We start from the raw sequence: 41,211 nt of genomic DNA on the forward strand, positions 1-41,211 counted from the left end.
AGACGTTCTCGAACACACGACGGAAGAGATCGCTTTCTCGGAAGCGACCATGTCTATTCTTGGAGAATGTCGAGTGGTCCGGCACTGCACCTTCTAAGCCGAGCCGGCAGAACCACCGGTAGGCCAAATTGAGGTGAACCTCATCGCACAGACGCCGCTCCGACCGGATGCCGAAGCAATAGCCGATCAGGAGCATCCGTATCATCAGCTCGGGATCGATCGAAGGCCGGCCGATCGTGCTGTAGAAGGGCGCCAGGTCCTGCCTAATCTGTTCAAGATCGACGAATCTATCGATCGAACGAAGCAAGTGATCGGAAGGGACGTGCGTCTCGAGCGAGAACTCATAGAACAAAGCGGCCTGTTCGACTTGCCGATGTCCCATCATGATCTTCAGTCCTGCCAATTAAACAGACTGAATCACTGGTACCTCTGAGTCGCAACCGCGGCCTTTTTCAACAAAATCGATCTATTGCCGCCTCCGGGTCGCAACCCGGATGAAAAGCGAGACCTTCCAAAGGATATGAAGCGTCCTTCGCAGCCGTTCGGTATCGCGGCACGCTAAGATAAGATCGGACCTTTGTGCAGGTGGCTGCTGCATAAAGGTCCGGTTTTTCGTTTCTGCCCCGCGAGGGGCCATGGTCTGCTCGTGCGCGACGGATCGAAGCCGCAGGGCGTAGACGCTCGGGGGCTCGGTTCACGGGAGCCCGGTGCGGCGACAGCCGCGCGCCGTCTTGCCCCTCCTCGCTACCGCCATCGGTACCTCCTGCTGTGACATCGGAGCAAACGCGACAGGGATTCGCAGGTTCCGGAACGATTCGAACTGTGCCAATTTGAATTGGCTACAGCGTGGAGTTCTTCAGTGGCGTTTCAGCGTAAAAGGCCGGCTATCGGTGTCGAGGCGCTTTTCCCCGGCTTCATCGAACCGGCCCTGGCCACCTCGAGCGAGAAGGTGCCGTCCGTGCATTCCGCAACACGCGCTGAAGGATTGGCCCTTGAATGAGCCGGACGTCGACCCTGCCCAAGCGCTTACAGCCAATGCTCGCTACGCTCACCGACGGGCCGTTCGACGACTCCGACTGGGTTTTCGAGGATAAGTATGATGGCTTCCGGATGATCGCGGAAATCCGACGGGGCAAGGTTTCGCTCTACAGCCGCAACGGCAAGATCATCAGCCGCAGCTATATCGAGGTCGCCAAAGCGCTGGAGGGCGTGAAGGGCGACGCCGTGATCGACGGCGAGCTCGTCGCGATCGGAAAGGACGGCGTCTCGCATTTCCAGCTGCTTCAGAACGCGCTGCGTCATGAAGCGAAGCTCCTGTATTGCGCCTTCGATCTCATGTTTCAGAACGCAATTGACTTGCGCAAACGGCCTCTTCTCGAGCGCAAGGAGCGGCTGAAAGCGATCCTGCCGAGCCACCGGCTGATCGCCTTCAGCCGTCACCGCAAAGCGAACGGCACGAAATTCTTCGCCGAGGCCGAGCGGAAAGGTCTGGAAGGCGTCATGGCGAAGCGCGCCGACAGCGCCTACGCGTCCGGAAGCCGGACGGCGGATTGGCTGAAGATCAAGACAGCAAAGCGGCAGGAAGTGGTGATCGCGGGATTCACAGCGCCTAAGCGCACCAGGCCGTTCTTCGGCGCCCTGGTCCTCGCCGTGCGGGAAGACGACACATGGCGCTATATCGGTCATGTCGGCACTGGCTTCAGCCACAAGGTCCTGGAAGACCTCCATGCCAAGCTCGTGAAGCTGACGACCCCTAAATCACCCTTCCCTGCCAAAGTGAAGGACGAGGCCGCCACGACCTGGGTCAAACCCTCGTTGGTTGCCGAGGTCAAATTTGCGGAGTGGACGAGCAAGGGCGATCTGCGCCAGCCCGTCTACCTTGGGCTCAGGTCCGACAAGCGGGCGAAGGAGTTCGTGCGCGAGCGAGAACGTCCGCGCAAATAGCGCTTCCCCCGGGGGCGTAACCCGCCAAACGGAAGGATTGACGCACTCGCCTCCTCCGGCCCTCCGCGGTGGCACTCAGTCGCCTTCAAGGTCGTGGATTTGCGGTCGCATGCCGTCAGGCGTGAGTTCGAGCGTCGCAAACGTGATCGGCAGCTTGAAACGGCGAGGTCCCGCGCTGCCGGGATTCAGGTAGAGAATGCCACCGACCGTGTCGATCTTCGGCACGTGGGAATGCCCGGAGACGATGACGTCGATGCCGGCGCTGGGATCGACCTTCAGCGTCTTCAGGTCGTGCAGAACGTAGATCGACTTTTCCGCCAGGCGCACAAGGTTCGTGTCGGGGTAGTCGCGAGCCCACTCGCCACTGTCTACGTTTCCACGAATGGCCGTGACGGGCGCGATTTGGCGGAGCGCGTCGACGATCTCGGGCCGGCCGATGTCGCCTGCATGGATGATGTGATCGACGCCCGCCAGGCCTCGTTCCGCCTCGGGCCTCAACAGGCCGTGCGTGTCCGAAATGATTCCAATCCTGAAGATCATTTCCCGACGCTCTCAACCGCGATTGCCAAAAGACGATCGAGAAACTCTACCTGAGCGGACAGCATCTTGGTCCGCGCTAACTCGATATCAAACCATTCCGCGCGGTCGACTTCAGGAAATCTCTGCCGTCGACCGCTGCGGGGCGGCCATTCGATATCGAAGGTATTGCTGGTCAGCGCTGCCGGATCAAAGCGGCCCTTGCCGGCGAATGCGATGACGCGCTTCCCTCCTCGCTGTCGGACTTCCCCCAGCGCCTTGAGTGGGCCAATCGAAGCGCTTGGGCCGAGTTCTTCGGCAAATTCGCGTCGAGCGACGTTCTCCGAAGCATCATTGGCATCGATTTCGCCCTTAGGAATTGACCAGGCGCCATCGTCCTTGTTGCGCCAGAACGGACCGCCGGGATGAACGAGCAGTACCTCGAGCCCGCGAGCGCCCTTGCGGTATGCGAGAATGCCCGCGCTCGAGGTCGATCTCCTGGAAGTCTTTTTCACCGCAACCATATCGCTCCTACTTTGCAGAGCAATCGAGAGCCGGAGCCGTCGTCCCGCCATACCAGACCGCGCTCGCCGAGCGCCTGCTGAGCCTCGTCCACGGTCCTATGCACCGTTACTTCGGCCTCGCGATCGGCCGCCTTCCTGGCGCCGCGCACCGCCCGCCGGGCCGCCATTAGACTGCCGACGAGATGATCTCGCGTGACCTCGTGGAGATTGGGATTTGCCATCCGCCAGAGCCTGTCGCGGACGACGAAGGAGTGGCTGTCCGGCGTCACCGGATGCCTCACGACACCTAGGCCGACTTCCGCTGCGGCTTGGCCGCCGGCTTCTTCGCCGCGGTCTCCTTCGCCGGCTTCTTGCCTGCGATCGGCATCAGCATTTCCTTCTGCCCGGCCGCTGCCTTGCGCGGCTTTTTTCCTGATTTCTTGGGTGCCTCTGTCGCGGCCGCCCCCTCTCTTCCGATGCTCTTGCGCAGCGCGTCCATCAGGTCCACGACGTTCTCACCTCGGGGACGCGCTTTCGCGGTGATGGGCTTGCCGGCGCGCTTCTGGTTGATCAGATCGATGAGCGCGGTCTCGTACTGGTCTTCGAACTTGTCCGGCTCGAAATGGCCGGCCTTCTGATTGACGATGTGCTTGGCGAGATCGAGCATGTCCTTGGTGACTTTGACATCCTGGATGTCGTCGAAATATTCATCCGCGGGACGGACTTCATAGGGGTAGCGCAGCAGCGTGCCCATCAGCCCTTTGTCGAGCGGCTCCAACGCGATGATGTGCTCGCGATTGGTCAGCACCACACGGCCGATTGCGACCTTGTTCATCTCGCGGATGGTTTCGCGAATGACGGCGAAGGCATCGTGCCCGACTTTGCCGTCAGGACGCAGGTAGTAGGGGCGAATGAGATATCGCGGATCGATCTCGCTGCGGTCGACGAACTCGTCGATCTCGATGGTTCGCGTCGATTCTAGCGCGACGTTCTCGAGCTCTTCCTTGGTCACCTCGATGAAGGTGTCGGTGTCGACCTTGTAGCCCTTGACGATGTCCTCGTTGTCGACCTCCTCGCCGGTGTCGGCGTCGACCTTGGCGTACTTGATCCGATGGCCGGTCTTTCGGTTCAGCTGATTGAACGAGACCTTTTCGGATTCCGAGGTGGCCGGATAGAGCGCGACCGGACAGGTGACGAGGGAAAGACGCAGGAAGCCTTTCCAGTTAGCGCGGGGGGCCATGGGAACTCCGATACAGATACCGGATTCAAGACGAACGGCCCGGCTTGGTTCCGACATCGCGGCCCGTGCCAAAGGAGGATTTTTCTGAGCTGCTGCCAGCTCGGACTCGACATTTGTTCTTGTTATGTTCTAATTCGGACATGACCGACCGACCCGCGAGCTGGCGCATGCCGACCCCGAAGCAGATGGATAAATTGGCCGCCGAAGCCGACCGCAGACGAGCGCCGTCCGCTGCGGCTCCGGATGTCCCCCTCCCGGCCGAATACTGGGACTCGGTCCTCAAAGACCTCCGCGCTGGCACGACCGCAACCGAGATCCGGCAACGACGTCTTTCCGACATTCCGCGCCACGTCCTCCGCGTGACCTGCCGCCGCTGCGAGCGAATAGTCGAAATCCAGACGACCGATGCAGTCCGATTGTATGGCCGCAACGCAGTCTGGAAGGACGTCGCGCAGCGGTTGCTCGACAACACCTGCCAGCAGCGCACCGGCCGGCATGAAGAAGACGGGTGCTGGCCAGCGTTCGAGACGCCGTAGTCGTTCAGGATTTGCCGATCCGATCTCTCTGCGCCCGGATGTCCGGATGGCCCCGAAGTATCATCCTACGCCTCTGTCGGGCGGCGATCGCAAGGCTCTGTAGGCAATGATCCAGCAAGCCGATAGGCTGCTTTGCGAAAGCTGGAACGAGCGGATGTGGAGTGATGGCGAACCGATCGATCCGTCACCGACCATTGATCAGGCTGTGAACGGAGGCTTCCCCTGGCTGGAGATCAGGTGCGCGCGCTGCAAGACGCCGAGTGACGTGGACCTCGCCGCAATGAAGCACCCGCCGACCACCTTCGTGCACGATCTCGCCAGCCGGCTGCGCTGCCGCAAATGCGCCAAGGCGGGCCGGCGTCCATCCGCGACTCTGCTACAGTTGACGTGGCAGCCGCGCCACCCTCGAACCGAATCCTGACCGATGTGCAATCTTTATTCGATCACGACCAACCAAGCCGCGATCAGCGCGCTGTTCCGCGTCGTGAACCGATACGTTGGAAATCTGGCGCCAATGCCGGGGGTTTTTCCCGATTACAAGGCGCCGATCGTGCGCAACGGGGCCGAGGGCCGCGAACTCGCTACGGCGCGATGGGGGATGCCGTCGTCGTCGAAGGCGCTGATGGACGCCACCAAGAAACGAGCCGAAAAGCTGCAGGCCAAAGGCAAGGCAGTGGATTTCAAGGAATTGCTGCGGATGGAACCAGACGGCGGTACGACAAACATCCGCAACGTGAAGAGCAAGCACTGGACGCGATGGCTGGGGACCGAAAATCGCTGCGTAGTGCCATTCAACTCGTTCAGCGAATTCAACAAGACCGAGGGCGGCGATATTTGGTTTGCGCTCGACGAGACCCGCCCCCTCGCCTGCTTCGCCGGCATCTGGACCAACTGGACGTCCGTCCGGAAGGTCAAGGAAGGCGAGACCACCAACGACCTATACGCGTTCCTCACGACAGAGCCGAACGCCGAGGTCGGTGCCATCCACTCGAAGGCAATGCCGGTTATCCTGACGACGCCGGACGAGGTCGAGGCATGGATGACGGCACCTCCGGACGAGGCCCTGAAGCTGCAGCGGCCGCTTCCGGACCAGACGCTCCGGATCGTTGCCCGCGGTATCAAGGAAGACCCGCCCGGGCCGGCGGCGTGACGGGCAAGTGCCGCCCATCAGCGGCAAGATCATCCATGTTGACTTGGTCGCCTTATGCTGCAGCGCTGCGCAGGTTACAATTCTTTCAGCAGCAACCTACGAATCCGAGATTGGCTCATGAGCACGTTGCAGCAGACGATCGCCGACAAGTTCCTCGCGAATTTGGCCGACTATCTAGTCCTGGTCAGTTGCCGCTTGATCTTTTGATAGGTAGCCGGATCGACATACGCGTTGACGACGTCCAGTACTTCCTGAAGAATTTCCTCTCTCAAACGCGCCTTGAGCGCCGTCAGCTTGTCGTCCTCGTCGAGGAAACGTCCCACCAGCATCCGCGCTTGCGTCTCGACGGATTCGACCGATTTGGCGGCGTCCTTGAGCAACACCGACTATTGACGATTTGGGTGGCCTTCGTCGACGGCCGTCGCGTCGAGATCGTCGACGATCTTCAGCGCGGACGCCGCACGCCGCCTCGGTCTCTTCGCCAAGTTCATCAGTTCGACGACCTGATCGTAAGACGACCTGGAGCTCTGGGCGAGGGTGTTGCCGCGCTTCACCAGATCGCCGATATCGCCGACGACTGCTTCGACGTCGAGTTGCCCCCCGTTGCGAGGCCGCATAGGCATCGGAAGCCAGGGGTGCACAGACCGTCGTTATCAATTCCGACTGGATTTCCAGCCAGGCGCCGGTCTCCTCGAAGCCGTCTCGCCGGGCGTTGGGAATCACGCTCTCGGGATCGATGTAAAATTTCGCCGACGTAGTAGGTACTGAACCTTCCGTAGGTTGGGCACAATCCTGAGCTGGACCGTAAGGCCGTATGCTCGTTGAGAACCAGGATATTCATCGGCAAGAGCGTCGCCATCAACAGACTGACGGCCTGCCGCTGTCTACCCGAAAGCAGGCTGATCGGCATCGACATGCGGTCCTGGAGACCAAGCCTGATCCGCACGAGCTTGTCCGCGAAGTGCCTACGCTGCCTGCCGCACGACCACCCGTCCCGGCGGCATAACCACCACTTCGTCCGCTATGCACGGACGCCATGCACGCTTCGCGGCTCCGGCTGCGCATCCACTCCAGCGCTGAGTTGCTTGTGATCACTCATGCTCGATTACGATCTTGCCGACATGTGATCGGCTTTCGAAGGCCCGGAAAGCATCCATGGCCTTAGAATACGGGAAAGAGCGACTAATTACCGGCCGGAGTTGCTGCGCGGCGATAGCTCGATTCATCGCATCAAAGCCATCGCGGCTGCCGACCGTGATCCGTCGGACGGTCGACACACTCTGGCTGAGCGCCGACGGATCGAAGTCCTCGACTTTGGTCAACCTGCCGATCAGCGCGATCTGCCCGCCGACCGCGCTAGCTTTCAGGGAACGCGTCAGGGTTCCTAAGCCGCCTACCTCAACTATATGATCTGCCCCTAATCCCCCTGTTCGCTTCCGCACGGCAAACTCCCAATCAGGCGTGTCCTTATAGTTGATGACGTCGTCTGCCCCGAGTTCTTTCAGGCGCTCGGCCTTATCGGCGCTCGAGGTCGTCGCAATGACCCGGGCACCGAACAGCTTGGCGAATTGCAGAGCGAACAAGGATACGCCCCCTGAGCCCTGGATGAGAACAGTATCGCCGGCTATCACGGGGACCGGCCCAGTCAGTGCGGACCAGGCGGTCAAGGCCGCGCAGGGAAGCGTTGCAGCTTCGGCGAAAGAGAGATGAGCCGGGAGGTGAACGATCTCCTCCTCGCTGATGACGGCGTGACTGCATAGCAATCCATCGACATCGCTGCCGCGCTGTTCCGAAATGTACCCCGGCCTGACCCGGCCGCCGATCCACCGCGGGAAGAACGTCGCTGCTATTCGATCTCCGATCTTGGCCCGTGTGACTCGATCTCCAACAGCGACAATATCGCCAGTTCCGTCGCTGAGCGGAATTAGACCCGGCCGCACGTTGAATGTATCGCCACGCAGGATAAGCAGATCGCGGTAGTTGAGAGAATTTGCCCGGATGCGGACAAGTACCTCGCGCGCACCAGGTGTTATAGAGGCCCGTTTCTTCAGAAATAGGCTATTTGGGTTACCAGGTTGCTCGATGGAAAACGCCTGCATGTTGGATCCTCTGAACTGGGCGTATCAATCGCCAACAGCGGCCGTTACCTGAATTTCAATCAAAAGCCCGGGCAATACCAGATCTGCCTTGACCGTAGCGCGCGCTGGCCGCCCATGCACGCCAAGCCAATGGCGCCAGAGTTCATTGAATCCGGCAAAATGACCGAGGTCCGCTAGCCACACAGTCGCCGTCAGCAATCGCGATCGATCCGTCCCGGCCTTCTCCAGAAGTGCGTCGATCCGCCCGAATACTTCTGCGGCTTGTGTCGGGAAATCCTCGCCGCGAGAATCGAAGGCCACCTGGCCGGACAAATATGCCGTGCCATTCGAGACGGTCACCTGGGACAAGAGATCGCCCGAGTCGATGTGCTTGATCATATGTTTCTTCCTTCCAGTTAATAGAACGAACGGTTGAGCTATGTAAGCCTCGACACGTCTCTTCCGCTGAATGTGTAGGAAAACGGTCGGTTTGGAGCGGGAGGCGCGAATCCGTTAGGGCGAAAGGGCCGCTATGTGTGAGCTTTCAGGAGGCTGTCCGTTCGGACCGGGCCCGGAAGGAAGCCTGCAGATACAGCCGGAGCCCCGAGTTTGTTCTCTTGCGACGATTGTCTGTCGGTTCGTTTTCGTTTCATCAGGTTTCCAGCTTCCCACACAAGAACACATCACTAGACGATCAAGTCAGCATCATCTGGTCGCTGTCGACGACCCTTCCGGTTGCCTTGCCGAAGAGCTGAAGCAGTGCTGGAATGTCGAGCTTTCGCCGCTCCTCGCCGCTTACATCGAGCGCGACAACGCCACGATCCATCAGGATGGTGCGTGTGCCCAGGGCCAGAGCGTCTCCCATCGAGTGGGTCACCATCAGCACGGTCAGTCCGTCGGCGTCGGCGATCTCCGCTGAGAGCGAAAGGACTTTCGCCGCCGCGGCAGGATCGAGTGCGGCCGTATGCTCGTCCAGAACCAGAATCTTCATCGGCAAGAGCGTCGCCATCAACAGACTGACGGCCTGCCGCTGTCCACCCGAAAGCAGGCCGATCGGCGTCGACATGCGGTCCTCCAGACCGAGTCCGAGCCGCGCGAGCTTGTTCGCGAATTGCCTACGCTGCCGGCCGCCCGAGAGGGCGGTCGAAAAGCCCCGACGACGCCCGCGTTTTGCGGCAAGGGCCAAGTTTTCCTCGATGCTGAGCGATCCACACGTTCCGAGCCGCGGCTCCTGGAAGACGCGTCCGACATCCGCGGCGCGCTTCGAGGCCGGCCAATCCGTTATGTCCTGGGCGCCGAGCTTGATGGTCCCCCGACTCGGACGCACGGCGCCGACAATCGCGGACAGGAGAGTCGACTTGCCCGCGCCGTTCGAGCCAATAACCGTGACGAATTCGCCAGGCGAGATGTCGAGATTGACACCGCGAAGCGCCCGCACTTCTGTCGGAGTTCCCACGTTGAACGTGACGTGCAGATCATTCAGACGCAGCATTGACCCTGCCTCCTGCACGACGTGCGAGAAGGCGGGCCATTCCGCCCTTCGCAATACCCAGGCCACGGCCTTGCGACAGGATCACCGCCGCTGCGACCACGATTGCCGTCACCAGATTGAGATCCTGCGCCTGGATGAAGCCCAGGCTCAGCGTTGCCGCGATAAAAAGCCGATAGACGAGCGCCCCGACCAGGCAGCCGAGCGTCCCGAAGAAAGGAGCCCGCCGCCTAAGCAGCGCCTCGCCTATAATCAGAGCCGCAAGTCCTGTGACGATCGTGCCGACGCCCATGGAAACGTCGGCCACGCCCTGCGTCTGGGCGAACAACGCGCCAGCTAGCGCGACGAGCGCGTTGCTGATGGCCATTCCGAGATAGATCATCGCGGCATTGTTGACGCCCTGAGCCTCCGCCATTGCCGGGTTCTCACCGCTAGCCCGCAGAGCAAGGCCGATCTCGGTCTTGAGGAACCAGTCGATCAGCAGCTTTGCGGCAATGGCGAAGAGGGCGAGAGCGATCACATTTCGCCACAGGCCGAAGTCGCCCAGTTCGCCGAAACGATCGAACACCGTCGCTCGCCCGTAGATCGGCAGGTTCGGCCGCCCCATGATGCGCAGATTGATGGAGAAGAGCGCCACCATCGACAAAATGCCCGCCAGCAGATTCATGATGCGGAATTGCACGCTGAGCAAGGCGGTGATCAGCCCGGCGGCTGCGCCGCTCATAGCGGCCAGCGCAGTCGCCAAGAACGGATCGACGCCATTCACGATCGCAGTCGCGCCGACCGCGGCTCCGAGCGGGAAGCTGCCGTCCACCGTGAGGTCCGGAAAAGCGAGCACACGAAACGAGATGTAGACGCCCAGGGCCACCAGCGAGAACAGAAATCCCGTTTCGAGGGCGCCGGCGAACGCGAAAAGACTCATCTCACTCGATCACTTTTTTCGCGCCAGCGCGGATTTCGGCGGGGACATCGACACCCATCGCCTTTGCTGACGACGCGTTGAGATAAAGGTCCTGGCTCCCCGGCACCTGCGCCGGGATTTCGCCGGGATTCATTCCCTTGAGCACCTTGCCCGCCATCTGTGCGGTCAGTTTGCCCAACTCGTAGTAGTTGAAGCCCAACGCCGCGAGAGCGCCCCGCTCGACCGAACCCGTGTCGCAGGCGAAGACGGGCAGTCGCGCCGTCTTGCCTACAGTCACCACGCTCTCGACAACCGACACGACGGTGCTGTCGGTAGGCAACAGAATCGCATCGGTCCTGCCGACGAGACTGCGCGCAGCGTCTCCGACCAGGGCCGACTGGGCGGCAGGGCTCTCGACGATCTCCAATTGAGAAGCCTTGGCCGCTACTTTCAAAGATTCAACCTGCGAGACGGAATTGGCCTCGCCCGGGTTGAAGATCACGCCGATCTTCCTGGCGCCCGGCGCCAGCTTCCTGATCAGCTCGAGGATCGGCGGATACGGCTGCTGGTCGCTGGTCCCGGTTACGTTGCCGCCCGGCTTGGCCATCGACGGGACGAGGCCAGCGCCGACAGGATCGGTCACCGCTGCGAAGATCAACGGCTTGCCTTTCAGAGAATTTTTCAGGGCCTGCGCGGAGGGGGTCGATATGGCGATCGAGATATCGAGGTCGAGACCGGAAAACTCGTTTGCGATCTGGGCCTGGGTCGCCATGTTTCCCTGGGCGCTTCGGATTACAATCTTGGCCGTCTTGCCATCTTCATAGCCAGCCGATTTGAGGCCATCGATGATGCCTTCACGCACGGCATCGATGGCGGGGTGCTCCACGATATAAGTGAGGCCGATGAGAGGCAGGTCCTTGGCGGTCGCGGACGATGCGAACCAAGCGAGGCAGGCAGCGGTAAGAAATCCCTTCAATATGCGCATGTCACGTGCCTTTTCTTAGGTATGAGACAGGAGTTGGCGACGCCCCGGCGTCAGGTCGAGGCGCGAGCGGAACCGGCGCCGGCTGACGGATCATGCCTGGATGAAAATCCTCGATCCTGGCCACGCCCATCAGCGCCTGGGCGACGTCCAGTTCGGCTTTCAGGAGGCCAAGGGCATGGAAGACCGTTTCCTCGCCGCCGACTGCAAGCGCATAGAGCGTCGCCCGACCGACCTGAACGGCGTCAGCTCCGAGCGCGAGCGCGCGAGCAATGTCGGAGCCTGTGCGGAAACCGCTATCGATCAAGAGCGTAAGCCGGCCGCCGGCCGCCGCCACGAAGTCGGGCAGGACGTCGATCGAGGCGACGGCGCCATCGAGCTGACGACCGCCATGGTTGGAGATCACCAGACCATCAACCCCGACTGACAAGGCCTTGCTGACATGCGACGGGTCGAGCAATCCCTTGACGATCAGTGGCTTCTTCCAGCGATCGCGCAGTCTTGCGATATCGTCCCAGCTTATCGAGGCATCGAACTGGCTCTGCATCAGCGCGGCGATGGTGTCGGTCTTTTCCAGCCCGAGTCCTTCCCCCATCACCTTGAGCTGCGGCGCCCCTGCCCGCGCCATCCTCATGCTCCAGCCGGGATGGACGAGGAGGCCCGCCAGCTTTGCCGGCGTCCATCGGAACGGCAGCGAGAATCCGTTACGCTCATCGCGCAGCCTCTTGCCGGCGACCGCGTTGTCGACCGTAACCTCGATGGCTTCGAAGCCGAGTGCTTCCGCCTTGTCAACGATGCGCGCGCTAAAGGCGCGATCCTTGAAGATGTAGAGCTGCATCCATTTGCTACCGTCGCCCGCCGAAGCGACGTCGTCCTGCGTGCAAGTGCCTGCGGTGCTCATGACGAAGGGAATGCCGGCCCGGCCAGCGGCGCGAGCTAAAGCTATGTCCCCGTCCGGCCAAGCCGCTGCTGCCAGGCCCGTCGGGCCGATGATGAGCGGCATTGCGTAGGACTTGCCGAAGAGCTTGACCTCCTGGCTGCGACGGCCGACATCGATCGGCGCCGAGCCGAGCAGTCGCTTCGCATCCAGTGCGGCGCGGTTGCCTGCAAGCGTGTTTTCGCCGTCAGCGCCGCCATCGCAGAAGTCGAATATCATCCTCGGCAGCGCCCGCCGCGCGAGCTCGCGGTATTCGGCGATTGAATGGGCATTGGCTTGGAATTTCATCACCGGCCCTCCGAAATTGCGCTGATAGTTTCGGGCGTTGGACGACAGCGGCTGCGCAGTGCGATAAGAACCACCAAGCTCAGCGTCGCGGCCGCGCCGGCGTAATAGCTTGGTGCGAGTTTGCTGCCGGTCGTTGCGATCACCATGTGATGATGAACGGAGCGAAGCCGCCGAACACCGTTACCGCGAAACTATAGGAGAGCGACAATCCGCTGGTCCCGGTGCCCGCCGGGAAGAATTCCGACAGTGACGCCGGCAGCGGCGCGAGGCGCCAATGTCGGCCGCGAAGATGTGCTCGCGGATTGCTGACAGCGTTGGCGTGGCTCTTCACCGAAACCTTCGCCATCGCGCGCTTGAGGTCTCGAGTATTGATTCCGTGCCGGTGAGCGTAGGCGTTGGCGAGCTGCGAGAAGTTGCAGGTTCCGATGCTTGTGATCCCGCGCATGTTCTGACTCACGGCACCAGCTTGGAAGTGTCGATTTCGGACAATTGGCGCCGGAGTTCATCTTCCTGGAAGCCAGGATGGCGCTCAGGCACCATCACCGTCATGGGATGCACCGAGACGCGGTATGGTTCGGCTACGAGGAAGCGATCGACCTCCTCGCGCGTCCTGTACTCGAGCGCGAATCCGCTGCCTATCTGGTTCGTCATGGCAACAAGGAGGCCCTGCGCCCCATTGAGCAGGACCTCATCCGACGTCGCAGTATAGCGATCGTCCAAGGCGAGTTGTCGTATCTCCATCATAGATGGTCCTCCCCAACTCTTGTCTTCTTCGGATTATTATTCATAGTACGACCGTTCTGTCAATTAAATGGACGATCCCCTCCAACAGGCCGCCGCCTGAAAGATTTTCATGAGTAGCGACCGGCGTCGGCTGGCAAACGCGGATCAGCTGCGGCTGATAGTCGGATTCCGTATAGGACAAATGGTCCGGAACGCGCACGACCTCCTCTTCATCGAGGACTGCGTGATCTCGCAGCAAGCCATCTACATCCCGGCCCCGCTGCTCGCCGAGATACTCCGGCTTGATACGCCCGCCGATCCAGCGCCTGAAGAACGTGCCCGCAACGCGGTCGCCAATCTTTGCCCGCGTGACGTCTTTGCCCACCGCCAAGACGTCACCTGCGCCGTCACAAACAGGCACCAATCCAGGTCGTGTCCCGCTCGCGGCATTGAAGCTCCCGCCTTGGCCGCTCACAATCAATAGATCGCGATAATTCAGGGAATTCGCGCGGCTGCGAACGAGAACGTCCTTTGGCCCGAGGGGCGGCACGGAAGTCTCTTTGAGAATGAGGCCGTCGAGATGTCCGAATTGGTCGAGATAAAATGCCCGCACAATAATCCCTCAATGATGATTCACGTCAGTTCCGCGAAGAGATCTGTAACGTCGCAGGGGCAGCCGCCTTCAGCCCCGCTGCTCGTGCGTTCGCAAATTGCGTGCGATCCATTCTCTGGCCGATACGAGGAGCTGCTCGAGAAATTGCGGATCCGGGTGGGGGACGAAACGCTCAAACGACTCGATCGTGACGCTTTCGAAAAGACCTGCCCGGGTGTAGGGCTCGTTCGCCAGGAAGGCATCGACCGCTTTGCGCGTCTCGTGGCGCAGCACCAGAAACATGCCTTCCACCACGGACCCGTCGGCCGACATCAAGGCGCCCCCCTGATCGAGCCAGCGCCGGTTCTCGATCATGTAGGCGACATGGACATCGCGGATGGCGAGACGCTCGTCTGCTCCACCTGGCCGATACAAGCAACGGACGATCGTCAGCATGGGAGCCTCACGCAACATCTTTGATGCCGCGAGGCGTCGGATTCGCGATCGTCTCGAACTCCCGGAGCAATCGCTGCTCTTCCCGTTTCGCGGCGGCCACATTGGCACGCTTGACGTGACCGAATCCTCTCATTTGCTCGGGCAGCTTTGCGAGTTGCACCGCCTTGTCCAGCGTCGCTGGTGACAAGCCGATCGAGAGGCGGTCGATCAGCGCCTTGTAGTCATCGATCAGACGCCGCTCCAGGCGTCGCTCTTCGGTATGGCCGAACGGGTCGAACCCGGTTCCGCGCAGGACTCTTAGGCGCGCGAGAACGGCAAAGACGCGCATCATCCAGGATCCGAACGCGATCTTCTGCGGCGTCGTGCTTCCGGCGCGCGGTCTTGCCAGGAACGGAGGCGCGAGATGAAGGCGAAGCGTGAAATCGCCCTCGAAACGCTGCTTCAGATCGGCCATGAATTCCGGTCTGGCGTAGAGGCGGGCGACCTCATACTCGTCCTTGTAGGCCATGAGCTTGAACAGCGCGTTCGCCACGGTCTTCGTCAGGACGAAGGTGTTGGCGGAGCCGAGCTTGAGCCGCTCAGTGGCTGCACATTGGCCGACGAATGTCCGATAGGACGCCGCGTAGCGCGAGTTCTGATAACGCACGAGCTCTTCGGTGCGCCGGTCGGCCAGTGCCTGCCATTCCTCCGGCTCTAGCAAGACCGTAGGCTGCCCGCCCCGCGCGGGAAGTCCCTGCGCGGCGACCACACGACCACAAGCGAATGCACGCTTGTTCGCCTCCACTGCGACGCCGTTGAGCGTGATCGCCTGGATCATGGCAGCTGCGCTGACTGGAATCAGCCCCTGCTGCCAGGCGTGCCCGATCAGAATCATGTTGGCGCCCGTCGTCTCGCCGAACTGCTCCTGGGCGAGCTGCTGCACATCGAAGCCCGTGATCATCTCCGTCCCGGCGGCGTGGCGCACTTTGGCGAGCAGATCGTGGTGTCGTGGATCCGCGTCCGGATCGCGAGCGAACTCCGCAGTCGAGCCGAGATGGGTGTTGACGAGAACGCGGGTCACGTCCTTGCGCACCGTTCCGAGACTGTCTGGCAGGCAGCCGACGATGAGATCGCCCATTACCACACCGTCAGCCTCGCCCCAGTCGATCCGGGGCTGGTTGATCGTTCGGCCGTCCCGCGCAAGGCGCAAATGGCACATCACCGAGCCGCCCTTCTGCGCCAGCGCGGTGAAGTCAAGCTCGGCAACCTCCAGACCGTCGAGGTGCGCGGCCATCGCGATAATGGCGCCGACGGTGATGATGCCGCTCCCCCCGACGCCTGCCACAAGAAGGTTGTGCGGGCGTCCGTCAGGCAGCGCCAGCAACGGCTGCGGAAGGGAGTTGGCGCGCGCAATCCAGTCCTGACCCGAGGCCGGCTGCTTGTGCAACCGTCCGCCGAGGACGGAGACGAAGCTCGGGCAAAAGCCCTCGACGCAGGAGAAGTCCTTGTTGCACGAGGTTTGATCGATCGCGCGCTTGCGGCCGAGATCGGTCTCCAGCGGCACGATCGAGAGGCAGTTGGAAGCCTTGCCGCAATCGCCGCAGCCCTCGCACACCGCGCTGTTGATGAACATCCGCCGCGCGGGATCGGAATAGGTTCCTTTCTTCCTGCGCCGGCGTTTCTCCGCCGCACAGGTCTGATCATAGATCAGCACCGTGACGCCCTTGATCCCGCGCAGCTCGCGCTGGATCGGATCAAGGTCGAGCCGGTCATGGACCGTGACGCCCTGATCGAGAGCCGTCCCCGCATAGCGCGCGGTGTCGTCGGTGACGATCACCACCTTCCTCGCCCCCTCGCTCGCCATCTGCCGAGCGACCTGCGGCACCGTGAGCTGGCCGTCGACCGGCTGGCCCCCGGTCATCGCCACCGCATCGTTGAACAGGATCTTGTAGGTGATGTTGTGGCCCGCGGCGATCGATTGCCGGATCGCGAGATGACCGGAATGGAAATAAGTGCCTTCGCCCATGTTCTGGAAGACGTGGGGCGTCGTGGTGAAGGCAGCCTGCCCCGCCCAATCCACGCCTTCCGCCCCCATCTGGGTCAGCCCGGAGGTCTCCCGGTCCATCCAGCTCGCCATGTAGTGGCAACCGACACCGGCCAGCGCCGTGCTGCCCTCAGGAACCTTGGTGGATGAATTGTGCGGGCAACCCGAGCAGAAATAGGGTAGACGGCGCATCCCGTCGGCCGCGTTACTCAACGGGGACGGCCGTACGAACAGGCTGAGCCTGTCGCCAAACCCGAGATCTGGCCGCACGTCCGAAAGCCAGGCCGACAAGGGCGCGGCAAGCGACGACGGGCGGTGCTGACCAAGCGCCGACACGAGGGGCGATCCATCGAGGCCACCGCGACCGGAAATGCTCGGCCTGCGATCCGCAGGCCAATTGAAGATCGCATCCTTGATCTGCCCTTCGACGAGGTTTGTTTTCTCCTCCACCACCAGGATGTGCTTCAGCCCGCGCGAGAACTGCTCGAAGCCCGCGCGATCGAGCGGGAATATCAGGCCTGGTCGCCAGACCCGCACACCTTTCTGCGCCAGGACATGCGGCGGCAGGCCGATGCGCTCGAAGACCTCGAGAACATCTGTCGCGTTCTTGCCCACGGCGACAATGCCGATATCTGCTTGCGGAGCATCAATCAGCATACGGTCCAGCGAGTTCATCTGCGCGAACGCGGCGATCGCTTCAAGCCGGCGTGCCATGCGCAACTCGATCGCAGGCGTCAGAAAATCACGGGTGCTATATCCGAGGCCGCCTTCCGGAAAGCGGTCTCGCGATGGTGCCGTGAAGCGCGGCAGCACAGGGGCGGTGAAGCTGCGGCTGCTTTCCACAGTCTCGGAGATCGCCTTGAACGCAACCCATGCGCCGGAGAAGCGCGACGCCGCCCAGGCCCAGAGCCCGAATTCTACATACTCCTCGACGCCAGCCGGATGAAGGATCGGAATCCCCCACCCCATCAACGACATGTCGCTGGCGTTCGGGATCGAAGAGGATGTCGCGGCATGATCGTCGCCGACCACAAGGACGACGCCGCCTTTACCCGACGCACCGGTGGCATGCCCGTGCCGGATCGCGTCACCGGCCCGATCGACGCCGGGCCCCTTGCCATACCAGAGGGCGAAAACCCCATCGACCGTCCGGTTCGGGTCCTGCCCAACCCGCTGCGTGCCGGAGACGGCCGTTGCGGCGAGATCCTCGTTGATGCCCGGCAGAAATCGGATGTCGTGATCCGCTAACGCCGATTTTGCCCGCCACAACTCGGTGTCCACGCCCGCAAGCGGTGAGCCGCGATAGCCACTGACGAAGCCCGCGGAGCGGATGCCGTCGCGGCGATCAGCAAGGCGCTGCATCACCAGCAGCCGGACCAGCGCCTGCGTGCCCGAGGTGAAGACGCGGCCCTCGGCCTTCGTAATCGCATCATGGAGGCGGTAGTCGAGATCGACGCTGGTTGCAGTTTCACGAAGGGTCATGGGAATGCTCTTCTTCGAGTTTCTGTGCTCAGGACATGGGGCGAACCACGTCACGCGTAAGGTTGATAATCGTCGACGCGCAGGATCTTGCCGGGATTCATGACGTTGCGCGGATCGAGCGCCCGCTTGAGCGCCGCGAGCGTCATCATCCCTGCGCCGCGCTCTGCGACCAGGTAATCCATCTTGCCGGTGCCGATGCCATGCTCGCCCGTGCAGGTGCCCCCGACCGCATGGGCACGCGCGATCATACGAGCGTTCAGCTCGGCGATCCGCCGCTTCTCGCCCTCGTCTTCGGGATCGACCAGAACGCACAGATGAAAGTTTCCGTCGCCGACATGCCCGCACAGTGGGGCGATCAGATTGAGCTCCACGACGTCCTGTCGGGTCTGCGCAATGACGCCCGGAAGCTCGGAAATCGGGACGCAGGCATCAGTCGGTATCCCCTGCGATCCGGGGCGGAGCGCCAGCGCCGCCCACCACACATCGTGGCGGGCCTGCCAGAGTTTTGTCCGGTCTTCGGGGGCGGTCGCCCACCGGAACGCGCTGCCGCCGAACTCCGCCGTAATCGCAGACATCAGGCTGACCTGTTCATCGACGGCCTGGTGGGTGCCGTGGAATTCCAGGAACAGCGTGGGCTGAACGGCGAGGTCGAGCTTTGAATAGTGGTTGCAAGCCTCGACCTGCAACGCATCGAGCAGCTCTGCGCGTGCCAGCGGAATCGCGCTCTGGATCGCGGTGACGACGGCGGACACCGCCGCCTCCACCGTCGGGAACGTACAGACCGCCGCACCAATCCGCTCAGGGATTGGGGCGAGCCGCAACGTGACTTCGGTGACGACACCGAGCGTGCCCTCGGCACCGACGAACAGCCGGGTCAGGTCGTAACCGGCGGACGATTTTCGTGCGCGGGTCCCGGTATCGATCAGCTGGCCACTGGCGAGCACAACGCGCAGCGACGTCACGAGCTCGCGCATGGTGCCGTAGCGCACCGCGTTGGTGCCGGACGCACGTGTCGATGCCATCCCGCCGATCGAGGCGTCGGCGCCCGGATCGATCGGAAAGAACAGGCCGGTGTCCCGCAGGGCTGCGTTCAGCGCCTTGCGCGTTACACCCGCCTCCACGGTGCAATCGAGATCGGAAGGCGACACTCGCAGGATGCGATCCATCCCCGACAGATCGATGGTTAGCCCACCCTGCTCGGCGCTGATCTGTCCCTCCGTGGAGGTGCCGGTGCCGAATGGAACCACCGGACACCGATAGTGATGACAGATCGTAACAGCGTCGACGACATCCTGCGTCGAGGCTGCGAACAACACCGCATCAGGCGCGATCGTCATGTGCGATGTGACTCCGCTGGCGTGGTGGCGGCGGACCGAGGCCGCCGTCGACAGCTTGTCGCCGAACCGCTCGCTCAACTGTGCGATGGCCTCTGGTGTGGCGCGTGTCATCCTGCCCTGCCGATCTGTCGCTCATGCGGCTTCGAAGAAAATGCCGTCGACATTCCGAGATAGGCTTCGATGACACGGCGATCCGCAGCGATATCGGCCGCCCTGCCTTCCAGCTGGACCGCCCCGCCTTCAAGGACATAGGCGCGATCCGACAGCTTGAGCGCTGAGCGCGCGTTCTGCTCGATCAAGAGGATCGAAACACCCTCGTTCTTCAGCTGCGCAATGATGCGGAACATTTCCGCGACGATCAGGGGCGCAAGCCCGAGACTTGGCTCATCGAGCATCAGGAAGCGCGGTCTCAGCATCAGCGCGCGCCCCAACGCCAGCATCTGGCGCTCTCCCCCGCTCAGCGTGTTGGCGAGTTGATCCCGCCGCTCGGCGAGACGCGGGAAGAGACGAAATATGTCGGCGATGCGCGCGCGCATATCGAAGCGCGGTTCCGCCCTCGCTGCGTATGCGCCGAGCCTGAGATTGTCGAGCACGGTCATCGGCCCGAACAGGTCGCGCGTCTCCGGCACCAGCGAGATCCGCGCGCGCACCCGCGCCTCGATCGATCGCGATGCCTCCGGCCATTGCGGAAACAGGAGCCGGCCCGCGAACGGGACGAGACCCATCACTGCATTGACAAGGGACGTCTTGCCGGCGCCGTTCGGACCGATCACAGCGGTAACCTCACCGGCCTTCGCTTCAAGCGATACGTCGTTCACCGCTGTCAGGCGGCCATAGCGAACCGTGAAGCGTTCGAGTTGCAGCAGGGCTGTCATGCCGCAACCCCCAGATACGCTTCCTGGACGCCTGCGTCGGCGCGGACCTCTTCAGGCTGCCCGAATGCAATCCGGCGCCCGAAGTTCATCACCATCAGACGGTCGGCCAGGCGGAAGACGAACTCCATGTCATGTTCGACGAGGATGATGGCGAGACCTTCGGCCCGGAGCCGTAGCATCAGATCGGCCAGCAGGGTCTTTTCGTTGGCGCGCAAGCCGGCCGCGGGCTCATCGAGCAGCAGCAGCACCGGATCGGCGGCGAGCGCGCGCGCGATCTCCAATATGCGCCGATGACCAAGCGACAGCGTCCCGGCAGAATCCCAGGCCTTGTCGCCAAGCCCGACGCGATCGAGCAGATGCTGCGACCAGCCCAGCAACCGGCGCTCCTCGGTGGCATCGAGCCCGCAGGACGCCGCCAGAACACCGCATCTGCCGAGATGCGTGGCGCCGATGGCAACGTTCTCGATCAGGCTCATTTCGGATACCAGCGCCGCGTGCTGAAACGTCCGCGACAGACCGCGCGCGCACATGTCACGTGCGCTCACGCGCACCAGCGGCGTGCCCAGGAAGCTCAGCTCGCCCCCGCTCCGCGGCAGGCCACCACTGATCAGGTTGAACAGGGTGCTCTTGCCCGCGCCGTTCGGCCCGAGAACGCCAAGGATTTCGCCACTTCGAACATCGAAGCTGACATCGTCGACCGCCATGAGGCCGCCGAACGTCCGCCGCAAGCCGGTCGCCGACAGGACCGGAAGTCCGTGGTCCGGCTTGGCCCGGCGGTTCGACAGGATGAGGGGCGCGACCGGCGCAGGAGGCGCCATATAGGGGGTGATCACCTGCTGCAGGAATGGCCATAGGCCCTTGCGCGCCCGGTGCAGCACGACAATCATCAGCGCGGCGAAAGCCAACAGTTCAAATCGCGTGGTGACCCCGAAGATGGGCCTGAGCGCGTCCTGCAGCTCGTGCTTGATGACCGTCACCAGCCCGGCGCCGACCAGCGCGCCCCAAACCTGTCCGCTCCCGCCGATCACCGTCATGAAGAGATAATCGATGCTCGCATTGAGGCCGAACGGCGTCGGGTTGAGGAAGCGCTGGACATGCGCGTAAAGCCAGCCCGAGAGCGCGGCGATGACGGCTGCGGCGACGAACGCCATGAGCCGATGGCGTTGTGCGCTCGCGCCAAAGGTCTCCGCGATCACCGCCCCCGTGCGAAGGGATCGCAGCACTCGCCCACAGCGGGATGCGAGCAATCGCCGGCACCACACAACGACCAGCACGAGGGCGACCAGCGCAAGGCCGAAGGTCTGTCGCTCACTACGCAGCTCGATACCGCCGACTGCGGCTGGGGGTATCCCTGTCATGCCGTTGAATCGGCCGAGCGCATCGGAATTTCCGATGAGGAAATAGAAACTGATGCCGAAGCAAAGCGTTGCCAGCGCAAGATAGTGACCGCTCATCCGCACGGTGATTGCACCAATCAGGGTGGCAACAGCAGCCGCACCGAACAGCGCGCCGGCAAGGCCAAGCCACGGCGAGAGCCCCAATTGCGCCGACAGATAGGCCGACGCATAGGCGCCAAGACCGACAAAAGCCGCCTGGCCGAACGAAACCATCCCCGCGACCCCGGTCATCAACACGAGTCCGGAGCACGCGATCGACGCGATCATCACATAGGTGATGACCGACACCTGATAGGTCGTCAGCCCAAGCGGGGCGAGGGCCGCGATCGCAAGGGCAATCAAGGGCGCAAGGGCCAACAGGCGGCCGATCATTCGAACCCATCCTCCACATGAGGATTGATCACCGATCGCCAGAACAGGATCGGGATGATCAGCATGAAGACGATGATGTCCCGATAGGCGCTCGCCCAGAATGAGGCGAAGGCTTCCACTGTTCCCACCAGCAGGGCGCCCGCAGCCGCGAGGGGATAGATCGCAAGTCCACCGACGATCGCGCCGACGAATCCCTTCAGACCGAGAATGAAGCCGGAATCGTAGTAGAGCGTCGTCATTGGGCCCACCAGAAGACCCGACACCGCTCCGACGAAGCCGGCAACGATGAAGGCCGTACGTCCGACCGAGACCGCACTGATGCCGACGATCTCAGCGCCGCGTCGATTGTACGCGGCCGCCAGAAGCGCGCGCCCGCGGAGCGAGCGGTGGAAGAAGACGTATAGCACAAGCACGAGCACCACGCTGCTGCCGATCACTCCCACCACCTGTTGCGAGACGATCTGGCCGGCCACCGAGAACGGCGGCCCAGAGAATCCTTGTGTTCGCACGCCCTCGGCTCCGAATACGTGCAGGCCGATGCTGTTCAATCCCAGATGGGTTGCGATCGCGGCGATCAGGAGCACCAAGGGCGATGCGGACGCGATCGGCTGGAACACGATCCGGTAGATTACCGGACAGATGCAGGTGATCAGTGCACAGGTGACGGCCATCTTCCAGATGAGCGACGCATCCTTCGGAACCAGTAGCGCAGCCGCCATCGCGACGGCGATCGGTACGACGCCGAACTGCACGATCGATCGCGCGATGCGGATGCGGTCGCGCCGCGCGCCGGGGTCCAGCAGCTCGAGCGCCAGTGCGAGCGCGGCACCGAACAGCAGGATCCACACCGTGCCCGGCATGATGCCCGCGTCGAAGGCCGACAAGGTCAGCGCCGAGAAGGCGACCAGATCGCCCTGCGGCACGAAGATCACGCGCGTCACCGTGAACACGAGGACCAGCACGGTCGCTAGCAGGATGTAGATCGCACCATTGGCGATTCCGTCCTGCAGCAGAATGGCTGCAACATCCGCGGTCATCACCGGTCCCCCTCGCCACCGAGCTTGCGCTCGCGCACCATCATCGTGTGAAGGTATCGACGAGACGTCATTGGACCAGCTGCCAGCTGCCGTTGACGATCTGCGTCATCACGCGCGAACGCTCGTCGAGACCGAGGTGATCGGTGTCCGACATGTTGTAGACGCCATTCGGGCCGGCGACGTCCTTCGTGGTCTCGATCGCGTCCCTCAACGCGATCCGGAACGCTTCGGTCCCGGGCTGCGCCTTCTCGGCTGCGGCCGCGATGGCCTTGTCGAGAATGAGCTGCGCATCCCAAACGTAGGCTCCGAAGGTCGAGCGGGCCCCCGCTCCGGGGATCGCCTCATAACGACGCACGAAATCGAGCCCGGCCGCCTTGGCCGGATGACCGTCCGGCAACTGCTCGGCGACCAGGACCGGTCCCGCCGGTACGAACGTCCCTTCCAGCGCCTTCCCGCCGACGCGCAGGAAGTCGTTATTGGCTACACCATGTGTCTGGTAGATGACGCCCTTGTAACCACGCTCAGCGAGCGTGGTCTGCGGCAGCGCCGCCGGCGTGCCAGATGCCGCAATGAAGACCGCGTCTGGATTTTGCGACACGATCTTCAAGATCTGTCCGATCACGCTGCTGTCGGTTCGCTGGTAGCGCTCCGAGCCGACGACCTTGATCCCGGCCGCCTCGACCAGCGCGGTCATGACCTTGATAAAGCCTTCGCCATAGGCATCGTTGAAGCCGATCATGGCCAGGGACTTGATTTTTCGGCGTTTCATGTGATCGAGCACGATCGAGGCCATCTGCGCATCGCTCTGCGGGGTCTTGAACACCCAGCGCCGCCGATCGACCGGCGGCTCGACGATCAGTGCCGATCCGGCCAGGCTGATCATCGGCGTCTTGGTGTCGGCAACAATGTCCAAGAGCGCCAGCGAGTTCGGTGTCAGGCTTGGGCCGACAATGGCGTCGACGCGGTCCTCCGTCGTCAACTTTCGTGCAGCCGTTACCGAGGTCGACGTATCTGAGGCATCGTCCATCAGGATGTAGCGGACGTCCTGTCCGCCAAGCTTCTGCGGCAGAATGCTCACCGTCCGCTGCTGCGTCACCCCGACCGAAGCCGCGGGTCCGGTGGCGGACACAATGATTCCGATCCTGACCTCGGCCAGCGCTGGCGCGACCCATGATGCGACCGCGACAAGTGCAATGATCAGCTTGTTCACTTCGATCTCCTCGAACGTTGTTTCCTCTTCCGACCAGGCCGACTTCTTTTCTTGTCGTCCCGCCTTCCCCCGTCGCGCGGCCTCGTCGCGGGGGCGCCGAGATCGCATCGCAAGCGGCAGGCTCGTGACCCAGATGCGGTGTCCGGCCCGGTCCGCTCTCGCTGACGGCTCCGCCGGCTCGTTGTTGCTCTTTACTTAGACCAAACGTTCGGACTAAGAAAGAAAAAAATTTTGCCGCGTTGTATTTTCCCGAGAACGCACGGCAGCCAGGGTTGAAGGCACAGGAGGAACCCGGGATGCTCCACCCAGACATCGAAAGTCTCGACTATCCAGCCATCTGCCGCCTGCAGAACGAGCGGCTGACGAAGCTCGGTCAGCGCCTCAGCGAGCGGCCCGACTGGGTTGCCCATTTTGCCGCGGCAGGAATGAAGCCGTCGGACCTCACAGCAGAGGACGGGCTCGCGCACGCCCCATTCCTCGACAAGTCTGCGCTGCACAGCCGCTATCCGTTTCCGTTCCTCGCCGCACCGATGCAATCGGTCGGGCGCTTCATGGCGACGTCCGTAACCACCGGCCTGCCGGTCCTGTTCGGCATGACAGAGCACGACTATGGCGAACTCCTGCCCTATCAGATGGCGAGAGTCCTTACCGCGGCGGGCGTGCAGCGAGGTCAGCGCGCCTACCAGGGCTATGGTTATGGCGTTTGGATCGGGGGTCCCGCGCTCGACGTCGGTTTCGCAGCGCTCGACTGCACGACCTTCCCGATCGGCCCCGGTCGCGGCGAGTTGGTCGTGAAGTGGCTGCGCGACCACAGCTACGACGTCGCCTCCATGTCGCCACAATAGCTGATGTCGCTCGTCACCATCGCCAGGCAGATGGGCACCGATCCCAAGACGGAATAGACGATCAGGCTGGCCATTCTCGGTGGTCAATCGGTGTCCGCCGAGTTTCGCAAGCAGTTGGAAGCGGAGATGCCGGACGGATTCGTGAGCCAGAACATTTACGGGACCACCGAGGCCGGCGGGCCGGTGCCCGCGATTTCCACGCCACACACTCATGACGATGACGAACTGCAGCTTGTCAACGAGGACACGATCATCACCGAAATCCTTGACCCGGTGACGCTGAAGCCCGTTTCTCCCGGCGAAGTCGGCGAGATCGTCGTCACGACGCTGTGCCGCGAAGCCTCGCCGGTCGTCCGCTGGCGCACGCGCGACCTGGTGCGACTGTCGCCCTCACCCTTCGACTGCCGCTCGGGACGCAGGGCATGCGCAAGATCGGACGCATCATCGGCCGTAGCGACGACATGCTCAAGGTCAAGGTCGTCATCGTGTTTCCCTCTCAGATCGAGGACATCATCGCTGCGACGAAAGGAACGGTGAAAGAGGCCTGGCAGATCTACGTCGACAAGGAGCGCACCACGATCGGCACGATGTGCATCGCGGTCGAGGCCGAACGCAGCTCGGATCGTCCCACTGAGCAGATCGTCTCGGATATCAAGCGCGAGGTGCGGGCACGTCTTGGCATGAGCGTCGAGGTCGAGTGTCTCCAGGAAGGGACGCTGCCGCGCTATGAGGCCAAGGCGACGCCGGTGCTTCATCGCGCCGAGCGAACCTGAAATGAAGGCCCGGCCCTTCAAATATATTCTGAATGTCGAAGACATGCGCCTGGAAGCACGTCGGCGGCTGCCACGGGCGATTTTTCGACTTTGTCGACGGTGCCGCGGAGGGTGAAGTCTCTCGCCGCCGCAACCGCGCCCAATTCGACGAATGGGGCTTCGATCAGCGGGTGCTCAACGACGTCGGCGCGACCTGTCCATCAGCCTTTTCGGCAAGCGCTATGCGGCCCCGTTCGGAATCGGGCCGACCGGCCTTGCCGGCCTCGCCTGGCCCAAAGCCGAGAGCCTGCTCGCCAGGGCCGCCGCGGCGGCTGGGATTCCTTTCTGCCTCAGCACCGTCTCGAGCGTGCGTCTCGAGGAGGTTGCTGAAGCGTCTGGCGCGGGCAACTGGTTCCAGCTCTATGTCTTCCGCAACCGCAATCTGTCGCGGAGCATCCTCGAACGTGCCCGTGCGGCCGGTTATGCGGTGCTCGTAATCACCGTCGACTGCGCCACAGGCGGAACCCGCGAGCGTGACCCGCGCAACGACTTCATACTGCCGCTGCGGCTCACGCGCCTAAATCTCGCGGATACCGCCTTGCATCCCGGATGGCTGATGCGCATGGCCAGGACTGGCGCACCGAAGGCTGCGAACATGATCGAGGCCGCAGCCGGGTCCGCGACGAGCGCGCAAGGCCTCGTCGCCTTCATGAATGCGCAGCTCGATCCGTCGGTGACCTGGAGAGATGTGCAAGAGTTCATTGCGCTCTGGAACGGCCCGGTGATCGTCAAGGGCGTGCTCAGCGTTCGCGATGCGGTGCATGCCGCTGAACTCGGAGCGGCGGGCGTCGTCTTGTCAAACCACGGCGGGCGGCAGCTCGACGGCGCCGTGTCACCGCTCACTGTCCTCCCCGAGATTCGACACGCGGTTGGCAACAAGGTGACAATCCTATGCGACAGTGGCTTCCGGCGAGGCACCGATGTCATCAAGGCACGTGCGCTCGGAGCCGACGCGGTTCTGATGGGACGCAAATACACTTTACGGCGCAGGTGCCGCCGGTGCACCCGGCATTGCCCATGTGATTTCGATTCTGAGGACCGAGCTTGAACGTGCCATGACCTTGCTTGGCACCGCTCGCATTGTCGAAATCTCGCGCGAGCATGTACGCTATGTTGGCGCAGTGCCGCACGAATCAGCCAGGAATTCGTGCCGCGCCCAGTCGACCATCGACATGGGGTGATCGACGCACGCCAACCGTAATTGAAAAGCCGATCCCTGGCCTCTATAGTTCGACCGTTCGAACAATTTTTCCAGGATAGCTTGTGACAAGACCTCGTTCCCCGGACTACGACAACATCCAGGCATCGATCATCAAGCAGGCCGCCTCGCTGTTTGCGAGCCGCGGCTACGCGGCGACCTCGATCGGTGACATTGCGGCCGCGTGCGACTGCTCGAAATCACGCCTCTACCACTACTTCGAGTCGAAAGAGGCGATCCTTGTGTTCATGTTGACCGAGCACGTCGACAAGCTCCTGGCGGGTTGCGACGACATCCTTTCTGGGCGCGAGGAGGAGATTGCCCGCTTTCGCAAGCTGATCAGGTTCTTCCTGCAAGTCTATTCTGTCTCGCGCGACAAACATGTCGTGATGCTCACCTGCATGGAGTTCCTGCCCAACAACATAAGACGGGACGTCGTCAAGAAGCAGCGCCAGTTGATTTCAGTCGTCACCGACATGCTGGCGAAGATCCGGCCCGACCGCGCCAAGGATGAGGGGAGCGCGCATGTCGACGCAATGCTGTTCTTCGGCATGATCAACTGGACGTACACTTGGTTCCGCCCGGACGGACGGATCGTGCCGACGGATCTCGCGGACCGCTGCGTCAGCATCTTCCTGGATGGTTACAAGCACTCGAAGGTGTTCTGATCGGCTAAGGGCCTGAGGAGGCGCGCTCACATGAGCAAGCTGCGCGGGTCGAACGCGCGGTCCGCAAGTGTTGACGGATCGACGTTGAGGCCTTGCGCCAACAGCTTCCTCGCGGTCATGAAGGTGCGGGCGTCGTTGACGGAATCAACAGCGACAAGGCGGCCCTCCCGGTAATACCAGTTCGACACGCCACGATCCGTGTCTCGCGCGACGACCATGGTATAGCCGCGGCTCCAACCGGCGATCTGCAGCTTGGCGTCATACTGGTCGGACCAGAACCAGGGCACTGGGGAGTAAGGCGCGGCCGCGCCTAGCATGTCATCGGCGACCGCCTCCGCCTGATCGATCGCGTTTTGCACGCTCTCGAGACGGGTCAGTTCACCGTGGAGGGGAAAGCGCGCGCAATCGCCCGCTGCCCACACATCCGCAGCCGAGGTGCGACCATGCTCGTCCACCAGGATACCGTCCTTGGTTTCGATCCCTACGTGCTCGGCCAGCTCCGTGTTGGGGACCACGCCAATGCCGACCAGCACCAGATCGGTTTCCATGCGCTCGCCTGAGGTCAACTCCGCTTCGCACACGGCGCGATCACCATGGACTCCGACAACCCCACATCCCTCGACGATGCGGACGCCGTGGGTTTTATGAAGCCGGCGAAAATATCCCGACGTCGCCGGGCAGACGGCACGCTCCAGGATCCGAGCGGCACTTTCGATCACGGTGACGCGAAGCCCCGCCTCCGCGGCGACCGCGGCTGTTTCCAACCCGACGAATCCACCACCGATCACCAGCAATTTGCTGCCGGTCCGGAAGTGGCGCCGCATGTGCTCGGCATCACGCAGCGACCGAAGCTCACAGACATTTCCGAAGTTCTGGAGCCATGATGGCAAGCGCCGCGGCGACGCGCCGGTGGTCAATGCGAGCTTCGTCCAGCCGATGGTCTCATCACCCCACGCAAGTGTCTTTCGCGCAAGGTCCAGCGACGACACCGGATGGCCGGCGCAGATGTCGACCCCATTGTTGTCCCAATAGGAGGCCGGGCGGAGCAGCAGCCGCTCCTTCTCCCACTCGCCGCTGAGATACTTTTTTGATAGGGGCGGGCGCTGATAGGGAGCCCAGGGCTCCTCGCCGTAAATCGTAATCCTGGCGCGAAACCCCTGCGTGCGAAGCCGGATGGCCAGGGCCGCGCCGGCTTGCCCTGCGCCCACCACCGCGACATGCTCCTCCATTGTCCACGCCCGTATTTATTGACCGAACGTTCGGACTATGTATTAATTCAATGCGTTTTGCAAGCCGATGGGTCGCATGGACAACACGCAGGATGATCTGGGCGTAGTGCGACGTCGTATCGCCGCCGCCATTGAATCGTGGAGCCGGGCGAGCTCGCTGGCCGAAATCCGAAAAAGCTTCGAGGCGCTCTTTGCTGACGGCCACGACACCCGGATTGAGACGTTTAAGATCGGACCGATGACGGCTGCATGGATCGCACCGCGCGAAAGCTCAATGCACCGTGTCGTGCTGTTCTGCCATGGCGGCGGCTTCCAGGTGGGATCGATCCGCTCCCACTTTAGCCTGATGTTGCGTATTGCGCGCGCGAGCGCCGCGCGCGTCCTGGGCTTCAATTACCGTCTCGCACCGGAGCACAGATGTCCGGCGGCGGCCGACGATGCTCTCACGGCCTATCTTTGGCTGCTCAACCAGGGCATGCCGTCGTCACGCATCGTCGTGGCTGGCGATTCCGCCGGCGCCGCGCTCGCCATGGCCGTCGCGCTCGGCGCCCGTGATTGCGGCCTGCCGCTTCCGTCTGGTCTCGCCCTAATCTCGCCATGGCTTGATCTCTCGATGCGCGGCAACAGCTACGCGAGCCGTGCTGCGCTCGACATCTTTTCGAAGCCGGCGCAACTCGCCGCCATGGCCCGCACCTATCTCGGCCGCAACGGCAACGCATCGGACCCGTCGGCCTCGCCCATCGAGGCCGATCTTGCTGGCCTGCCTCCGATCCTGGTCCATGCCAACGACCACGACATCACGCTCGACGATGCCTTTCTGCTGGCGGCACGGGCACGGCAGAGCGGCGTCGACGTGCAGGTTCGCGTGTGGGACGGCATGTTCCATCACTTCCAGATGTTCGCCGAGCTGCCACAGAGCCGCGAATCGCTGGCCGAGCTTGGCCATTTCATCGCCGAACGCACCGGCGGCGGGGGCTGACGCTCAGCCGGCGACGGCGGCGCGCTCGCGACGCTTGGCCCGTCAGGAGGCGCCACACCCCATGCCGCCCGAGACGCCCAGCACCTCTCCGGTCACGAACGACGCCGATGGCGAGGCAAAGAAGGACACCGCCGCCGCCACCTCCTCCGGCTCGCCGAGGCGCTTCACCAGGGTCAGGCCTTCCATGTCGCTTCGCAGCTTATCGCCGAACTGCGCGATCGCCTTCTCGACCAATGGGGTACGGATCGGCCCCGGCAGCACCGCGTTCACTGTGATGCGTATCTCGCATTCTCCCTTGCGATCGATCGGGTAAAACCGATCACGCCAGCCTTGGCGGCCGCATACACCGCGCCCCCTTTGACCCAAGGCGCCCTGCTTCCGATGCGACGTTGACGATGCGGCCATATCCTGTCCGCTGCATCGCAGGCAGTACGCCAAGCGTGAATGCGAACGTCGTCTCCAGATTGACCGCGAGCAGGCCACGCCAACTCTTGGTCTCCATCCGGGTGAAAAAGGCGTGCTGATCGACGCCAACATTGTTGACCAGCACCTCGAACGGGCCGCTGCTCGCGACGAAGCCCGCAACGGCGATGCTATCCGTCGCGTCGATAACCTCGAAAGCAGCACCGATTTCGGCGGCAAGCGCCTCAGCGTTTTCCGCATCAAGATCGCACAACGTCACCTCGAAGCCGTCGGCGGCGAGGCGACGGCAGATGGCGGCGCCGATTCCGTTCGCACCGCCGGTCACCAGCGCCCGCTGCAACTTTCCCGGCGCCATCTTCGGTCAGTCTCCGGTGAAGACAGGCGCCCGCTTCTCGAGCACGGCCGCCAGCCCCTCGCGCGCATCCGCGGTCGCGGACAGCTCCGCTACCGTGCGCGCTTCCTCAGGCAGGCAGGACTCGACGCTGAGTCCAATCCCGCTCCAGAGCAAGCGCTTCGCAGCCGCCGTCGCCCTGCGCGCGTTACTGGCAAGTTTCAGCGCGTGGTGCCGCGCGTCCCTTACGAGGTCCTCGTCTGGAACGACGCTGTTGATCAGGCCGATCGCAAGCGCCTCCTCTGCCCCAACCACGCGGTTGGTCAGGACGATCTCCGCGGCGCGGCGAAAGCCGACGAGGCGCGGTAGAATGACCGACGCGCCACCATCGGGCGTCATTCCAACCCGGGTGGCGCCTGCCATGAACCTGGCCGACTTCGCCGCCACCACGATATCTGACGCGCAGATGAGGCCGAGGCCGCCGCCACCAGCCGCATAGCCTTGAACTTCGCTGACGACCACGGCGTTCAGGCGGATCAGCGCGCCCACGGCTATCTGCAGATAGGCCGTCACCGTGCGAAGGAAGTCGCCCAGCGCCTCCTCCTTGGACGCGAATTCACGGACATCGCCACCGGAGCAGAAGTTCGGCCCGGCGCCGCGCAGATGCACGACGCGCACGCGCGGATCACCATGGCAGCGCATCACGGCCTCATGAATCGCGCGCATCATGGCGATGTTCATTCCGTTCGACGACTCCGGCCGGTTCAACGTCAGGGTCGCGATATGATCCGCGTAGTCCAGAAGGACCGTCCCGTCCGCGATCCAGCTTTCGTGATCCAAAGCTCTGTTAGGCTGAGATGTCATGTTTACCTCCCCTTGCTGGTCACGGCGCTCAGATGAGGAAGGACAGGGTGAAGATCGGCTTGTGATTGTTCACGAGGCCGACCTTCTTGCGGACCAGCTTGAAGCCGCCGTCGACGATCCGTAGGCGGTATTCGTTGCGTGCCGCCCAAAGGGTTTCGCCGCGCAGATTGTCTTCGAAAATGAAGGCGTTCGCCCGCACATTGATCTCGTCGTCAACCTGGTCGACGAGTTCCACATTCGAGATGATCCGGGCAAGCTCCGATCTCGGCGTCTGGGTGTGGCGCCGTCCCGTCTTCAACTGATCGATGCGCACGCCGATGCGCGAGCGGTTATCGTAGATGATCGACATCTGCCGCTCCGGATCGGTGTCGGATCCGTTGGCCGGCACCCAGTATGTCGCATCGTCAGCCCATAGCGCTTCCCACTCGTCATAGGCATGGGTGTCCTGAAGACGGGCTTCGAGGAACAGGAACTGCTCGACGCGCCGCAGGAGGTCGGCTTGCTCCGCTTCCGGGCGCAATGTCGTCTGGGATGCAAATCGCTCCATTTCAGCCTCGCGAGGTCATCAGTTCGGCGTAGTGACGCCAGATTCCACGCTGCGGCACCTCGTCGGTCGAATGGCCGACCAGATAGCCGTTGTTGTCCCGATGCTCGCGGTGAAGCCCGCGTGTCAGCGTGACCCATTCCGGGTCATTGATCACCGCGCCGCGGTGGTTGCGCTCGTACATCTCGGTGTCGTCGGCCAGCAACAATCCAGCCGGGCCGACCGATCCCATGGTCTGCTGGCGCAGTCGCCGGTTGAGCTCGGGTGCTCCCTTGAACTGCAGTGCCGTGACGTGCTGGATCGTCTCGTCGACGGCGATCGGCTGGAGCACGAACAGCTGGATCTCGGCGATGAAGAGGTTGGGAAAGATCATCAGGTGCGGCGTCCCGTCGATCATGATCTTGCGCGCCCGTTCGGCGCCGTACGCCTGCTCCATCGCATGCACATAGTCGGGAAAGCGCGCCTCATTGGTGCCGAACCATTCGAGAGGCTTGCCGATCCGGCGCCACTCCGGCCGCAGGTCGAATTCGGTATGACCGTTGCCGAAATCACGCGTCAATGCGGTGGATTGCGGGCCGTAGAGCTTGCCGATGCCGCTGTCGGTCACCTGAAATACCGACCCGTGAACGAAAGCCGGATGGTAGCCATCCGTTTCGTTTTCAAGCATGAACTTCCAGTTCGCCTTGGTGCGATGCTGAAGGAAGCCCGCCGTCAACTCGAGCTCACCCTCGGGCGAGTTCTCGAGCAGCTGATCAATTGAGGCCTTCGCTCCGCCAAGATGTTTTTCGAGCGACGGCCCCTCGCTTGCGAAAGATCCGAACACGAAACCCCTGTAGATGCCAACACGGGGCACTTTGCCTAGCGAGAACTTGCTCTTGTCGGCATTCTCATAACCATCGGCATAAGCGTAACCGATGAGATCGCCTGTGTTGGAGAATGTCCAGGAATGATAGGGGCATGTGAACGTGCCGCGGTTGCCCTCCCGATAAGCACAGAGCTGGTTTCCGCGATGCGGACACTTGTTCAGGAGCAGGCTGATCTTGCCATCACGATCATGGACCATCAGCACCGGCGTCGGACCGATGGATTTGGTCACATAGTCGTTCTTGTTCGGGACTTCGCTCGCGTGGCCGACATATACCCAGGACTTGTGCCAGATCCGCTCCAGCTCCTGCTCGAAGATCCGGGGGTCATGGTACACCACGCTGCGGACCCGGGTCGGCTCAATCAACGTTCGGTAGTCCGGATCACGTGGCTGATCAGTCATGCATTCTACCTTGAGGATGTCAGAATCTTACTTAGAACGATCGTTCGGACTATTAATAACATCGAACAAGGTGCGGCTGTCAAGCGCCAAGATCTGCCGCCGATCGACAAGTCCGTCATGGATGAGATAGCCGTTCCAGATCGGGTGGCAGCAATCCAAAATGTCCCGCGGTTGCTGGCGGAGCGGTGCGGCTCCAGCGCTGATCAGATTCTCAACTTGCGAACGCGGACAGCCCCGTTCTATGCGGCAGCTCTAGCGAGAAACGATATGGCCGATCCGGAATTCGTCACATTTATCATTCGCATTCAGGACGAGTTTCTAAGCGCGCTGCGACGACGCGATCCCGTCGCTGCGGCGGAAACTCGCAAAGTGGATCTCTATACGTTCCAATGCTATATCTACCGACTGCTGTCGCTCACCGAATAGCAGCAATAACCTACGATTCGCTCACGGCGTTTGCAGCTCATGCATCTGATGGCGCAGCATGTTCTTGACGGGGTCGCGCGCAGAACAAGACTCACTGCACCAGATTTCATCTTCCGAGAGTGTGTCCGTTTTATTCCCTATCATATCCAATTCCACGATCGGCGCATAAGCGCCCTGCTTTCTCTCACCAGTGCGCAGCATCTTGTCGGGATGAAGCGCGCAAGGACGATAGAAATTCATAGTCGTGGACCAAGGTTCGCAGCCTCCGCGCAAATCGATCCTGCTCTGATCAAGTTTGCTGAAGCCCTTGCAATTGCCGACGCAAGACGCGATCATCTCTTCGAGAGCGAGCGTCTGATGAAGAATCATCTCGATGCCGCTGGCGACAAGCGCATCAGCAGTGGTATTCGAGATGAAACCCGCAGCGATCTATGCTCGGTTCTCGACCGAGCTTCAAAACGAAAAATCGACTGACGATCAGATTGCCCTGTGTCGCGCTTATGCGGCTCGTCATCAACTCGATGTCGTTGCGACTTTTGAAGACAAGGCACGTTCTGGAGCCTCGGTATTCGGCCGCGACGGCTTGATGCAGCTTATGGACGCTGCGCGTCAGCATCGTTTCAAAGTTGTGATCGTAGAGGCATTGGACCGACTCTCACGCGACATGGAAGATCTGGCCGGCATCCACAAAAGGTTGTCTTTCCAGGGGATCGAGATCCAGGCCGTCCACGATGGCACTGCCGACTCAATCTTGATTGGCATCCGCGGCCTCGTCGGACAGATGCAGCGCGAGGACGGCGCGAAGAAGGTCCGCCGCGGCATGGCCGGCGTGATACGCGATGGCCGACATGCGGGAGGGCGTGCCTACGGATATCGAACGGTACCCGGCAAACCCGGCGAGCTCGAAATCGTCGAAGGTGAAGCTACGATCGTTCGGCGGATTTTTACAGCATACGCAGCGGGACGGGCACCCCGAGAGATCGCGCAGGATCTCAATCGGGAAAATATCCATCCACCGCGAGGTCGGCGATGGAATGCGTCGACGATCAACGGCAATGCCAAGCGCGGGACGGGGCTCATCTTCAATGAGCTCTATGCTGGCCGTATTGTCTGGAACAAGGTCCGGATGGTGAAGGATCCCGATACCGGAAAACGACTGTCTCGCCCAAACCCTCGCGAGGAGTGGCAGAGTATTGATGTGCCCCAACTGCGGATTGTCGAACAATCCGTTTGGGAGCAGGCGCACGCTTTGAAAACTGAGAAGGGTCATTTGGCCAGCCACATGAAGCGACGGGCGCCGCATCTCTTGTCTGGTCTTCTTCGGTGCGGTTGTTGCGGATCTGGCATGTCAGTTCACGACCGCGACAAGACCGGAAAGACCAGGATTCGTTGCTCAGCTGTGCGCGAGAGTGGCAGTTGTTCGAATCGCAGGATCATCTACCTGCGCGATGTCGAAAGACTTGTGCTCAGCGGGATGGTCGAGGAGTTGAAGGACCCACGGCTGATCGAGACTTATGTCCGCAACTACAATAGTGAGCGAGAGCGGCTTGCGGGGAACGCGTCTGCGGAGCGCCTGCGGCTAGAGGCCAAACGTGATCGGATCGAAGGCGAGCGTCAGCGCAACATTGATCTCGTAATCAAGTACGTGATTTCCGAGGAAGATGCCAAGCAACGGATCGCCGAGCTGAAGCAAGAGCGGTTGCGCGTCGAGGCGGAACTGGCTGCCCTCGAGGAGGCCCCTACCCCCATCTCACTGCATCCGGCAACGCTGGACCGCTACATCGAAACCGTCAATGCGCTCGCCGACACGATAGCAAGCCACGCAAGCGCGGAGGACGACCGCGGCCCGTTGGTCGCTGACTTCAGGGCGCTTGTGCACAGCGTCATTGTCCACCCGAAAGGCCCTTGGGAAGGCTTCGAGATCGAGGTCAAGGGAAAGCTGGCGGCATTGGTCGGCGGACGGGTCTTTCCGGAGGCCCACCACAATAGTGGGGGATACATGGTAGCGGGGGAGGGACTCGAACCCCCGACCCCAGGATTATGATTCCCGTGCTCTAACCAGCTGAGCTACCCCGCCATGGGCTCGCCATCGGCGGCTGGTGAGCCGCGGGTGCGAACGCGCGGCATATAAAGAGTGGCATGCGCGCCTGTCAAGCAAACCCGGACGGGGCAGCAACTTATTGCAGGCAGAGGCTATTTCGGCCTCACCGATGGGTCGCCGCCGGGGCTGCCGGGCGGCGGAATCACCGGCGTGTTGCCGCCTTGCGGGGTCGGCGCACGCATTTCGGGATCGACCCCGGGCGGCGGGCACAACACCCCGTCGGATTTGGCGAGCTTGTCGCCCAGCGGCTGGCTGCTCTGCCCGGTGGTGGTTCCCTCGGGAGCCGGCGCGCCGGGATGCGACGGCAGCTGTTGCGGCGCGCAATTCGCGGCGGCGCGCTGCGGCGCCGGCGGCGCGGTCTGTGCCGGCGGCGTCGCTGATGTCGGCGGCGCCTGCGCCGCGGCAACAGCGGGTGCTAGCATCAGCACACAGGATAAAGCGAGTGTTCGATTGATCCTCATGACGAGAAAACCGTGACGGTGCGCCGATGTTCCCGGTCAAAATCGCCGCAACCTCACGATTTGCGGAAGCGGATCAGCGAGAAATGCCCCATCGGCGGCATCGGCCGGCGCTCCGCAAGGCTGACCCCGCCATGCTTCGCCGCCCAATTGGTCAGCCGCTCCCACGGAAACTCCGGACGCCAGCCGAGCCGCCGTGCCAGCGGCGCGAAGGCAAGCTCGAAGACGCGGCGGGGGCCGCTCTCGGCGCCGATGTGATTGACCAGGATCAGCTCGCCGCCGGGCTTCAGCACGCGGATGAAATCGTCGAGCGTCGCCTCGGGATCCGGCACCGCGGTGATGACATATTGCGCGACCACCGCGTCGAAGAACGCATCCGGAAATGCGAGATTCTTGGCGTCCATCACCGCCAGCGCCTCGACATTGCTGAGGCCCTGCGTGCGCACGCGCTTGAGCGCCCGCCGCAGCATCGGCTCGGAAATATCGACGCCGCATAGTTTTGTGGTGCGCTTGTATTCCGACAGCGACAGCCCGGTGCCGACGCCGACGTCGAGCACGCGTCCGCCGATCCGGTCGGCTTCCGCGATCGTCGACTGACGGCCCTGATCGAACACCTTGCCGAACACCAGATCGTAGATCGGTGCCCAGCGGCCATACGCCTTTTCGACCCCTTCGCGGTCGATGTCCCCAGCCATTCCCCTGCCCCGACGTTACTCTTGTTTGCGCATGATCGTCGCGGAAAACCGGTCCCCACTTTTCCGGATCATGCGCTATCCGCGAACCGCTTCCGCAAGCGGCGCCAACGCGTCCTGCGTCGCGGTCCGCATTGCGCGGCTGGCGCTTGCACTCCTGATGAAGCCGCCGCCGAGCACACGCGCCTGCCCGGAGGCCGCGTCGTAGAACACGCAGGCCTGGCCGGGCGACACGCCCTCCTCGCCGGCGACGAGCTCGACCTCATAGCCGCCATCGACGGCACGCAACCACGCCGGCTGCGGCGCGCGCGTCGAACGCACGCGGACATAGATCTCGATGCCCTCGCCGATCACGCGATCCAGCGCGCCGTCGCCGATCCAGTTGACGTCGCGCAGCGCGATGCGATCCATCCGCAGCGCCTCGCGCGGCCCGACCACGACACGGCGCGTCGCCGCATCGAGCTTGACCACATAGAGCGGGCTGCCGGAGGCAATGCCGAGCCCCTTGCGCTGGCCGACGGTGAAATGAACGATGCCCTGGTGCTGGCCGATCACATGACCGTCGAGATCGACGATGTCGCCCGGCGCGATCGCATTCGGCTTCAGCCGTCCGATGATGTCGGTGTAGCGGCCGCTCGGCACGAAGCAGATGTCCTGGCTGTCCTGCTTGTCGGCGACCTCGAGATCGAAGCGGCGCGCCAGCTCGCGGGTCTGCGGCTTGGTCATGTCGCCGAGCGGGAAGCGCAGGAAGTCGAGCTGCTCGCGCGTGGTCGCGAACAGGAAATAGCTCTGGTCGCGATCGGCATCCGCGGCACAGACCAGCGAGCGCGATCCGTCGGCAAGCCGCCGCGAGGCGACATAGTGACCGGTGGCGAGCGCCTGCGCGCCGAGCTCGCGCGCGGTCGCGAGCAGATCGCGAAACTTGACCGAACGGTTGCACTCGATGCACGGCACCGGCGTCTCGCCGAGCGCGTAGCTGTCGGCGAAATTGTCGATCACCGATTGCTTGAAGCGGCTTTCGTAGTCGAGCACGTAATGCGGGATGCCGATCCGCTCGGCGACATTGCGCGCGTCGTGGATGTCGCGGCCGGCGCAGCAGGCGCCCTTGCGATGGGTCGCGGCGCCATGGTCGTAGAGCTGCAGCGTGATCCCGACCACGTCGTAACCCTGCGACTTCAACAGCGCAGCCGTCACCGACGAGTCGACGCCGCCGGACATGGCAACGACGATCCGTGTGTCTTCAGGGCGGCCTTCGAGATCCAGACTGTTGAGCATCTTTAAGCGGTCATTGGTCACTGTCGCGGCGAGCTTAGACGCTCCGCGACGATATTGGAAAAAACCTTTTGTCCAGAGAGCCTTAGAACACATCCAAGGCCGGTTCGGTCGGTTCGGACGCGTTGGAGGCCACCTTTAATATAGGCCGTATTCCGGTGAGGCAATCCGCGGAAGCCGTGCCGTGCCGCGCCTGGACGGCAAATCTTGCCGCCGGGCAAAAAGGAGACCTGCCGGGAACCCGCTCCAGCCGACCAAGACAGCCCGTAACCTTCTGAAATAACTCATTATTTATTGCCGTCCCTGGTTGGCCCACTCCTTGCTGACAAAACGCCGGAAGTCTCATTTGCGAGGGTTGGCAGTGGTCAGCGTCACGTCGGAAGCATTGGCAGGCCGGTCTTTTCAGGGCGCGACGCAGCGGTCGGCGCGGCCCGATCCCGCTTCGCAGGCGGGGAACGACGGCTTTGCCGCGCTGGTCGACAGCAACACTGCGTCCGCAAACGACAGCAGCCGCTACGACTCCCAGCCGGCGCCCTCGCGGCGGTCCGACGATCCGCCCTCGACGACCGACGCACGCCCCCGCGACACCAGCACGGGCCCCGACAGGACGTCGCGGGATTCCGGCAGTTCGCGCGACGACAACAAGGTCGACAGCGACGCGCCGTCCAAGACCAAGTCGAAATCGAAATCGGACGACTCGAAATCGAGCTCCGATGCGAACTCGACCAGTGACAAGCCGGACGCGACGCTGGCCGCTGCGCAGCAGGATCCCGGTGCGGCAACTGTGAATGCCGTGATTGCTCCTGTTGCCGCGACACCGGCGACTGCCCCGACACCGGCGGCCACCGCGCCGTCCGACCAGCCGGCCGCACCGCTCGCGATCGCGGCGGCGGCCATCGCGGCAAGCTCGGCCATCGCCGGCACTGGTGCCGCTGCCGGCACCGGCGCGCCTGCCGGCGCCGACACCGCAGCGGCGGCGGCCACCACAGCGAACGCCGACAAGGTCGCCAAGGCGGCCGGCGTCAAGACCGACGCGCAGATCATCACCACCAGCGATGCGGCAACGGCATCGGGCGCAGCGACAGCAACCGGCGATGCGACATTCGCCGCCGCGGTTGCCGCCGGAACGCCCGCCACCAAGACGACGGCGCAGGCCAAGACACAGCTCACCACGAAGGACGCGACGGCGACGATGCCGGCCGACCAGGACGGCGCCACAGCGGGCAGCGCCAACACCGCGCAGGCTGCTCCGACCAACATCGTTCCCGCCGCCGCGCAGCCGGCCGCCGTTGCCGGCAAGGCAAAGGCCGCCACCGACGGTGCCGCCGATGCCATCAAGGCCGACGCGGGCGGCGACGGCAATGCCGCGCCGACACCGGCGGTCGGCGGCCACGCCGCCGCGCAGACCCAGCTCACGACCCCCGATCCCAGCGCGCAGGCAGCGAACGCACTGCAGCCGCAACCCGCGACCACCCAGACGACGCCGTCTGCGACCGCACAATTGACCGTGACCAACGCTGCGCAAAGCGCCGCCGTGCCGCTCAGCGGGCTTGCGATGCAGATCGCCGCCTCCGCCAAGAGCGGCAAGAGTCGCTTCGAGATCCGGCTCGACCCCGCCGAGCTCGGCCGCATCGATGTCCGCATCGATGTCGATCGCAACGGCCAGGTCACCTCGCATCTCACCGTCGAACGCCCGGAAACGCTGTCGATGCTGCGCCAGGATGCCAACCAGCTGCAGCGCGCGCTCGACAATGCCGGCCTCTCGACCGGCAATGGCGGATTGCAGTTCAGCCTGCGCGACCAGTCGCAGTCGGGCCAGAACAACAATGGCCAGTCCAATCCGAACGCCCATCGTTTGATCGTCACCGAGGAGGACAGCGTTCCCGCCGCAGCGGCGGGCCGCTCCTACGGCCGTGCAACCGGCGCCCTCGGCGGCGTCGATATCAGAGTGTAAGGAGTTCACCATGGCAGTCGATGCAACCATGCCGACGCCCGTCGTCTCAGCACCGGGCACCAGCAACGGAACGAACTCTGGAAGCAGCAGCGGCAGCGGCCTGACGACCTCCTCGCAGGGCATCGCCGACAATTTCCAGACCTTCCTGACGCTGCTGACCACGCAATTGCAGAACCAGAACCCGCTCGACCCGCTCGACACCAACCAGTTCACCCAGCAGCTGGTGCAGTTCGCGGGCGTCGAGCAGCAACTGAAATCCAACGATCAGCTGAAGTCGCTGATCGAGATCGAGAAGAGCGCGCAGTCGACCCAGGCGCTGGTCTATGTCGGCAACACGGTCGCGGTCGACGGCAGCAAGACCCAGTTCGACAAATCCGCGACCTGGAATCTGGTGTCCCCGCAAGCCACCAGCGCCACCATCACGATCACCAGCGCGACCGGCCAGACCGCCTATTCCGGCAATTTCAGCCTGAAGCAGGGCAACGCCAGCTTCGTCTGGGACGGCAAGGGCAATGACGGCACGCAATGGCCGGCCGGCACCTACACGCTGACCGCCACCGGCAAGGATTCCAAGGGCAACCAGATCGCCATCTCGACCGAGGTGCAGGGCGTCGTCGACTCCGTCGACCTGACCGCCTCCCCGCCGTTGCTCTCGATCGGCGGGCAGACCTACACCACCGACAAGATCAAGCGCGTGGTGCGCGGGGCGACTGGCTCGAGCTGAGCACATTGCCACGATCCGTAGCTGCGCGTTGAGCGGGCGACCGCGCCCACCACACTCTATCGTCGTCCTGGCGAAAGCCAGGACCCATATGTGGACGGCCCCCGTGGCACAAGAGCTGTTTGGTGAGATCGGATCGCTTGCATCCATATGTCCGGCCTGTTGGGTGCGATCGAATGGATCGCTGGCCAAGATGGTTTGCGCGATGCGAGTTCCAAACAACCACGCGGCCTGTTGGCGGCCGATGGGTCCTGCGGACTGTCTCGCATCGTTGCTCGATCGATCGCTCCATCTGCTCTTGCAGCTCCGGTCGGCCGGCGAGCGAGCCCGCCGGCTAATCGATTAGGCGGCGGCTGTCA

Annotated in this window: 46 protein-coding genes, 1 tRNA gene and 1 pseudogene; 16 read left to right on the plus strand and 32 right to left on the minus strand. The window is 62.9% G+C overall.

The window, feature by feature from the left end:
- Window positions 1-385: transposase (locus tag J6525_RS38810; RefSeq protein WP_225648594.1), on the minus strand; the 385-nt coding region annotated here is incomplete at its 3' end.
- A gap of 611 nt (window positions 386-996) precedes the next feature.
- Between J6525_RS38810 and ligD the strand changes: the two genes are divergently transcribed.
- Window positions 997-1,944: a non-homologous end-joining DNA ligase gene (ligD, locus tag J6525_RS38815; RefSeq protein ID WP_225648596.1), complete on the plus strand. Its 948-nt coding sequence runs from the start codon at window positions 997-999 to the stop codon at window positions 1,942-1,944.
- Window positions 1,945-2,019: 75 nt separating this feature from the next.
- Here ligD and J6525_RS38820 read toward each other — a convergent pair whose 3' ends face one another.
- The 3 genes from J6525_RS38820 to ku all read right to left on the minus strand — a co-directional run bounded on the left by J6525_RS38820 (window position 2,020) and on the right by ku (window position 4,203).
- A complete protein-coding gene (locus tag J6525_RS38820; protein ID WP_225648598.1) occupies window positions 2,020-2,484 on the minus strand; it encodes a metallophosphoesterase family protein in 465 nt (154 codons plus the stop codon).
- Window positions 2,481-2,984: an NUDIX hydrolase gene (locus tag J6525_RS38825; RefSeq protein WP_225648599.1), complete on the minus strand. Its 504-nt coding sequence runs from the start codon at window positions 2,982-2,984 to the stop codon at window positions 2,481-2,483. The genes J6525_RS38820 and J6525_RS38825 overlap by 4 nt, the downstream gene beginning before the upstream one ends.
- 286 nt (window positions 2,985-3,270) lie before the next feature.
- Entirely contained in the window at window positions 3,271-4,203 is a 933-nt protein-coding gene (gene ku, locus J6525_RS38830; protein ID WP_225648600.1) for a non-homologous end joining protein Ku, read from the minus strand.
- Window positions 4,204-4,343: 140 nt separating this feature from the next.
- Here ku and J6525_RS38835 point away from each other — a divergent pair, with 140 nt between their 5' ends.
- From J6525_RS38835 to J6525_RS38845, 3 genes are all read left to right on the plus strand, one after another.
- Window positions 4,344-4,739, plus strand: coding sequence for a hypothetical protein (locus J6525_RS38835; RefSeq protein WP_225648601.1), 396 nt, complete (start codon window positions 4,344-4,346; stop codon window positions 4,737-4,739).
- A gap of 106 nt (window positions 4,740-4,845) precedes the next feature.
- The gene (locus tag J6525_RS38840) at window positions 4,846-5,160 is read left to right on the plus strand and encodes a hypothetical protein (protein ID WP_225648602.1); all 315 of its coding nucleotides are present in this window, start codon (window positions 4,846-4,848) and stop codon (window positions 5,158-5,160) included.
- A gap of 3 nt (window positions 5,161-5,163) precedes the next feature.
- Window positions 5,164-5,889, plus strand: a complete 726-nt coding sequence (locus J6525_RS38845; protein WP_225648604.1) for an SOS response-associated peptidase — start codon at window positions 5,164-5,166, stop codon at window positions 5,887-5,889.
- Between the two features lie 170 nt (window positions 5,890-6,059).
- On the opposite strand, the gene J6525_RS38850 is transcribed toward J6525_RS38845, so the two are convergent.
- The 18 genes from J6525_RS38850 to J6525_RS38935 all read right to left on the minus strand — a co-directional run bounded on the left by J6525_RS38850 (window position 6,060) and on the right by J6525_RS38935 (window position 24,068).
- The gene (locus J6525_RS38850; protein WP_225648605.1) at window positions 6,060-6,272 is read right to left on the minus strand and encodes a hypothetical protein; all 213 of its coding nucleotides are present in this window, start codon (window positions 6,270-6,272) and stop codon (window positions 6,060-6,062) included.
- 3 nt (window positions 6,273-6,275) lie between these two features.
- Complete coding sequence (locus J6525_RS38855) at window positions 6,276-6,506, minus strand: hypothetical protein (RefSeq protein WP_225648606.1); 231 nt, start codon at window positions 6,504-6,506, stop codon at window positions 6,276-6,278.
- A gap of 474 nt (window positions 6,507-6,980) precedes the next feature.
- A complete protein-coding gene (locus J6525_RS38860) occupies window positions 6,981-7,988 on the minus strand; it encodes a zinc-dependent alcohol dehydrogenase family protein (protein WP_141340659.1) in 1,008 nt (335 codons plus the stop codon).
- A 24-nt stretch (window positions 7,989-8,012) separates the two neighbouring features.
- Window positions 8,013-8,366: a RidA family protein gene (locus tag J6525_RS38865; protein WP_092089117.1), complete on the minus strand. Its 354-nt coding sequence runs from the start codon at window positions 8,364-8,366 to the stop codon at window positions 8,013-8,015.
- Between the two features lie 295 nt (window positions 8,367-8,661).
- Window positions 8,662-9,459, minus strand: a complete 798-nt coding sequence (locus tag J6525_RS38870; protein WP_225648607.1) for an ABC transporter ATP-binding protein — start codon at window positions 9,457-9,459, stop codon at window positions 8,662-8,664.
- Entirely contained in the window at window positions 9,443-10,378 is a 936-nt protein-coding gene (locus J6525_RS38875) for an ABC transporter permease (RefSeq protein WP_092089121.1), read from the minus strand. The genes J6525_RS38870 and J6525_RS38875 overlap by 17 nt, the downstream gene beginning before the upstream one ends.
- A 1-nt stretch (window position 10,379) precedes the next feature.
- The gene (locus tag J6525_RS38880) at window positions 10,380-11,342 is read right to left on the minus strand and encodes an ABC transporter substrate-binding protein (RefSeq protein ID WP_225648608.1); all 963 of its coding nucleotides are present in this window, start codon (window positions 11,340-11,342) and stop codon (window positions 10,380-10,382) included.
- Window position 11,343: 1 nt separating this feature from the next.
- Window positions 11,344-12,564: an alpha-hydroxy acid oxidase gene (locus tag J6525_RS38885; protein WP_092089124.1), complete on the minus strand. Its 1,221-nt coding sequence runs from the start codon at window positions 12,562-12,564 to the stop codon at window positions 11,344-11,346.
- 139 nt (window positions 12,565-12,703) lie between these two features.
- Window positions 12,704-13,009, minus strand: coding sequence for a hypothetical protein (locus J6525_RS38890; protein WP_092089126.1), 306 nt, complete (start codon window positions 13,007-13,009; stop codon window positions 12,704-12,706).
- 8 nt (window positions 13,010-13,017) lie between these two features.
- Window positions 13,018-13,284, minus strand: a complete 267-nt coding sequence (locus J6525_RS38895) for a YciI family protein (protein WP_143029741.1) — start codon at window positions 13,282-13,284, stop codon at window positions 13,018-13,020.
- Between the two features lie 64 nt (window positions 13,285-13,348).
- Window positions 13,349-13,900, minus strand: coding sequence for an alcohol dehydrogenase catalytic domain-containing protein (locus tag J6525_RS38900; RefSeq protein WP_176937173.1), 552 nt, complete (start codon window positions 13,898-13,900; stop codon window positions 13,349-13,351).
- Window positions 13,901-13,969: 69 nt separating this feature from the next.
- Window positions 13,970-14,335, minus strand: coding sequence for a YciI family protein (locus J6525_RS38905; RefSeq protein WP_176937174.1), 366 nt, complete (start codon window positions 14,333-14,335; stop codon window positions 13,970-13,972).
- 7 nt (window positions 14,336-14,342) lie between these two features.
- On the minus strand, window positions 14,343-17,840 hold the full coding sequence (locus tag J6525_RS38910; protein ID WP_092089134.1) for an indolepyruvate ferredoxin oxidoreductase family protein: 3,498 nt from the start codon (window positions 17,838-17,840) through the stop codon (window positions 14,343-14,345).
- A gap of 50 nt (window positions 17,841-17,890) precedes the next feature.
- Window positions 17,891-19,288, minus strand: a complete 1,398-nt coding sequence (locus J6525_RS38915; protein ID WP_225648609.1) for an FAD-binding oxidoreductase — start codon at window positions 19,286-19,288, stop codon at window positions 17,891-17,893.
- Window positions 19,285-20,052, minus strand: a complete 768-nt coding sequence (locus J6525_RS38920; protein WP_225648610.1) for an ABC transporter ATP-binding protein — start codon at window positions 20,050-20,052, stop codon at window positions 19,285-19,287. Before J6525_RS38920 ends, J6525_RS38915 begins: the two co-directional genes overlap by 4 nt.
- On the minus strand, window positions 20,049-21,821 hold the full coding sequence (locus tag J6525_RS38925) for a branched-chain amino acid ABC transporter ATP-binding protein/permease (RefSeq protein WP_225648611.1): 1,773 nt from the start codon (window positions 21,819-21,821) through the stop codon (window positions 20,049-20,051). The genes J6525_RS38920 and J6525_RS38925 overlap by 4 nt, the downstream gene beginning before the upstream one ends.
- Window positions 21,818-22,858: a branched-chain amino acid ABC transporter permease gene (locus J6525_RS38930; RefSeq protein WP_143029742.1), complete on the minus strand. Its 1,041-nt coding sequence runs from the start codon at window positions 22,856-22,858 to the stop codon at window positions 21,818-21,820. The genes J6525_RS38925 and J6525_RS38930 overlap by 4 nt, the downstream gene beginning before the upstream one ends.
- Window positions 22,859-22,925: 67 nt before the next feature.
- A complete protein-coding gene (locus tag J6525_RS38935; protein WP_210189636.1) occupies window positions 22,926-24,068 on the minus strand; it encodes an ABC transporter substrate-binding protein in 1,143 nt (380 codons plus the stop codon).
- A 296-nt stretch (window positions 24,069-24,364) separates the two neighbouring features.
- On the opposite strand from J6525_RS38935, the gene J6525_RS38940 reads away from it, so the two are divergent.
- The 6 genes and pseudogenes from J6525_RS38940 (at window position 24,365) to J6525_RS38955 (ending at window position 27,591) form a co-directional block, all read left to right on the plus strand.
- The gene (locus J6525_RS38940; RefSeq protein ID WP_225648612.1) at window positions 24,365-24,913 is read left to right on the plus strand and encodes a phenylacetate--CoA ligase family protein; all 549 of its coding nucleotides are present in this window, start codon (window positions 24,365-24,367) and stop codon (window positions 24,911-24,913) included.
- Window positions 24,914-24,985: 72 nt separating this feature from the next.
- Window positions 24,986-25,450, plus strand: coding sequence for a phenylacetate--CoA ligase family protein (locus J6525_RS47675; RefSeq protein WP_376708624.1), 465 nt, complete (start codon window positions 24,986-24,988; stop codon window positions 25,448-25,450).
- Window positions 25,336-25,686: a phenylacetate--CoA ligase family protein gene (locus tag J6525_RS38945; protein WP_225648613.1), complete on the plus strand. Its 351-nt coding sequence runs from the start codon at window positions 25,336-25,338 to the stop codon at window positions 25,684-25,686. Before J6525_RS47675 ends, J6525_RS38945 begins: the two co-directional genes overlap by 115 nt.
- Window positions 25,687-25,718: 32 nt before the next feature.
- Window positions 25,719-26,773: pseudogene (locus tag J6525_RS38950) on the plus strand (alpha-hydroxy acid oxidase).
- Window positions 26,745-26,906, plus strand: coding sequence for a hypothetical protein (locus J6525_RS47680; protein ID WP_376708623.1), 162 nt, complete (start codon window positions 26,745-26,747; stop codon window positions 26,904-26,906). Before J6525_RS38950 ends, J6525_RS47680 begins: the two are co-directional and overlap by 29 nt.
- An 82-nt stretch (window positions 26,907-26,988) precedes the next feature.
- Window positions 26,989-27,591 (plus strand): TetR/AcrR family transcriptional regulator, encoded by a 603-nt coding sequence (locus tag J6525_RS38955; protein WP_092089150.1) that lies wholly within the window; start codon window positions 26,989-26,991, stop codon window positions 27,589-27,591.
- 26 nt (window positions 27,592-27,617) lie between these two features.
- Here J6525_RS38955 and J6525_RS38960 read toward each other — a convergent pair whose 3' ends face one another.
- Window positions 27,618-28,820, minus strand: a complete 1,203-nt coding sequence (locus J6525_RS38960) for an NAD(P)/FAD-dependent oxidoreductase (RefSeq protein ID WP_092089152.1) — start codon at window positions 28,818-28,820, stop codon at window positions 27,618-27,620.
- 76 nt (window positions 28,821-28,896) lie between these two features.
- On the opposite strand from J6525_RS38960, the gene J6525_RS38965 reads away from it, so the two are divergent.
- Window positions 28,897-29,799, plus strand: coding sequence for an alpha/beta hydrolase (locus J6525_RS38965; protein ID WP_225648614.1), 903 nt, complete (start codon window positions 28,897-28,899; stop codon window positions 29,797-29,799).
- A 42-nt stretch (window positions 29,800-29,841) separates the two neighbouring features.
- On the opposite strand, the gene J6525_RS47340 is transcribed toward J6525_RS38965, so the two are convergent.
- The 5 genes from J6525_RS47340 to J6525_RS38990 are packed head-to-tail and all read right to left on the minus strand — an operon-like array spanning window position 29,842 to window position 33,228.
- A complete protein-coding gene (locus J6525_RS47340) occupies window positions 29,842-30,069 on the minus strand; it encodes an SDR family oxidoreductase (RefSeq protein ID WP_283809529.1) in 228 nt (75 codons plus the stop codon).
- Window positions 30,070-30,118: 49 nt separating this feature from the next.
- On the minus strand, window positions 30,119-30,562 hold the full coding sequence (locus J6525_RS47110; protein WP_283848674.1) for an SDR family NAD(P)-dependent oxidoreductase: 444 nt from the start codon (window positions 30,560-30,562) through the stop codon (window positions 30,119-30,121).
- A gap of 21 nt (window positions 30,563-30,583) precedes the next feature.
- The gene (locus J6525_RS38980) at window positions 30,584-31,393 is read right to left on the minus strand and encodes an enoyl-CoA hydratase/isomerase family protein (protein WP_225648617.1); all 810 of its coding nucleotides are present in this window, start codon (window positions 31,391-31,393) and stop codon (window positions 30,584-30,586) included.
- Window positions 31,394-31,445: 52 nt separating this feature from the next.
- Window positions 31,446-31,964 (minus strand): aromatic-ring-hydroxylating dioxygenase subunit beta, encoded by a 519-nt coding sequence (locus tag J6525_RS38985; RefSeq protein ID WP_092089158.1) that lies wholly within the window; start codon window positions 31,962-31,964, stop codon window positions 31,446-31,448.
- Window position 31,965: 1 nt separating this feature from the next.
- On the minus strand, window positions 31,966-33,228 hold the full coding sequence (locus J6525_RS38990) for an aromatic ring-hydroxylating oxygenase subunit alpha (RefSeq protein ID WP_092089160.1): 1,263 nt from the start codon (window positions 33,226-33,228) through the stop codon (window positions 31,966-31,968).
- A gap of 117 nt (window positions 33,229-33,345) precedes the next feature.
- On the opposite strand from J6525_RS38990, the gene J6525_RS38995 reads away from it, so the two are divergent.
- From J6525_RS38995 to J6525_RS39005, 3 genes are read left to right on the plus strand one after another with little or no spacing between them, the layout of a single operon-like run.
- Window positions 33,346-33,654, plus strand: coding sequence for a hypothetical protein (locus J6525_RS38995; protein ID WP_225648618.1), 309 nt, complete (start codon window positions 33,346-33,348; stop codon window positions 33,652-33,654).
- Between the two features lie 39 nt (window positions 33,655-33,693).
- Window positions 33,694-34,128, plus strand: coding sequence for a hypothetical protein (locus J6525_RS39000; protein ID WP_143029744.1), 435 nt, complete (start codon window positions 33,694-33,696; stop codon window positions 34,126-34,128).
- On the plus strand, window positions 34,067-35,698 hold the full coding sequence (locus tag J6525_RS39005; protein WP_225648624.1) for a recombinase family protein: 1,632 nt from the start codon (window positions 34,067-34,069) through the stop codon (window positions 35,696-35,698). Before J6525_RS39000 ends, J6525_RS39005 begins: the two co-directional genes overlap by 62 nt.
- On the opposite strand, the gene J6525_RS39010 is transcribed toward J6525_RS39005, so the two are convergent.
- The 4 genes from J6525_RS39010 to mnmA all read right to left on the minus strand — a co-directional run bounded on the left by J6525_RS39010 (window position 35,655) and on the right by mnmA (window position 38,180).
- Window positions 35,655-35,731: transfer RNA gene (locus J6525_RS39010), tRNA-Met, on the minus strand. The genes J6525_RS39005 and J6525_RS39010 overlap by 44 nt on opposite strands.
- Before the next feature lie 116 nt (window positions 35,732-35,847).
- A complete protein-coding gene (locus J6525_RS39015; RefSeq protein WP_225648619.1) occupies window positions 35,848-36,216 on the minus strand; it encodes a hypothetical protein in 369 nt (122 codons plus the stop codon).
- Window positions 36,217-36,269: 53 nt separating this feature from the next.
- The gene (locus J6525_RS39020) at window positions 36,270-36,908 is read right to left on the minus strand and encodes a class I SAM-dependent methyltransferase (RefSeq protein WP_028333443.1); all 639 of its coding nucleotides are present in this window, start codon (window positions 36,906-36,908) and stop codon (window positions 36,270-36,272) included.
- Window positions 36,909-36,983: 75 nt separating this feature from the next.
- Window positions 36,984-38,180 (minus strand): tRNA 2-thiouridine(34) synthase MnmA, encoded by a 1,197-nt coding sequence (gene mnmA, locus J6525_RS39025; RefSeq protein ID WP_225648621.1) that lies wholly within the window; start codon window positions 38,178-38,180, stop codon window positions 36,984-36,986.
- Between the two features lie 358 nt (window positions 38,181-38,538).
- On the opposite strand from mnmA, the gene J6525_RS39030 reads away from it, so the two are divergent.
- Window positions 38,539-40,131 carry a flagellar hook-length control protein FliK gene (locus J6525_RS39030; protein ID WP_225648622.1) on the plus strand — a complete coding sequence of 531 codons (1,593 nt, stop codon included), beginning with the start codon at window positions 38,539-38,541 and terminating at the stop codon, window positions 40,129-40,131.
- A gap of 10 nt (window positions 40,132-40,141) precedes the next feature.
- On the plus strand, window positions 40,142-40,855 hold the full coding sequence (locus J6525_RS39035) for a flagellar hook assembly protein FlgD (RefSeq protein ID WP_225648623.1): 714 nt from the start codon (window positions 40,142-40,144) through the stop codon (window positions 40,853-40,855).
- Window positions 40,856-41,211: the final 356 nt, after the last annotated feature.

The organism is Bradyrhizobium australafricanum, from assembly GCF_020329495.1.
Taxonomy (GTDB): Bacteria; Pseudomonadota; Alphaproteobacteria; order Rhizobiales; family Xanthobacteraceae; genus Bradyrhizobium; species Bradyrhizobium australafricanum.

Excerpts from the sequence above, each read along its gene's own strand:
- J6525_RS38940 (WP_225648612.1), top strand. The coding sequence starts at position 24,365 with ATGCTCCACCCAGACATCGAAAGTCTCGACTATCCAGCCATCTGCCGC.
- J6525_RS38930 (WP_143029742.1), bottom strand. The coding sequence starts at position 22,858 with ATGACCGCGGATGTTGCAGCCATTCTGCTGCAGGACGGAATCGCCAAT.
- J6525_RS38985 (WP_092089158.1), bottom strand. The coding sequence starts at position 31,964 with ATGGAGCGATTTGCATCCCAGACGACATTGCGCCCGGAAGCGGAGCAA.
- J6525_RS38885 (WP_092089124.1), bottom strand. The coding sequence starts at position 12,564 with ATGAAATTCCAAGCCAATGCCCATTCAATCGCCGAATACCGCGAGCTC.
- ku (WP_225648600.1), bottom strand. The coding sequence starts at position 4,203 with ATGGCCCCCCGCGCTAACTGGAAAGGCTTCCTGCGTCTTTCCCTCGTC.
- J6525_RS38855 (WP_225648606.1), bottom strand. The coding sequence starts at position 6,506 with ATGCGGCCTCGCAACGGGGGGCAACTCGACGTCGAAGCAGTCGTCGGC.
- J6525_RS39020 (WP_028333443.1), bottom strand. The coding sequence starts at position 36,908 with ATGGCTGGGGACATCGACCGCGAAGGGGTCGAAAAGGCGTATGGCCGC.
- J6525_RS38960 (WP_092089152.1), bottom strand. The coding sequence starts at position 28,820 with ATGGAGGAGCATGTCGCGGTGGTGGGCGCAGGGCAAGCCGGCGCGGCC.
- J6525_RS38910 (WP_092089134.1), bottom strand. The coding sequence starts at position 17,840 with ATGACCCTTCGTGAAACTGCAACCAGCGTCGATCTCGACTACCGCCTC.
- J6525_RS39015 (WP_225648619.1), bottom strand. The coding sequence starts at position 36,216 with ATGAGGATCAATCGAACACTCGCTTTATCCTGTGTGCTGATGCTAGCA.
- J6525_RS38920 (WP_225648610.1), bottom strand. The coding sequence starts at position 20,052 with ATGACAGCCCTGCTGCAACTCGAACGCTTCACGGTTCGCTATGGCCGC.
- J6525_RS38990 (WP_092089160.1), bottom strand. The coding sequence starts at position 33,228 with ATGACTGATCAGCCACGTGATCCGGACTACCGAACGTTGATTGAGCCG.
- J6525_RS38875 (WP_092089121.1), bottom strand. The coding sequence starts at position 10,378 with ATGAGTCTTTTCGCGTTCGCCGGCGCCCTCGAAACGGGATTTCTGTTC.
- J6525_RS39005 (WP_225648624.1), top strand. The coding sequence starts at position 34,067 with ATGAAACCCGCAGCGATCTATGCTCGGTTCTCGACCGAGCTTCAAAAC.
- J6525_RS38835 (WP_225648601.1), top strand. The coding sequence starts at position 4,344 with ATGACCGACCGACCCGCGAGCTGGCGCATGCCGACCCCGAAGCAGATG.
- J6525_RS38925 (WP_225648611.1), bottom strand. The coding sequence starts at position 21,821 with ATGATCGGCCGCCTGTTGGCCCTTGCGCCCTTGATTGCCCTTGCGATC.
- J6525_RS38905 (WP_176937174.1), bottom strand. The coding sequence starts at position 14,335 with ATGCTGACGATCGTCCGTTGCTTGTATCGGCCAGGTGGAGCAGACGAG.
- J6525_RS38845 (WP_225648604.1), top strand. The coding sequence starts at position 5,164 with ATGTGCAATCTTTATTCGATCACGACCAACCAAGCCGCGATCAGCGCG.
- J6525_RS38865 (WP_092089117.1), bottom strand. The coding sequence starts at position 8,366 with ATGATCAAGCACATCGACTCGGGCGATCTCTTGTCCCAGGTGACCGTC.
- ligD (WP_225648596.1), top strand. The coding sequence starts at position 997 with ATGAGCCGGACGTCGACCCTGCCCAAGCGCTTACAGCCAATGCTCGCT.
- J6525_RS38825 (WP_225648599.1), bottom strand. The coding sequence starts at position 2,984 with ATGGTTGCGGTGAAAAAGACTTCCAGGAGATCGACCTCGAGCGCGGGC.
- J6525_RS38890 (WP_092089126.1), bottom strand. The coding sequence starts at position 13,009 with ATGCGCGGGATCACAAGCATCGGAACCTGCAACTTCTCGCAGCTCGCC.
- J6525_RS38945 (WP_225648613.1), top strand. The coding sequence starts at position 25,336 with ATGCGCAAGATCGGACGCATCATCGGCCGTAGCGACGACATGCTCAAG.
- J6525_RS38840 (WP_225648602.1), top strand. The coding sequence starts at position 4,846 with ATGATCCAGCAAGCCGATAGGCTGCTTTGCGAAAGCTGGAACGAGCGG.
- J6525_RS38860 (WP_141340659.1), bottom strand. The coding sequence starts at position 7,988 with ATGCAGGCGTTTTCCATCGAGCAACCTGGTAACCCAAATAGCCTATTT.
- J6525_RS38995 (WP_225648618.1), top strand. The coding sequence starts at position 33,346 with ATGGATGAGATAGCCGTTCCAGATCGGGTGGCAGCAATCCAAAATGTC.
- J6525_RS39035 (WP_225648623.1), top strand. The coding sequence starts at position 40,142 with ATGGCAGTCGATGCAACCATGCCGACGCCCGTCGTCTCAGCACCGGGC.
- J6525_RS38965 (WP_225648614.1), top strand. The coding sequence starts at position 28,897 with ATGGACAACACGCAGGATGATCTGGGCGTAGTGCGACGTCGTATCGCC.
- J6525_RS38915 (WP_225648609.1), bottom strand. The coding sequence starts at position 19,288 with ATGACACGCGCCACACCAGAGGCCATCGCACAGTTGAGCGAGCGGTTC.
- J6525_RS38870 (WP_225648607.1), bottom strand. The coding sequence starts at position 9,459 with ATGCTGCGTCTGAATGATCTGCACGTCACGTTCAACGTGGGAACTCCG.
- mnmA (WP_225648621.1), bottom strand. The coding sequence starts at position 38,180 with ATGCTCAACAGTCTGGATCTCGAAGGCCGCCCTGAAGACACACGGATC.
- J6525_RS38880 (WP_225648608.1), bottom strand. The coding sequence starts at position 11,342 with ATGCGCATATTGAAGGGATTTCTTACCGCTGCCTGCCTCGCTTGGTTC.
- J6525_RS38820 (WP_225648598.1), bottom strand. The coding sequence starts at position 2,484 with ATGATCTTCAGGATTGGAATCATTTCGGACACGCACGGCCTGTTGAGG.
- J6525_RS39000 (WP_143029744.1), top strand. The coding sequence starts at position 33,694 with ATGCATCTGATGGCGCAGCATGTTCTTGACGGGGTCGCGCGCAGAACA.